This window comes from Streptomyces cinnamoneus (assembly GCF_014650495.1).
In the GTDB taxonomy this organism is placed as follows: Bacteria; Actinomycetota; Actinomycetes; order Streptomycetales; family Streptomycetaceae; genus Streptomyces; species Streptomyces cinnamoneus.
In genome coordinates this window covers 171,884-229,554 of sequence record NZ_BMVB01000009.1, presented here as the reverse complement: position 1 = coordinate 229,554, position 57,671 = coordinate 171,884, and the positions used below count along the sequence as shown (strand labels likewise).

General features: G+C 70.8%; 42 protein-coding genes and 1 pseudogene (2 of these 43 running past the window's edge). 19 read left to right on the top strand and 24 right to left on the bottom strand.

What is annotated here, in order from left to right; all coding sequences use genetic code 11:
• The 3 genes in view from IE182_RS16280 to ngcE are tightly spaced (at most 9 nt apart) and all read right to left on the bottom strand, a layout consistent with a single transcriptional unit that may run on beyond the window.
• A protein-coding gene (locus IE182_RS16280) for a carbohydrate ABC transporter permease (RefSeq protein WP_190110531.1) crosses the window boundary here: on the bottom strand, window positions 1–893 show its 5' portion. 31 nt of this gene lie to the left of the window's left edge; the window shows 893 of its 924 coding nt (coding positions 1–893); its start codon is at window positions 891–893; its stop codon lies beyond the left edge, outside the window.
• On the bottom strand, window positions 893–1,810 hold the full coding sequence (locus IE182_RS16275) for a carbohydrate ABC transporter permease (RefSeq protein ID WP_190110530.1): 918 nt from the start codon (window positions 1,808–1,810) through the stop codon (window positions 893–895). Before IE182_RS16275 ends, IE182_RS16280 begins: the two co-directional genes overlap by 1 nt.
• Window positions 1,811–1,819: 9 nt before the next feature.
• Window positions 1,820–3,268 carry an N-acetylglucosamine/diacetylchitobiose ABC transporter substrate-binding protein gene (gene ngcE / locus IE182_RS16270; protein WP_190110529.1) on the bottom strand — a complete coding sequence of 483 codons (1,449 nt, stop codon included), beginning with the start codon at window positions 3,266–3,268 and terminating at the stop codon, window positions 1,820–1,822.
• Window positions 3,269–3,754: 486 nt separating this feature from the next.
• Here ngcE and IE182_RS16265 point away from each other — a divergent pair, with 486 nt between their 5' ends.
• Window positions 3,755–7,651 carry a GH92 family glycosyl hydrolase gene (locus IE182_RS16265; RefSeq protein ID WP_190110528.1) on the top strand — a complete coding sequence of 1,299 codons (3,897 nt, stop codon included), beginning with the start codon at window positions 3,755–3,757 and terminating at the stop codon, window positions 7,649–7,651.
• Window positions 7,652–7,805: 154 nt separating this feature from the next.
• Here IE182_RS16265 and IE182_RS16260 read toward each other — a convergent pair whose 3' ends face one another.
• Together IE182_RS16260 and IE182_RS16255 are read right to left on the bottom strand one after the other, a co-directional pair.
• On the bottom strand, window positions 7,806–8,117 hold the full coding sequence (locus IE182_RS16260) for an immunity protein TriTu family protein (RefSeq protein WP_190110527.1): 312 nt from the start codon (window positions 8,115–8,117) through the stop codon (window positions 7,806–7,808).
• Entirely contained in the window at window positions 8,111–12,124 is a 4,014-nt protein-coding gene (locus IE182_RS16255) for a TreTu family toxin (RefSeq protein WP_190110526.1), read from the bottom strand. Before IE182_RS16255 ends, IE182_RS16260 begins: the two co-directional genes overlap by 7 nt.
• Before the next feature lie 402 nt (window positions 12,125–12,526).
• Between IE182_RS16255 and IE182_RS32460 the strand changes: the two genes are divergently transcribed.
• On the top strand, window positions 12,527–12,658 hold the full coding sequence (locus IE182_RS32460) for a hypothetical protein (RefSeq protein WP_268249618.1): 132 nt from the start codon (window positions 12,527–12,529) through the stop codon (window positions 12,656–12,658).
• On the opposite strand, the pseudogene IE182_RS16250 reads toward IE182_RS32460, so the two are convergent.
• The 5 genes and pseudogenes from IE182_RS16250 to IE182_RS16230 form a co-directional block, all read right to left on the bottom strand.
• Window positions 12,648–13,227, bottom strand: a pseudogene (locus IE182_RS16250) (transposase). The gene IE182_RS32460 and the pseudogene IE182_RS16250 overlap by 11 nt on opposite strands.
• Window positions 13,228–13,345: 118 nt before the next feature.
• A complete protein-coding gene (locus tag IE182_RS16245) occupies window positions 13,346–13,741 on the bottom strand; it encodes a DUF5958 family protein (RefSeq protein ID WP_229844856.1) in 396 nt (131 codons plus the stop codon).
• A 100-nt stretch (window positions 13,742–13,841) separates the two neighbouring features.
• Complete coding sequence (locus tag IE182_RS16240) at window positions 13,842–14,153, bottom strand: immunity protein TriTu family protein (RefSeq protein ID WP_190110525.1); 312 nt, start codon at window positions 14,151–14,153, stop codon at window positions 13,842–13,844.
• A gap of 25 nt (window positions 14,154–14,178) precedes the next feature.
• Window positions 14,179–15,297 (bottom strand): GTP-binding protein, encoded by a 1,119-nt coding sequence (locus IE182_RS16235; protein WP_190110524.1) that lies wholly within the window; start codon window positions 15,295–15,297, stop codon window positions 14,179–14,181.
• A 231-nt stretch (window positions 15,298–15,528) separates the two neighbouring features.
• Window positions 15,529–19,479 (bottom strand): polymorphic toxin-type HINT domain-containing protein, encoded by a 3,951-nt coding sequence (locus tag IE182_RS16230; RefSeq protein WP_190110523.1) that lies wholly within the window; start codon window positions 19,477–19,479, stop codon window positions 15,529–15,531.
• Between the two features lie 365 nt (window positions 19,480–19,844).
• Between IE182_RS16230 and IE182_RS16225 the strand changes: the two genes are divergently transcribed.
• The 9 genes from IE182_RS16225 to IE182_RS16185 all read left to right on the top strand — a co-directional run bounded on the left by IE182_RS16225 (window position 19,845) and on the right by IE182_RS16185 (window position 29,546).
• Window positions 19,845–20,333 carry a hypothetical protein gene (locus IE182_RS16225; RefSeq protein ID WP_190110522.1) on the top strand — a complete coding sequence of 163 codons (489 nt, stop codon included), beginning with the start codon at window positions 19,845–19,847 and terminating at the stop codon, window positions 20,331–20,333.
• 94 nt (window positions 20,334–20,427) lie between these two features.
• A complete protein-coding gene (locus tag IE182_RS16220) occupies window positions 20,428–21,993 on the top strand; it encodes a S1 family peptidase (protein ID WP_190110521.1) in 1,566 nt (521 codons plus the stop codon).
• A gap of 103 nt (window positions 21,994–22,096) precedes the next feature.
• Window positions 22,097–24,016, top strand: coding sequence for a trypsin-like serine peptidase (locus IE182_RS16215; RefSeq protein ID WP_190110520.1), 1,920 nt, complete (start codon window positions 22,097–22,099; stop codon window positions 24,014–24,016).
• 201 nt (window positions 24,017–24,217) lie between these two features.
• A complete protein-coding gene (locus IE182_RS16210) occupies window positions 24,218–25,180 on the top strand; it encodes an FG-GAP repeat domain-containing protein (protein WP_190110519.1) in 963 nt (320 codons plus the stop codon).
• 177 nt (window positions 25,181–25,357) lie between these two features.
• The gene (locus IE182_RS16205) at window positions 25,358–26,215 is read left to right on the top strand and encodes an FG-GAP repeat domain-containing protein (protein ID WP_190110518.1); all 858 of its coding nucleotides are present in this window, start codon (window positions 25,358–25,360) and stop codon (window positions 26,213–26,215) included.
• A gap of 206 nt (window positions 26,216–26,421) precedes the next feature.
• Complete coding sequence (locus IE182_RS16200; protein WP_190110517.1) at window positions 26,422–27,366, top strand: FG-GAP repeat domain-containing protein; 945 nt, start codon at window positions 26,422–26,424, stop codon at window positions 27,364–27,366.
• A gap of 175 nt (window positions 27,367–27,541) precedes the next feature.
• Entirely contained in the window at window positions 27,542–28,474 is a 933-nt protein-coding gene (locus tag IE182_RS16195; protein ID WP_190110516.1) for an FG-GAP repeat domain-containing protein, read from the top strand.
• Window positions 28,475–28,530: 56 nt separating this feature from the next.
• Window positions 28,531–29,364, top strand: a complete 834-nt coding sequence (locus tag IE182_RS16190) for a helix-turn-helix domain-containing protein (protein ID WP_190110515.1) — start codon at window positions 28,531–28,533, stop codon at window positions 29,362–29,364.
• Window positions 29,361–29,546, top strand: a complete 186-nt coding sequence (locus IE182_RS16185; protein WP_190110514.1) for a DUF397 domain-containing protein — start codon at window positions 29,361–29,363, stop codon at window positions 29,544–29,546. Before IE182_RS16190 ends, IE182_RS16185 begins: the two co-directional genes overlap by 4 nt.
• A gap of 63 nt (window positions 29,547–29,609) precedes the next feature.
• On the opposite strand, the gene acnA is transcribed toward IE182_RS16185, so the two are convergent.
• Window positions 29,610–32,324, bottom strand: coding sequence for an aconitate hydratase AcnA (gene acnA / locus IE182_RS16180; RefSeq protein ID WP_308432115.1), 2,715 nt, complete (start codon window positions 32,322–32,324; stop codon window positions 29,610–29,612).
• A gap of 321 nt (window positions 32,325–32,645) precedes the next feature.
• Between acnA and IE182_RS16175 the strand changes: the two genes are divergently transcribed.
• Entirely contained in the window at window positions 32,646–33,758 is a 1,113-nt protein-coding gene (locus tag IE182_RS16175; RefSeq protein ID WP_190110512.1) for a PP2C family protein-serine/threonine phosphatase, read from the top strand.
• A 3-nt stretch (window positions 33,759–33,761) separates the two neighbouring features.
• On the opposite strand, the gene IE182_RS16170 is transcribed toward IE182_RS16175, so the two are convergent.
• On the bottom strand, window positions 33,762–34,655 hold the full coding sequence (locus IE182_RS16170) for an alpha/beta fold hydrolase (RefSeq protein WP_190110511.1): 894 nt from the start codon (window positions 34,653–34,655) through the stop codon (window positions 33,762–33,764).
• A 193-nt stretch (window positions 34,656–34,848) separates the two neighbouring features.
• On the opposite strand from IE182_RS16170, the gene IE182_RS16165 reads away from it, so the two are divergent.
• Window positions 34,849–35,418 carry a Uma2 family endonuclease gene (locus IE182_RS16165; RefSeq protein ID WP_190110510.1) on the top strand — a complete coding sequence of 190 codons (570 nt, stop codon included), beginning with the start codon at window positions 34,849–34,851 and terminating at the stop codon, window positions 35,416–35,418.
• A gap of 26 nt (window positions 35,419–35,444) precedes the next feature.
• Here IE182_RS16165 and IE182_RS16160 read toward each other — a convergent pair whose 3' ends face one another.
• Together IE182_RS16160 and IE182_RS16155 are read right to left on the bottom strand one after the other, a co-directional pair.
• Window positions 35,445–35,807 carry a GntR family transcriptional regulator gene (locus IE182_RS16160; protein ID WP_190110509.1) on the bottom strand — a complete coding sequence of 121 codons (363 nt, stop codon included), beginning with the start codon at window positions 35,805–35,807 and terminating at the stop codon, window positions 35,445–35,447.
• Between the two features lies 1 nt (window position 35,808).
• On the bottom strand, window positions 35,809–36,786 hold the full coding sequence (locus tag IE182_RS16155; RefSeq protein WP_190110508.1) for a DUF1648 domain-containing protein: 978 nt from the start codon (window positions 36,784–36,786) through the stop codon (window positions 35,809–35,811).
• Window positions 36,787–36,877: 91 nt separating this feature from the next.
• On the opposite strand from IE182_RS16155, the gene IE182_RS16150 reads away from it, so the two are divergent.
• The 3 genes from IE182_RS16150 (at window position 36,878) to IE182_RS16140 (ending at window position 40,502) form a co-directional block, all read left to right on the top strand.
• The gene (locus tag IE182_RS16150) at window positions 36,878–38,407 is read left to right on the top strand and encodes a helix-turn-helix domain-containing protein (protein ID WP_190110507.1); all 1,530 of its coding nucleotides are present in this window, start codon (window positions 36,878–36,880) and stop codon (window positions 38,405–38,407) included.
• Window positions 38,408–38,502: 95 nt separating this feature from the next.
• Window positions 38,503–39,180 carry a histone deacetylase gene (locus tag IE182_RS16145; RefSeq protein WP_373303567.1) on the top strand — a complete coding sequence of 226 codons (678 nt, stop codon included), beginning with the start codon at window positions 38,503–38,505 and terminating at the stop codon, window positions 39,178–39,180.
• A 95-nt stretch (window positions 39,181–39,275) separates the two neighbouring features.
• The gene (locus IE182_RS16140; RefSeq protein WP_190110505.1) at window positions 39,276–40,502 is read left to right on the top strand and encodes an FAD-dependent oxidoreductase; all 1,227 of its coding nucleotides are present in this window, start codon (window positions 39,276–39,278) and stop codon (window positions 40,500–40,502) included.
• A 25-nt stretch (window positions 40,503–40,527) separates the two neighbouring features.
• Here the strand turns inward: IE182_RS16140 and IE182_RS16135 are convergent, their stop codons facing one another.
• The 3 genes from IE182_RS16135 to IE182_RS16125 all read right to left on the bottom strand — a co-directional run bounded on the left by IE182_RS16135 (window position 40,528) and on the right by IE182_RS16125 (window position 42,843).
• On the bottom strand, window positions 40,528–41,151 hold the full coding sequence (locus IE182_RS16135; protein ID WP_190110504.1) for a TetR/AcrR family transcriptional regulator: 624 nt from the start codon (window positions 41,149–41,151) through the stop codon (window positions 40,528–40,530).
• A gap of 67 nt (window positions 41,152–41,218) precedes the next feature.
• On the bottom strand, window positions 41,219–41,617 hold the full coding sequence (locus IE182_RS16130) for a RidA family protein (RefSeq protein ID WP_190110503.1): 399 nt from the start codon (window positions 41,615–41,617) through the stop codon (window positions 41,219–41,221).
• Window positions 41,614–42,843, bottom strand: a complete 1,230-nt coding sequence (locus IE182_RS16125; RefSeq protein ID WP_190110502.1) for an acyl-CoA dehydrogenase family protein — start codon at window positions 42,841–42,843, stop codon at window positions 41,614–41,616. The genes IE182_RS16130 and IE182_RS16125 overlap by 4 nt, the downstream gene beginning before the upstream one ends.
• Window positions 42,844–42,982: 139 nt before the next feature.
• Between IE182_RS16125 and IE182_RS16120 the strand changes: the two genes are divergently transcribed.
• A complete protein-coding gene (locus tag IE182_RS16120; RefSeq protein WP_190110501.1) occupies window positions 42,983–44,623 on the top strand; it encodes an AMP-binding protein in 1,641 nt (546 codons plus the stop codon).
• On the top strand, window positions 44,616–45,452 hold the full coding sequence (locus tag IE182_RS16115) for a PaaX family transcriptional regulator (protein ID WP_190110500.1): 837 nt from the start codon (window positions 44,616–44,618) through the stop codon (window positions 45,450–45,452). The genes IE182_RS16120 and IE182_RS16115 overlap by 8 nt, the downstream gene beginning before the upstream one ends.
• A 74-nt stretch (window positions 45,453–45,526) precedes the next feature.
• On the opposite strand, the gene IE182_RS16110 is transcribed toward IE182_RS16115, so the two are convergent.
• The 6 genes from IE182_RS16110 to IE182_RS16085 form a co-directional block, all read right to left on the bottom strand.
• Complete coding sequence (locus IE182_RS16110) at window positions 45,527–47,779, bottom strand: bifunctional salicylyl-CoA 5-hydroxylase/oxidoreductase (RefSeq protein WP_190110567.1); 2,253 nt, start codon at window positions 47,777–47,779, stop codon at window positions 45,527–45,529.
• Window positions 47,776–48,603, bottom strand: a complete 828-nt coding sequence (locus IE182_RS16105; RefSeq protein WP_190110499.1) for an enoyl-CoA hydratase family protein — start codon at window positions 48,601–48,603, stop codon at window positions 47,776–47,778. Before IE182_RS16105 ends, IE182_RS16110 begins: the two co-directional genes overlap by 4 nt.
• A 216-nt stretch (window positions 48,604–48,819) precedes the next feature.
• Window positions 48,820–49,821 (bottom strand): ornithine carbamoyltransferase, encoded by a 1,002-nt coding sequence (gene argF, locus IE182_RS16100; protein ID WP_190110498.1) that lies wholly within the window; start codon window positions 49,819–49,821, stop codon window positions 48,820–48,822.
• Between the two features lie 105 nt (window positions 49,822–49,926).
• Window positions 49,927–51,159, bottom strand: coding sequence for an arginine deiminase (locus IE182_RS16095; RefSeq protein WP_190110497.1), 1,233 nt, complete (start codon window positions 51,157–51,159; stop codon window positions 49,927–49,929).
• A 728-nt stretch (window positions 51,160–51,887) separates the two neighbouring features.
• Window positions 51,888–54,479 (bottom strand): polynucleotide kinase-phosphatase, encoded by a 2,592-nt coding sequence (locus IE182_RS16090; RefSeq protein WP_190110496.1) that lies wholly within the window; start codon window positions 54,477–54,479, stop codon window positions 51,888–51,890.
• Window positions 54,476–56,056 (bottom strand): 3' terminal RNA ribose 2'-O-methyltransferase Hen1, encoded by a 1,581-nt coding sequence (locus tag IE182_RS16085; protein WP_190110495.1) that lies wholly within the window; start codon window positions 56,054–56,056, stop codon window positions 54,476–54,478. The genes IE182_RS16090 and IE182_RS16085 overlap by 4 nt, the downstream gene beginning before the upstream one ends.
• Window positions 56,057–56,575: 519 nt before the next feature.
• Between IE182_RS16085 and IE182_RS16080 the strand changes: the two genes are divergently transcribed.
• Window positions 56,576–57,121 carry a hypothetical protein gene (locus IE182_RS16080; RefSeq protein WP_190110494.1) on the top strand — a complete coding sequence of 182 codons (546 nt, stop codon included), beginning with the start codon at window positions 56,576–56,578 and terminating at the stop codon, window positions 57,119–57,121.
• 19 nt (window positions 57,122–57,140) lie between these two features.
• Here IE182_RS16080 and mmuM read toward each other — a convergent pair whose 3' ends face one another.
• A protein-coding gene (gene mmuM / locus IE182_RS16075; protein ID WP_190110493.1) for a homocysteine S-methyltransferase crosses the window boundary here: on the bottom strand, window positions 57,141–57,671 show its 3' portion. The gene runs 381 nt beyond the window's last position; only the last 531 of its 912 coding nucleotides appear in the window; its start codon lies beyond the right edge, outside the window — the gene reads right to left on this strand; it ends in the stop codon at window positions 57,141–57,143.

Genomic DNA, 57,671 nt, shown 5'->3' with positions numbered 1-57,671 from the left:
TGGACCTGCCGCTGGAAGACGATGTACGCGGCCAGGACCGGCAGCATGGCCATGACCAGCCCGGCGAAGAGCCCGGACCAGTCGCCCTTGTAGCCCTGGCTGACCGCCAGCGCGACCAGCCCCTGCGGGAGCAGCTTCTTGTCCTCGTCGCCCACGTTGAGGACCGTGGGCAGCAGGTACTGGTTCCACTGGCCGAGGAAGTTGAAGATGCCGACGCTGATCAGGCCGGGCTTGGCCATGGGCAGCATCACCTGGAAGAAGGTGCGGGTGTGCGAGGCCCCGTCGATCAGTGCGGCCTCCGCGACGGAGCTGGGCAGCGTACGGAAGAAGCCGCTGAGGAAGAAGATGGTGAAGGGCAGCGAATAGGCGATGTAGACCAGGATCAGCCCGTGGTAGGTGTCGAGCAGCTGCATGTTCTTCATCACGAAGAACAGCGGTACCAGCGCGAGGATCACCGGAAAGCTCATGCCGCCGACGAAGAGGAAGTAGATGAAGCGGTTGCCGGGAAAGGTGAAGCGGGCCAGCACATAGGCCGCCATCGAGCCCAGCAGCATGGTGCCGAAGAGCGAACCGGCCACCACCACGACCGAGTTGAGGAAGTACTCGCCCATGTGCGCCTGCGACCAGGCGCGGCTCCAGGAGTCGAAGTTCAGGCTGCCGGGCAGCGCCCAGGGCGAGGTGAAGATCTCCCGGTCCGTCTTGAAGGCGCTCATCACCGCCCACAGCAGCGGCAGGGTGACCATGAGGGCCCACAGCACGAGCACGCCGTGCGAGAAGACGTTGAGGACCGTGCCCTCGCTGCCCATCCGCCCGCGCTGCGCGTCGGCGCGGGGCTCGTCGGCGGGCGGCGTCACGGCGCCCGCGCCCTCGGTGGGATCCGTCGTGACGGCCATCAGTACTCCAGTCGCTCGCGCCGGCCGAGCTTCATGACGATGCCCGCGAAGATCAGGGTGACGATGAGCAGGGCGACGCCGAGCGTGGTGGCGTATCCGGCCTGCCCGTCACGGAACGCCTTGGTGTAGAGGTAGAAGGACAGCACCTCGGTGGAGTAGTCCGGTCCGCCCGGCCCCACCGTCATGATCTGCACGACGGCGAACGAGTCGAGCGCCATGATGCCCATGTAGACCCAGCCGGTCTGGACGGTGTCCCACAGCAGCGGCAGGGTGATCCGGAAGAAGGTCTGGACGCGGTTGGCGCCGTCGAGCAGGGCGGCCTCGTAGAAGTCCCGCGGGATGGAGCTCATGCCCGCCGAGAACAGCACCACGTAGAAGCCGACGTTGCTCCAGACCATGACCGCCATGACGCACCACAGCGCGAGGGAGGGGTCGCCCAGCCATGCGGGCCGCACCGAGTCCAGGCCGATCGCGCTCAGGAAGGAGTTCAGGGCACCGCTGTTGGGGTTGTAGGCGAACTGGAACAGCAGGGCGACGATGGCGATCGAGAGCACCTGCGGGAAGAAGTAGACGATTTTGTAGAAGCCCGATCCGCGCACGCCGGCGACCGCCGCGTTCTTCCTGCGGCGGCCGCCGACGTTGAGCATGAACGCGAAGAACAACCCGAGACCGAGCGTGACCAGCGGCAGCACGAGCAGCAGCAGGACGTTGTGTCCCACGGACGTCCAGAACACGTCGTCGTTCCAGAGCCGCCGGTAGTTCTCGGTGCCGGTCACCCGGAAGTCCGGGCTCAGACCGGTCCAGTCCGTGAAGGAGTAGTAGACGGCCTGGACGAACGGCGAGATGACGAAGATCCCGTAGATCGCCAGGGGCAGGATCAGGAAACCCGCGATGAAGCGGTACTTACCGTGCTGCATGGCCACCGCTCACTTGTGCTTGTACTTCTTGACGGAGCTGTCCTTGGCCGTTTCGTCGGCGAATCGCTGGATCTTCGCGATGGTCTCGTCGGGCGTCATCCGGCCCGCCATCATCTCGCCGATCGCCGCGACGCCGATCTTCTCCTTCTGCAGGGCGACGTACCAGTCCTGGATGCGGGGGTTGACGACGTTCTTGCCGGCCTTGGCGAGCGCCTCCTGCGAGGAGGCCAGGCCCGGCGGCAGCGTGAGGCCGTCGGTGCCGCCGTTGAAGGAGGTGAGCGAGGAGACGGACTTGATGAAGTTCTGCGAGGACTTCCTGCCGAGCATGATGCGCAGCAGCTCCATGCCGCCCTGCGGGTTCTTGGCGTTCTTCGGCACGATGAAGGGCTCACCGCCGGACGCCCACAGGGTGCCGAACGGCATCTTGTCGCTCTTGTCGAGGCTCGACGGGGCGCCGACCGCCATCCGGAAGTCCTGGGGCGTGGTCTTCTTCGACTCGTTCTCCACCCAGGAGCCGTTGGGAAGGAACAGCGCCTTCCCCTCGTTCCAGGCGGTCTGCGACTCGATGTGGGTCAGGCCCGGGGTGCCCTGGAGGATGTAGCCCTTCCTGTACAGCTCGTAGTACGCCTCGAAGGCCGCCTTGACGGCCGGCGCCTTCCAGGCGTTGGGCTCCAGGTTGTCGATGTTGTTCAGCACCTCGACACCGCCGATCTTGGCGATGAAGGGGTAGAGGCTGAACGGCAGGTAGTACGGGTGCTTGCCCGCGTAGGTCCAGCCGGCGATGCCCTTCTTCTTCGCCGCTTCGCAGACCTTGAGCATCTCGTCCCAGGTCTCGGGGTACTGGGCGTCGAGCTTCTGGAGATTGGTCTTCGAGTACCAGACGCCGTAGACGGTGTAGGCGTAGTAGAGGATCCAGGTCTCGTTGCCGTCGAACTGCCCCATCTCCACGACGCCCGGGCGAAGGGTGTCGCGCACCTTCTTCGCCGGGTCGTCGTAGGAGGGCGCGTCCAGCAGGGTGTTGAGATCCGTCAGCTGCTTCTTGCCGACGAGGGTGCCCATGTCCATTTGCTTGGCACCGGAGTTGTCGATCAGGTCGGGCGGTGTGCCGCCGTTGAAGCGGGGCTGGAGCTGGGTCTGGATCTCCTGGGTGGCCGCGTGCTTCACCTGGGCGCCCGGGAACGCCTTGCGGTATTCGGCCTCCGCGTCCTTCGCGTACTGCTGGCCGAAGCCGCCGTCGAAGATGACGACGTCGAGCGGGGCGGACTCGTTGACCGCGAGCGGATTCCTGTCGGTCTTCCTGCCCTTGTCGACCTGCTTGTCGCCGTCGCCGCCGTCACCGCTCGCGCAGGCGCTCAGTGCGCTCACCGTCGGCACGGCGATCAGTCCGAGGGCGGCAGCCCGCTTGATGAGGTCGCGTCGGCTGAATGCGCGCCGGCTGAATTCGGGGGTGGATCCCATGCTCAAGTCCTCGCCTTCTCCAGGACTCAGGCGGTGTGGCGGTCTCCCCTTGCGCATTCAGCGGAAGCCGAAGGGCCCGACACCGCGGGTCAGTTGAAGCGTGGTGCTGGGTGTGCGCCGGAGTGACGTCCCCCGCGGCGTCGCGCCTGCCGCTGCCCCCCGGGTCCGGGCGGCGGCAACGGCCGCCCCGGACGCCGACAGGTATAGTCCACTCCGATCAACTGGGCAAGATCGTAAGCGCCTTCTCCCGCCAGTCTTTCCCGAGTTGAGACCTCGCCGACACCACCGGCGGACGGCCGGCGGCACGGCGCCGCACCCCCTCGGCCCACCTCCCCCGCGGGGCGCGACACCAACCCCGAGACCCTTGACACCACTGGTGTCGCACGAGCTACTTATCACTGCGCGACTCGGGTGACAACGTTGTCGGCGGTGTCGGCATCGTGGGCTACGCGGCTTCGTGGAGGCAGCTTCGTGGAGAGACAAGGGATGCGACACAGACTCGGAACCGGACGGTGGCGCCCTCGCGCCCGCCGGTGCACCCGCCCCGCGGCCCTCGCCCTGGCCACCGTACTGGTGACGACTGCTCAGGTCACGCAGGGTGCTGCCGTGTCGTCCGGGCCCCAGCGGGACGGCAGCGCCGCCGTGGCCGAGCGCTTCGCCTCCTCCTTCGAGGCCGGCGAGCCGCAGCCCGATTGGCTCAATGCCGTCGAGACCGGGCCCGACGGCCGGCGACGGTCCGCGGGCGTCGACGGCGACGACACCAGCGGCATCCCCGGCAACGTCACCGACCGGGTGACCGCCATCCGTGCCAGTGGGGAGCACACCGAGGCGGGCGAGGTGAAGGAGAACCTCATCGACGGCGAGAGCGCGACCAAATGGCTCGACTTCGAGCGGTCCGCCTGGCTGGAATTCGAGCTGGCCCAGCCGGTCAAGGCCGTCCGCTACGCACTGACCTCGGCCAACGACGCCCCCGGCCGCGACCCCCGGGACTGGACGCTCAAGGGCTCCGACGACGGGAAGACCTGGACGGTCCTCGACACCCGGCGGGACGAGACCTTCGAAAGGCGCCTGCAGACCCGGGAGTTCGCCTTCGAGGGCACCACCGCCCACCGGCAGTACCGCCTGGAGATAACCCGCAACGGCGGCGAGCCCGTCCTCCAGCTCGCCGAGGTGCAGCTGGCCACCGGCGGCGACGGCACGCCGCCGCCCGAGGACATGCGCAGCCACGTCGACCGGGGCCCGACCGGCTCGCCCACGGCCAAGGCACGGGTGGGCTTCACGGGCACCCGCGCGCTGCGCTACGGGGGCATGCACCAGGCCACGGGGCGCGGCTATTCGTACAACAAGATCTTCCATGTGCGCACCAGGGTCACACCACGGACCCTGCTGTCGTACAAGGTCTTCCCGTCCATGCCGGAGCCGGACACCCGCTACCCCGCCACCCATGTCTCCCTCGACCTCGCCTTCACCGACGGGACCTACCTCAGCGAGCTCGGCGCCGTCGACCAGCACGGGGCGCGTCTGACCCCGCAGGGCCAGGCCGCGTCCAGGACGCTGTACGTCAATCAGTGGAACAACAAGGAGTCGCACATCGGCGCCGTGGCCGCCGGCAAGACCGTCGAGCGCATCCTGATCGCCTACGACGCGCCGGTCGGCCCTGCGAAGTTCCGCGGCTGGGTGGACGACATCTCGCTCGCCCCCGCTCCGCGGGAGAGGCCGCCGGTCCACCCCGCGGACTGGGCCGTCACCACCCGCGGCACCAACTCCAGCTCGAACTTCTCCCGGGGCAACACCTTCCCCGCCACCGCCGTCCCCCATGGATTCAACTTCTGGACCCCCGTCACCAACGCCGGCTCCACGGACTGGCTCTACCAGTACGCGGCCGCCAACAACCCCGACAACCTCCCCACCCTCCAGGCGTTCGGCGCGAGCCACCAGCCGAGCCCCTGGATGGGCGACCGGCAGACCTTCCAGGTGATGCCCTCGGTCGCCACCGGCACGCCCTCCGCCTCGCGCCCGGCCCGCGCCCTCCCCTTCCGGCACTCCCGCGAGACCGCCCGGCCGCACTACTACGGCGTCACCTTCGAGAACGGCCTCCAGGCCGAGATCGTGCCCACCGACCACGCGGCGATGATGCGTTTCACCTTTCCGGGTGAGAACGCCAGCGTCATCCTTGACAACGTCAAGAACCAGGGCGGTCTGACGCTCGACCCGGCCACCCGGTCCTTCACCGCCTTCTCGGACGTCCGGAGCGGCCTGTCCAAGGGCGCCGGCCGCCTCTTCGTCTACGGCGTCTTCGACGCCCCCGTCACCGCGAGCGGCAGGCTCAAGGGCGACGGCGCGGGCGGAGGTCCCGGCGCCGAGGGCGTGACGGGCTACCTGCGCTTCGCCCCGGGTGCGGACCGCACGGTCACCCTCCGCCTCGCGACGTCCCTCATCGGCACCGAGCAGGCGAAGGCCAACCTGGAGCAGGAGATCCCGGCGGGCGCCTCCTTCGGCCGGGTGCACGACCGCGCCCGCGCGGCCTGGGACGCCGTCCTCGGCCGGATCGAGGTCGAGGGCGCGAGCCGCGACCAGCTCACCACCCTCTACTCCAGCCTCTACCGCCTCTACCTGTATCCCAACTCCGGCCACGAGAACACCGGCACGCCCGCCCGTCCGCGCCCCCGCTACGCCAGCCCCTTCTCGCCGCCCGCCGGCCAGTCCACCCCGACCAGGACCGGGGCCCGGATCGTCGACGGCGAGGTGTACGTCAACAACGGCTTCTGGGACACGTACCGCACGGCCTGGCCCGCCTACGCCCTCCTCACCCCCAAGCTGGCCGGCCGACTGGTCGACGGCTTCGTCCAGCAGTACAAGGACGGCGGCTGGATCTCCCGCTGGTCCTCCCCCGGCTACGCCGACCTGATGACCGGCACCAGCTCGGACGTCGCCTTCGCCGACGCCCACGTCAAGGGCGTCGCCTTCGACGCCGAGGCGGCGTACGAGGCCGCGCTCAAGAACGCGACGGTGGCGCCGGACGACCCCGGCACCGGCCGCAAGGGCATGGACACCTCGGTCTTCCTCGGCTACACGAGCACCCGCATCCGCGAGGGCACATCCTGGGCGCTGGAGGGCTACCTCAACGACTTCGGGCTGGCGAGGATGGCCCAGTCCCTCTACGACCGGACGCACAAGCCCCGCTACCGCGAGGAGGCCGCCTACCTCCTCAACCGCGCCCGGAACTACGTCAAGCTCTTCGACTCGCGGACCGGCTTCTTCCAGGGCCGGGACGAGAGCGGGAACTGGCGGCTCTCGCCGGACGCCTACGACCCCCGCGTCTGGGGCCACGACTACACCGAGACCAACGGCTGGAACTTCGCCTTCACCGCTCCCCAGGACACCCGGGGCCTGGCCAACCTCCACGGCGGCCGCACGGGCCTGGCCAAGAAGCTCGACACCTACTTCGCCACCCCGGAGACGGGACGGCCGGAGTTCGCCGGATCCTACGGCGGCGTCATCCACGAGATGACCGAGGCGCGCGACGTGCGCATGGGCATGTACGGCCACAGCAACCAGGTCTCGCACCACATCGCCTACCTCTACGACGCCGCCGGGCAGCCCTGGAAGACGCAGGAGAAGGTCCGCGAGGTCCTCTCCCGCCTCTACCTCGGCAGCGAGATCGGCCAGGGCTACCCGGGTGACGAGGACAACGGCGAGATGTCGGCCTGGTACGTCTTCAGTGCGCTCGGCTTCTACCCGCTGGTGATGGGCCAGGGCGAGTACGCCGTCGGCTCCCCCCTCTTCACCCGGGCCACCGTCCACCTCGAAGGCGGCCACGACCTGGTGATCAAGGCCCCCCGCAACAGCGCCCGCAACGTCTACGTCCAGTCCGTCCGGTTCAACGGCCGCACCTGGACCTCCACCGCCCTCCCGCACTCCCTGCTCTCCAGGGGCGGCACGCTGGAGTTCGCCATGGGCCCGAGCCCGTCGACGTGGGGCACAGCCGAACGGGCCGCCCCCACGTCCATCACCCGCGACGACAAGGTCCCCTCCCCCCTGTCGGACGTGACGACCGCCGGCGACTCGGCCCTGACGGACAACACCTCGGCCACGGACGCCCCGCTGACGACGGCCGGGCTGCCGACGACCCACGACGCCCGGGTGACGACGTACACCCTCACCTCCTCGGACCGCACCACGGCCCCGTCCACCTGGACCCTCCAGGGCTCCCGGGACGGCACCCACTGGACGGACGTGGACCACCGCTCGTCCGAGTCCTTCACCTGGAACCACCAGACCCGCCCCTTCGAGGTCCGCACGCCGGGGACGTACGCGCACTACCGGCTGGTGGCGGAGGGCACGGACAGACGGCTGGCGGAGGTGGAACTGCTGGCACCGTGACCGGACACCCACGAAGAAGCCCCACCGGCCGGTGCCGGTGGGGCTTCTTCTGCTGCGTCCATCCCGGCTCGGTTCCTCACGTCCACGTCCACAACAGCCGTGCGGCCCGCCGGAATGACCGGCGGGCCGCACGGAGGAAAGGAGCGGGCAACGGCTAGGACGCCGCCGCTCCCGTCCACGTGTTCATCACGCTCAGGGCGTCCAGGAGATCCGCCTCGGACCGGAGGTCCCGGTGTTCGGGCGTGATCTCTCCTGCTGTCACATCGACGAAGGTGATCTCGGCGTTCCCATCGGCCCAGACCATGATTTCGGCGATCCGCGTGTCAGCGTCCAACTCCAGCTGGACGGCCCCCGTGCCTTCGGGCCACTCCGTGACCGTCAGCACGACACCGGCGCTGCCGAAGCCCGGGGCCTTCTCGGCGGCCCAGGACCTCACGTGCTGCAGCAGATCCGGCTCGTTCAGCACGACGGACCGGCCTCAAGGGAGATGTTCAGCGCCGCCGGCAGCTCGGGAATGGGGCGGCCGAGCTTCGCCGCGTACCGGGCGTCGTTCGAGTTGGCACTGGCCATCTTGAAGTCGGTCGGCCGGCCTCCCGGGTAGAGCGAGGACTTCGGGACGTCGAACTCCACGTAGACCGAGCCCTTGTAGGTCGGCTTGTAGGTGTTCTTGTCCGGCGGGTGCACCACGTAGGTGCGGCCGCCCGCGCCCTCCTGGACCATGCCGGTGGACACCATCTTGTCGTGCTCGTTCTGGCTCATCCAGCGCCCGACCCTTACCAGCTCGTCCTCGCCGCCCGTGTTGTGAACGAGGACGTTCACCGGGCCGACGCCCACATAGTACGTGTGGAGCGCGCTGACGGAGAGGTTGAAGACCTGCAGGTTCTCGGTCCGGGCCTGGGTCGCCGTGACCGTGACCCAGGTGCCTGCCGAGGTGCGCAGGAGCGCGCCCGGCTTGAGCTCGCCGGCCTTCACCCACGCCTGGGGGTTGGCCGTCCAGAACGGGTGACCCTCGGTCGCCGTGATCGTGTGGGTGGCGCCACCCTTGTCGCCGTCGGTGTCGACGGTGAGCGTGACGAGGTGCTTCTCGCCCTTGCCGGCGATGACCTTGTCGACGGGACGGCCCTCGGTCGTGCCCGTGGCCGGGTCGGAGGCCAGGACCTTGTCACCGGTCCTGACGTTCTGGATGGCCTTGGTGGTCCCGTCGGCCATCACGACCGGCGTGTCCGCGACGAAGCTGTTGCCGGGCAGGGCGTTCTGCGGTGCCGCGAGCCCCCGGGCCGCGAGGCCCCTCGGTGCGGCGAGGCCCTTGGGGAGGACCTTGCACGCCTTGCCGGCACGGCTGCGGCTCAGCCCACCGGCGGCACGCTTGTAGATCGCTTCGAGGAGCTCGGCTCCCTTGGCGCCGTCCTTGCCGAGCTTCGCCGCAGTGGCGCCCGCACCGGCGACCGGCACCATGGCCAGGCAGGACATTCCGGCGTTGAGGTAGTCCTTCTCGGCCCCGTACCAGATGCAGTTGGCACCGTTGGCCAGCTGGCTCACGATGGGGATCTGGGTGCCACCGACGACGTCGAGCAGGAAGTGACCGAAGTCGCCCCACGCCTTCTTCTTCGCCTCCCGGGCGGCCTCCTCCTGCTTCTTGATCTCCTCGCGCTGCTTCCGGGCCTCCTCCGCGCGCCGCTCGATCTCCTTCTGGAGCTTGGCGGCGGCATCCGCGTAGGCGTCCTTCGCGGCCTTGTCGGCGGCGGCGGAGTCCTTGCCGGCCGCCGTGGCCGAGGCACGGGCCTCGGTCGCCGCGGCATAGGCGACGTCGGCCGACGCGCGGGCGCGGGATTCCGAGGCGCTGGCGTAGGCGGCGGACCTGTCCGCATCGGCGGCGGAACGGTCGGCGGCCGCCGCGGCGTTGCGGGCGGTCTTGGCGGACTTCGCGGCGTCGGCCGCCGACGATTCCGCCTGCTTCGCCGAGTTCAGCGCGTCGTCCGCGTAGCCCTTGGCCTTCTTCGCCGATTCCTCGGCTTCCTTGGCGTAGCCCCGGGCCTGCTCGGCCGCCTTGTTGGCGATGGCCGCGACCCGTGCGGCCTCGGCCGCGTCCTTCTGCGCGTTCGCGGAGACGATGGACGCCTCGGAGATGATGCTCTTGACCTGCGCCACGTGGGAGGCGGTCAGCTGGTCCTTGCGGGCCGCGATGTACTGCCCGGTCTGGATGAAGCCGTGCAGCACCTGCGGCGGCCCCTCAAGGGCGACCTGTGCGGCGGCCTTGACCTCGGCCCCACCGGCGGTGAACAGCTGCACGGCGCGTACGCGCTCGTCCGATTCACGGGCGGTGTACTGGCCCTCGTTGAGGAACTCCAGCAGCTTCTCCGGCGAACCGTCCTTCAGCGCGGCCTGAGCCGCCTGCTGGACGCCGCGCGCGGTGTCGTTGGCGACCTGGACCACGCGCACGCGGTAGTCGTTGACCGCAGCCTGGTGCTGACCGGTGCGCAGGAAGTCACCGATCTTCGCGGCATCGCCCTTGAGGGCCTCGGCCGCCGACGTGCGGACCGACTCCGAGTCGGCCTCGTCCGCCAGCCGCTCGACGCGGGCGCGCTCGTCCTGCTGAGCGGCTTCCTTCCAGCCCGTCAGCACGTAGTCGCGGGCGGCTTCGTCCGTGCTCGCCAGCGCGACCGCGGCAGCCGACTGGCTCCAGGGGCCACGCGACTTCATGGCCATGAGCGCCACCCGGCGGGCCTTGACGGCCACGTCCTTGACGTCCGCGCCCTTCGCGGCCTCCGCGGCCAGACGGTTCTGCTCGTCGTCGAGGTCCTTGGCCTCCTTGGCGGTGCGGGCGGCCTTGGCCTTCCGCTCCTCCTCGGCCTGCTTGAGGTCCTTGGCCTGCTCGATCGCCGCGGCGGTACGGGCCTTGAGCTCCTCGGCCTCGATGTTGCGGGCGATCTCCTGGACGCTCTCGGCCTTCTTCACCGCGGCGGTCGCGGCGTTCGCCGCCTCCTTCGCCTTGCCGGCGTGGGTGGACGACTCGCTCGCCGCCTTCGTGGCGTCACCGGCGTACTTCGCGGCCCGCTCGGCCTCGTCGGCCGCCTTGTCGGCGTGGTCGGCCGCCGAGTTGGCGGCGTCGCGCGCCTCGTACGCCGCGTTCGCCGCCTGCTTGGCCAGCGACTGGGCGGCACCGGCGGCGCGGTTGGCCTCGCGTGCGTGGCGGTGTGCCGCTGCAGCGGCCGACCGTGCGCGGGCCGACTGGACGCCCGCGGCGGCGGCGAAGCCACCGGCCTCGTCCGCGGCGGATGCCGCCGCGTCCGCGTTCTCGCCGGCGTTGGCGGCCGCGGCTGCTGCAGCTCCGGCCGCCGTCGCGGCGATGCCCGCCTGCTCGGCGGCCTTGGCCACCTCGCGCGCGGCCTTGCCGGCCGTACGCGCGTCCTCGGCCGCCTGACGTGCGGCGGCCGCCTGCCCGGCGTCCGTTGCCGCGGCGGCGGCGGCACCACGTGCCCGCGACGCCGCCTCGGCGGCCTGCGCGGCGGCAGAAGCCGCCTGCGAGGCGGCGCTGGCCGCGATGCGGGCCGACGCGTTGGCCGACCGGGCCGCGTCGATGGCCTCCTGCGCCGCCTGGGCGGCGCTCTCGGCCGCGTCGGCGGCCCGTCCGGCGGCGTTCGACGCCCGGCCGGCGTCCTTCTTCGCGGCAGCGGTCTCGATCGCGGCCTTCTGCGCCGCTTCCTTGGCCAGCTTCGACGCCATCACGGCGCGTTCGGAAGCGTCCTGGGCGGCTTCGGTCTCCCGCTTGGCCGTCCTGCCCGCTTCCTTGGCGCGTTCCGCCAACTGCGAGACGGTGGCGCGCTCTTGGTCCCGGGCGCGGGCGGTGTACTGCCCCACGCTCAGGAACTCGCGCACGTCCTCGGAGGACGAGTTCAGGGCGAGCTTGGCGGCTTCCTTGGTCGCCGGGCCGCCGGCCGACATGATCTGCATGAGCTGGACCCGGTCGTCGGACTCCCGGGCCGGGTACTGTCCCTCGTCCAGGAACTTCCGGACGTCCTCCGCCGAGCCGCCGAGCGCGGCCTTGCCGGCCTCCTGGAGGCTGCGGCCCCCACTGGTGGCGAGCTGCGTGACCGCGACGCGCTGGTCCTGTTCGAGCGGCTGCTGCCAGCCGGACTTGAAGAACTGCCGCAGGTCGGTCTGCGAGCCGGCCAGCGCCTTCTGCGCGGCCTCCCGGACCTGCCGTCCGCCCAAGGACAGGATCTGGACCGCCGATATGCGGTCGTCGTGCTGTTCGGCGGTGTCCTTCTCACCGGCCAGGAACCGGTTCACGTCCTCGTCGGTGCCCATGAGCGCGGCCTCGGCCGCCGCCTTGACACCGGGACCGCCGGTCTTCCACAACTCGACGACGCGGCCACGGTTGGTGGCCGGGATCGGGTCGAACCACAGTCCGTCGTCGGGGAATTCACCGGTGGCGGATGCACTGCCGCCGAGCACACCGACGACGAGCGACATGGGAAGCAGGCTCGAACACAATACACGCGCGTACAGCGTCGACCGTCCCCTCGCTCTCGCGAATTCGACGCTTCTTTTTCTCACCAAGCAGCCCTTCCAGCTAGCGGCGTGATGCCGTTGATCGGCCCGGTGAGCATAACTGCCAAGATCAGCCTTCTGCGCCGCCCCGACTTTTCGCGAATCGGAATCCCATCCTCCGAAAGTGGAATTTAAACTTCCGCAACCTGACGGCCCCTCATCTGCACATCACACCAGGTCAGGTGGTACATTCCATCCATCCTTTATCGCTTGCTTACCTGCGGCCACCGCTGTCGCCGCATGCACCCGGAAGGAATTTCCCGTGGATCTCGCGCGCGCAGAACACCGCTCGCCGACTGCGCTGCCGCCATCGACCTCCAGGTAATGACGACGCAGTCCACGGATTTCAAGTACTCCACCAGAATGGACGTCTCCAAGGGCCAGCTGAAGGGCATCGATGAAGGCGTCCCGGGCGATCAGCCCAGCGTCTTGGTCGAACTCCGCATCACCGACTGATCAACCTCTCGGCACGCGTGGCACGCCCCGAGTGTGCCTCGCATGTGAGGAATGCTTCGTGGATGTCGGCCCGTCGTTCCCAGCGGATCCGCAGGCGCCGGAAGCCGTGCAGCCAGGCAAACGGCCGCTCGATCACCCACCGGTAGGTGCCCAGGCCGGTCCCGTGCCGGGTGCCGCGGCGGGCGATGGCCGGCATGATGCCGCGGGTGCGGACTTAGTCGCGGTAGATGTCGTGGTCGTAGCCGCGTCGGAGAAGAGTGAGTCGGACTTACGGCGAGGACGGCCGACGCATCCACGGACCGGCGGGATCGCGTCCAGCGGCGGTAGTAACCGGGTGACATCGTTGCGGTCAGCAGGACGGCGAGCGGGGCGCCGTGGCCGTCGGTGGTGAGGTGGTGCATGCCCAAGCCGAAGCCAAGCTCCCTCGGTAGGTACTCCCACGGGATGCCGGTGTGCGGCACGTATAAGGTCCCGCACAGCACTCCCCGGTCCGGCAACGGCCTGCGGCCCGGATAGCGAAAACGCCGCTCGCGCTGCGGCAGCAGGCCATCCCATTGTGGGGACGGCACTACCGGCTGGTGGCGGAGGGAACGGACAGCCGGCTGGCGGAGGTGGAACTGCTGGCGTCGTGACCGGACACCCATGGAAGGAGCCCCACCGAAAGTCTCGCGGTGGGGCTTCTTGTTGCTACGGCAGGTTGTGCCAGAAGTGGCCGCACCGCCCTCGGCACTCCGTTTCCCTGCGCCGGGTGTCGGCGAGCGAGAAGAGGGCGACGAGCAGGCGGAACGCGTTCACGTGCTCGTCGGCGGGAAGACCCGCGATCCTCCCCACCCGCTCCATCAGCGGCGCACGATGAATCATCACGGCCGGATTCGCCGTCGGCTTCAGGCCGGAACGGGCCACGCTGGCACGGGCCTCCTCCGCCGTGGGATGCACCTGCGAGATGCAGCGGACCACCTCCCGGAGCACGGCCTCCCGCTCGCCCTCGGAAAGCCCCGAGAACCAGCTCACCCCGTCCTCCACCGCGCGCAGACCCTGCGCGAGTTCGTTGATGATGCGCTCCGGCTCTCTCACGTCGTCCACCCCGACTCGGTTCCTCGTGTTCATGTTCACCACAGCCGTGCGGCCCGCCGGACGGTCCGACGGCCGCACGGAGGACAGGAGCGGACAGGAGCGGACAGGGCTAGGACGCCGCCGCGCCGGTCCACGTGTTCATCACGCTCAGGGCGTCCAGGAGATCCGCCTCGGACCGGAGGTCCCGGTGTTCGGGCGTGATCTCTCCTGCTGTCACATCGACGAAGGTGATCTCGGCGTTCCCATCGGCCCAGACCATGATTTCGGCGATCCGCGTGTCAGCGTCCAACTCCAGCTGGACGGCCCCCGTGCCTTCGGGCCACTCCGTGACCGTCAGCACGACACCGGCGCTGCCGAAGTCCGGGGCCTTCTCGGCGGCCCAGGACCTCACACCCTGCAGCAGATCCGGCTCGTTCAGCACGACGGAACGCCTTGGCAGGTCTCGCTCATGCCGGAAGCGGACCGACAATCCGAGTGACCAGTCCGGAGCCGACTGCCCGGCCCCCCTCGCGGACGGAGAACCGCAGACCCTCCTCCAGCGCGACCGGCCGGGCGAGACGGACAGTCATGGCATAGGATCCGCCCTCCGCATAATCGACCTCGATGTCCCCTTGACGAAGGCCGGTGATGTCGCCGAGGACCTCCGCCGAGCGGAAGTAGAAGTAACCAACCCTCTTACCGGAATTCGAAAACGTCACAGACTGGCCGCTCTCGTCCGGCCTCATGACGTAAACCTCGGCTTCGAATGCCGTATGGGAGGCCACCGAGCCAGGGCGGGCCAATACTTGCCCACGTTCGACACCCTCGTACTCGACGCCACGCAGAAGCACGCTGGCGGACTCACCCGCCACGCCCCGGCTGCCGACTTCAAATGGCGTCGCCACACCGGCGACCGTTCCCACCTGCTGTGACCCGAAGCCGATGACTGCTACCTCCGCACCCGGTTCGACGACACCGCGCTCAATGCGGCCTGTGACGAGCGTTCCAGGACCCAGAGCTGCGAAGGCTTCCCTCAACCGATTGGCTGGAGAAGCAGCTTTCGTGGGGATGCCGAAGCTGTCCTGGATGCTCATCAGGAACGGTCCATCCGTGACGCGGCCCTGCTCAATGGCATTCCCCATGCATCGGAGCAGGCGCTTGACGGCTTCGCCGCCATCCTGGCTGGTGTCTCCTTCGAGCACCTTCAGGGCCGAACCGAAGACCAGCGGCACCAGATCGGCCGAATACCCGCATTGGCTCAGCAACTCGCGGATCTCGGTTCCCACGAGACCTCGCAGCTCGTCATCCTCGATCAAATCGACCTTGTTGACGAAGATTACCAGGCTCTGCACTCCGGCACGATGCGCCAGGAGCAGCTCCTGCCTGGTACGCGACGCCACACCTTCACAGGCGGAGACCACGAGGACGATGCCGTCGAGCGATTCTGAGCCGCGCACCATGTCCTCGACGTAATCGTCCCGATGCGACCAGTCGAGGAGTGACCAGGAGCGGCCCGCGGATTCCCAGTCGGCGCGCGACGTTCTCGTGTCGCGGGAACCGGTCCCCGATCCCGCGATCGCGGCCATCAAGGTGGACTTACCAACATCGCAGGATCCGATCATTCCAACGACACGGCGGCCTTCACTGAGACCAACTTTCCTTTGCACAGGTCGCTTCCTCCACCAAAGTGGCCGACAAGGCCGGCCCAACCTCTCAAGACGAATGAGCAAGGCGCCCGGGCTACCGAAAGAAGAGTGTCTCAACTCGGTGGCCCGGGCGCCTCATCAACTAACCGGAGCTACATATGGCAACTAGAACTAGTAGCCTCGAAGCAACGAAGCGATCTTCTTCACGTCCTTCGTATGCCCTGTAGCGGTGGGGGTTCCCACCTTGTCGACAACACCCCAAAGGTCCTGTGCACTCGGCCGGTTGATGATGCCGTTCCGTTCAAACAGTCTGGACACTACAGCATGCGCAGTCCGCTTGTTCCCGTTGTCGAACATGTGATCACCAGCGATATCCCGGAGAACGACTGCCGTCTTCTCCCAGAAGCTGTTGTAGCGGGTCGCATTGATGAACATGTTCTCAGGCGAACCACCTCCGCCGGGCCGGAAAGTCTCAGCACCGTACCCGCGGCCGATCTCCTTAATTTCGTCGGCCTCGATGCCGAACTTGAACCCACCGGTCTCCTGGCAGGGGCTGGCGTTGTGCACCAGCACCGGAACGCCGCCAGCAACGACGTAATACGTGTGGATGCCGTCGACGGAGAGGTTGAAGACCTGCTGAACCGCCGTCCACGCACGCGTTGCCGTCACCTTGACCCAGGTACCGGCCGACGTACGGAGCATGGCACCCGGCCCGACCTCGCTGGCCTTCACCCAGGCTCGGCGGTCCGCGAGCCAGAAGGGGTGACCCTCGGTCGCCGTGATCGTGCCGGTCGCGTGGCCCTTGTCACCATCCGTGTCGACGGTGAGCTCGACCAGGCGCTTGTCACCGTTGCCGACGATGGTCTCGTCGACAGCCCGCGCCTGTGTCGTATCCGACTCCGGATCCGTGGCCAGCACCCTTTCGCCGGCCTTGATGTCCTTGATCGGCTTGAAGGAACCGTTGGCCATCACCACCGGCGTTTCCGGGGTGAAGCTGTTCTTGATCTTGCAGACCTTGGCGCCGGCGCCGAAGACGTCCTCCACGAACTCGCCGCCCTTGCCCCACTTGGCAAGCTTGATCGCGGTAGCGCCTTCACCTGCGAAGGGAATGGCAGCGGCGCAGGAAAGACCTGCGTTGACGTAGTCGCCTTCCGCTCCGTACCAGGCGCAGTTTGCACCGTTCGCGAGGGTGCCGACCCCGGGTACAGCACCGACGACGTCCAGGGCGAGGTGGCCTGCGTCCTTGAGCCAGCCCCACTTGTTCTTGCGCTTGGCCTCTTCCTTCTTCTGCTGCTCGATCCTCTTCTTCCGGGCCTCCTCGTCGCGTCGGAGGGCCTCGGCTTCCTCACGGATCTTCTTGACCGCAGTGTCGTAGGCTTCCTTCGCGGCCTTACCGGCCTGCAGTGCGTCCTTGCCTGCCGCTACGGCAGAGGCGCGCGCCGCATCCGACGCGGCGTATGCCTCGCCCGCCGATGCCTGTGCCCAAGCTGCTGAGCCCTCAGCGCGCATCGCCGAATTCTCGGCGTCGCGAGCGTCGCTCTCCGCTGCCGCTGCGGCGTCACGAGCCGTCTTGGCCGATCGAGCCGCATCGGCAGCCGACGCCTCGGCCTGCTTGGCCGAGTTCTGGGCATCCTCCGCATAGCCCTTGGCAGCCTTGGCCGATTCCTCGGCCTGCTTGGCGTAGCCCTTGGCATCCTCGGCTGCCTTGTTGGCGATGGCCGCGACGCGGGCGGCCTCGGCCGCGTCCTTCTGGGCGTTCGCCACGACGACGGATGCCTCGGCGATGATGCGCTTCACATTGGCGACGTGCGTGGCAGTGAGCTGGTCCTTGCGGGCCGCCTTGAACTGTCCCGTCTGGATGAACGCGTGCAGCAGCTCCGGCGGGCTTTCGAGAGCGACCTGCGCCGCCGCCTTCGTGTCCGGGCCACCGCTGGTGAACAGCTGCATGGCGCGGATGCGGTCGTCGGCTTCGCGCGCGGTGTACTGACCCTCGCTCAGGAAAGCACGGAGCTTGTCGACCGAGCCGTCCTTGAGAGCGGCCTTCGCCGCGTCCTGCATGTTGCGCGCACTGTCATTGGCAATCTGGACGACACGCTTGCGGTAGTCGTTGGCGGCAGCCTCGTGCTGCCCGGTGCGCAGGAACCCGCTGATCTGTGCAGCGTCACCCTTGAGGGCCTCTTCGGCTGCCTTGCGGACGGGATCGGAGTCGGCCTCGTCCGCCAAGCGTTCCACACGAGCACGCTCGTCCTGCTCGCCGGCTTCCCGCCAGCCCGCACGGACGTACTCGCGGATCACATCGTCGGGGCCGGAAAGAGCAGCCTCGGCAGCGCTTCGGCTCCACGGGCCCCGCGACTTCATCGTCAGGAACGCGACACGCCGACCGTTCGCGGCCACCTTCTTGGCGTCGGTGTCCGGCTTCGCAGCCTCGGCAGCGAGGCGTGCCGCCTCGTCGTCGAGCTCCTTGGCCTCCTTGGCTGCCCGGGCGACCTTGTCCTTACGGTCCTGGTCGGCCGCCTTGAGGTCCTTGGCCTGCTCGATCGCCTCAGCAGTACGGGTCTTGAGCTCCTCGGCCTCGATATCGCGAGTGACTTCCTGGACCTTCTTCGCCTTGTCCACCGCGGTGGACGCGGCCTGGGCGGCCTCCTTGGCCTTGGCCGCGTGGTCCGACGACTCCTTGGCCTCCTTCGCTGAGTCACCGGCGTGCTTGGCAGCCTCCTCGGCAGCCTCAGCCGCCTTTTCCGCGTGCTCAGCAGCCGAGTTGGCGGCGTCGCGGGCCTCGTAGGCAGCACTCGCTGCCGAGTTCGCCAACGACTGGGCGGCACCGGCCGCGCGCGTTGCTTCACGAGCGTGCCGACGCGCCGCTGCAGCCGCAGCCCGGGCACGGGCGGACTGGGCGCTGGCCTCGCCTGCCAGTCCACCGGCTACGTCCGCTGCGTCGGCCGCCGCTCCGGCGTTCGCGCCAGCGCTCATCGCCGCAGCAGCTGCTTCACCGGCTGCCTTCGCCGCAGTACCGGCTTGCACTGCAGCATCGGCCGCGCGGCGCGCACCCTTTGCTGCCGACCGGGCGTCCTCGGCGGCCCTGCGTGCGGCTGCAGCCTGACCGGCATCCGTCGCAGCATTCGCGGCCGCGCCCCGAGCCCGTGCCGCAGCCTCAGCGGCACCGGCCGCCGCTTCGGCGGCCTGCGAAGCGGCACTTGCCGCGATCCGCGCCGAGTAGTTGGCCGCCTGTGCGGCACTGATGGCTTCCTGTGCGGCCTCGGCGGCGCCAGCGGCCGCCTCCGCTGCACGACCGGCTGCATTCGCCGCCTTGGTGGAGTCCTTCTTGGCCTCGGCGGTCTCGTCCGCCGCTCTCTTCGCGGCCTCCTTGGCCAACTTCGAGGCGGTGACAGCGCGGTCCGAAGCCTCCTGCGCCTCCTCGGTCTGACGCTTCGCCTGCTTGCCGGCCTCGGCGGCCCTGTCAGCCAACTGCTCGATGGTCGACCGTTCCTGATCGCGAGCGCGGGCCACGTACTGCCCGACGTCCAGGAATTCCCGGATGTCGTCGGAAGAACCGTTCATCGCGACCTGGGCGGCTTCCTTGGTCGCCGGACCGCCGGAGCTCAGGATCTGAACGAGCCGGACACGGTCGTCCTGCTCCCGGGCCGAGTACTGCCCCTCGTTGATGAACTCGCGTACGTCGTCGGCCGATCCACCGAGTGCGGCCTTGGCGGCCTCCTGAACCGTGCGCCCAGCAGCACCCGAGATCTGCGTGGCCTGAATGCGCTGGTCCTGCTCAAGCGGCGTCTTCCAGCCTTCGGCCAGGAACGTGCGCAGGTCGTCCGGCGACCCACCCAGTGCCTTCTGCGCCGCCTCACGCACATTACGACCGCCCAGACCGGTCATCTGCACCGCGGAGAGGCGTGCATCGTGGAGCTCGGCGACCTCCTTTTCCTTGTCAAGGAAGCGACGCACGTCCTCGTCGCTGCCCAAGAGGGCAGCTTCTGCTGCGGCCTTGACCGATGTACCACCGGATTTCCACAACTCGACGATGCGACCCCGGTCGGACAACTGGTTTCCACCGTCACCGGATGACTCATCGGCGGCAGCGGGACTCGCACCGAGTAATCCCGCGGCAAGAGCCATGGACACCAAGCTCACAGAGCATACACGTATGCCTGTGTTCAGCCGGCGTCTCCTCGCTCTCGCAGAGTAGAGACTTGTGCTCACCAACTAGGTCCTTTCTTGCCGGGGGGACTTGCTGTTGAGAGCGCCGTAGTTCGGCTCGGCGAGCATAGCCGTCGCGATCAACTTCCCGTGACGTGATGACTTTCCGTGAATCGGAATCCAAGACTCCGAAAGCGGAATTCAAGGCTCCGCCAACTGACGGACCCTCAGCATCACGTCCACCCAGGTCAGGTGGTACATTCCATCCACCCTTTATCGCTTCCTTACCTGCGGCCACCGCTGTCGCCGCATGCACCCGGAAGGAATTCCCTGTGATATCTCGCGTGCGCAAAACGCTGCTCGCCGGCATTGCCGTGGCCGCCACGGCCGTTGTGGGAGTTTCCACGCTCACCACCGCCAACGCTGCCCCGCAGCCCGGTGCGGAATCTGAAATTCCGCCTTACGCGGTGGAAGACTTCGCGTACCCGAACGCGGACGCCATCCTCAAGGAAAAGGGCATCAAGCTGGTTCAGGGCGACGGGCACATCATGCTCGCCGACTGTGCCGCCTCCACCGACATCCAGGTAATGACGACGCAGTCGAAGGATTTCAAGTACTGCTTCAAGGTCACCGGAAAGTCGGGTTACCTCGCCCTGGAGATCCCCTCCGTCTACGGCGTCCAGACCGAGGACCACCCCGTCAAGGCCACCGTCAAGGCCGCCGACGGCCCGGCCCAGAGCGTCGACGTTCCCAAGGGCCAGCTGAAGGGCGTCGGTGAAGGCGTTCCCGGTGGTCAGCCGACCGTCCTGGTCGAGCTGCGCGTGACCGGCTGATCGAGCCGCTTCGTCGCACCACGGCATCACCGCAGCACCGCAGCACCGCATCACCGCATCACACCAACGCACCACACCGTAAGTAAGGAAGAACGTGTTCGGCAGACAATCGCGCGCGGCATGGACAGCGGGCATCCTCGCCACCGTCGTAGGGGCCGGTGTCCTGGGCGGCACCCCGGCCTCCGCCGTCGAGGGTGACCAGGCCAAGGACGGGGCGTACTCGTTCACGGCGAAGCTCGACATCGGTGGGAAGCGTTCCTGCTCGGCAGCGCTGGTCGAGCAGGAATGGCTGATCACCGCCGCGAGCTGCTTCGCGGACAACCCCGCCAAGAGCCTGAAGGTCGCGGCCGGTGCGCCGAAGCTGAAGACCACGGCCACCATCAACGGCACCGTCGCGGGCGTCGTCGAGCTCGTCCCGCGTGACGACCGCGACATCGTGATGGCCAAGCTCGACAAGCCCGTCACCGGCGTCACGCCGGTCGCCATCGGCTCCACCGCGCCCGCCCAGGGCGAGGAGCTGCGCGTCGCCGGCTGGGGCCGGACCAAGACCGAGTGGTTCCCCGACCGCCTGCACACCGCGCAGTTCACCGTGGGCGGCGTCAAGGCCACCTCTCTCGACCTCGCCGGCAAGACCGCCGACGCGGCCGTCTGCAAGGGCGACACCGGCGGCCCGGCCTTCCGTGAGACGAACGGCCGCATCGAGCTGGCCGCCGTCAACAGCCAGTCGTGGCAGACCGGCTGCCTCGGCGCCAACCCGGCCGAGACCCGCAAGGGCGCCGTCGACACCCGCGTCGACGACATCGCCGGCTGGATGCAGGCCATCTTCTCCCGCGGCCTGATGAAGGGCGTGGACTGGAAGAACGCCGAGTACCTGGCCTCGGGTTACTTCACCGGCGGCTCCGCCAACGGCACCCGCCGCATGGACCTGATGGTCCGCTGGGCCGACGGCTCGGTTACCCTCTACCAGGGCGCCGACCACAACGACCCCAAGTACCCCTTCTCCGCCGTGCACAAGCTCGCGGACGCCGGCAGCACCTTCAAGTACGTCCGCGCGATCACGGCCGGCCGCTTCTCGGCCGACGGCACCGACGGTGTGATCGTCCGCTGGGTCGACGGTGAGGTCACCCAGTACACCCACGTCGACGCCAAGGGCTTCCACGACGAGAAGATGCTCGCCAAGCCCAAGAACGGGACCTGGGAGAACGCCAAGCTGATCACGGCCGGCCGCTACACCGGCAACGACCTGCGCGACGACCTGCTCGTCGTCTGGGTCAACGGCTCCGTCTCGATCTACTCCGACCTCGGCGCCAACGGGCTCGGCAAGGAGAAGCAGATCCAGAAGGCGAACACCACCTGGCCGCACGCCGAGCAGATCGGGACCGGCAACTTCACCGGGAAGGGCACCAACGACCTGATGGTCCGCTGGTCCGACGGTGAGGCCACCATCTACCCGGGCGTCGACACCGCCGGCTTCCACGGCGAGATCATGGTGCGCAAGCCCAAGGAGGCGTGGACGAACGCCCAGGTGATCACCGTGGGCGCGTTCGCCGCCAACGTCGTCCCGAACGACGTCCTCGTCCGCTGGAGCAACGGCAACGTCAGCATGTACACCGGCGTGGACAACGCCGGCACGCACGCCGAAGTGCAGCTCGTCGGCTGACCCGGAGCATCGTCCGGCCCTGCAGGCCCCGTACGTCCGGGGCCTGCAGGGCCGTCGGCTTCTTCACGACCGCTCCTCATTCCTCCGAACGGAGTTGCTTTCCTTGCGCACCTCACGCATGCGCTGTCTCGTCACCGCGGTGACCTTCGGGTCCGTCCTCGCGCTGGGCTCCGGCGCCGCAGCGGCAGCCGCCGGCCCGTCGACGTCCCCGACGCCCGCCAAGCCCGGCACCCCCACCAAGCCCGGCCAGCCCGGCGCGCCGACCGCACCCGGCACGCCCGCCCCCTCCGGCACCCCCACCTCCTCCGGCAACTCCGGCAGCTGGTCCGTCGACGACGCCCTGCGCTTCTGGACGCCCGAGCGCGTCGCCTCCGCCACCGACCCCTCCGGCCGCGCGATGCCGCCGGGCGGAAAGCCCGCGGCCCCGAAGCCCACCCCCAGGGGGCTCGCCCAGAACAAGGGGGACGTCTCCACGAGCTTCCCCGGCATCAAGTCCGTCGGCATGCTCTTCGCCGTCGACAAGGACATGCGCAGTCACTTCTGCTCGGCGAGTTCCGTCGAGAGCAGCAACCGCAACCTCATGCTCACGGCCGGGCACTGCACGAACTCCAAGGCCGTGTTCGTCCCGGCCTACGACCCGGCGAAGTCCCTCAAGGAGCAGCCCTACGGGATCTGGCCGGTCGACGAGTGGTTCGTGGACAAGCGGTACGAGAAGAACTCCATGAAGGCGGAGTCGGACCTGGACTTCGCCTTCGCGCGGGTCAAGTCGGGCGACGGCCGGAACCTGCAGGACGTCGCGGGCGCCAACTCCCTCGCGCGCACTCCGGGGTTCACCAATGACGTCACGGTGATCGGCTACCCCTCCGTGGGCCACAACCCGCAGGACCTGCCCGTCCAGTGCGCCACCCGCACCGGGCCCCTGCCGGGCTTCAACCAGATGCGCATCGACTGCGCGGGCATGTGGGGCGGCGTCTCGGGCGGCCCCTGGTTCTCCAAGCTCGACGGCAACGGCACGGGCCAGATCATCGGCAACGTCGGCGGCTTCAACGGCGGCGGCCCGGACGTGCCCGGCAGCGACCCGATGTACAACCGGATCTCCTACAGCCCGATGTACGGTGACCGCTTCTTCCAGCTCTACGACGACGCCCAGAACGGCCGCCACACCGACGCCGGCCCCTACCAGCAGCCCCAGCCTCCGTACTCGCTCGGCGGTGCCGAGCGGTGGCAGCAGGCGAGGCTGACGGCTTCCGGGGACTTCACGGGCGACGGGCGCAGCGACCTGTTCGTGGTCTGGAACGACGGCTCCGCCACCCTCCACACGGCCGGTGCGCGGAAGGACGGCGAGTCCGGCGACGCGACGTTCACCACCGAGTACAAGATCGCGGGAGCGGGCAGCGTCTGGAAGTACGCCCGGGCGATCAGCGGTGGGCGCTTCACCGCCGACGGCAGCGACGGCCTGCTCGCCCGCTGGTCCGACGGCGAGTTCACCCAGTACACCCACGTCGACCACACCGGCGCCCACGACGAGAAGATGCTCGCCAAGCCCAAGAACGGCATCTGGGAGAACGCCAAGCTGATCACCTCCGGTCGCTACACGGCCAACGCCCTGCGCGACGACCTCCTCGTCGTCTGGACCAACGGTTCGGTGTCCCTCTTCTCCGACCTCGGCAGCAACGGGATCGGCAAGGAGACCCAGCTGCGCAAGGCCGGCGCGACCTGGACCCACGCCGAGCAGATCGGGGCCGGCGAGTTCACCGGCAAGCAGACCGGTGACCTGATGGTCCGCTGGAGCGACGGCGAGGCCACCATCTACCCGGGCGTCGACACGGCCGGCTTCCACGACGAGATCAACGTCCGCCCGGCCAAGTCGGTGTGGAAGAACGCCCAGTTGGTCACGGTCGGCGCCTACGCGGGCAACACCGTCCCCAACGACGTCCTCATCCGCTGGTCCGACGGCAACGTCAGCTACTACCGCGACGTGGACGCCGCGGGAACCCACGACCAGATCCAGCTGGTGGGCTGACGCTCCATCGCGGCCGCGCCGCGCGCCGTCGGCAGATGCCCGGCGGCAGGCGGGCACGCCCCACTTGCAGGGGCGTGCCCGCACGGTCCGCGGACTTCATCAAATCGGTTGTTGCGTGAAGATTTCATGGAATGATCATGGAGATATCGCAATGCCCCCGCGTGGGGTGTTGCGCCGTGTCTCATCCCCTTGGAGAAGCACATGGGCAACCTCTCCAGCCGTCAGCGCGGTCGGATCCTGTCGGGCGTCGTCACCGCGGCAATAGCCGCCGCACTGGCCGGCACCGCCACCGGGACCGCGGCCGCCGACAGTCCGGCAGGCAGCCCTGCCGCAAAGGCACGTCAGAAGAGCGCCGCGCAGCCGCAGGGAGCTCCGAAGGCCGCTCCGAAGGCCGCTCCGCGGTCCGCGCTGCGGGCCGCCGCGGAGCCCTCCGCCGCCGCCCCCCGCTTCCCCCTCATCGCAGCCGACCGTGACGGCCTCGTCTACAAGTACGAGTCGAACGGCCACGGCGGCTTCGGCGACGACCGGCTGATCGGCTACGGCTGGAACAACTTCACCGAGGCGACGGCCGTGGACCACGACCGCGACGGCAAGGACGACGGCTGGTACGTCCGCCACCGCGACGGTCAGCTGGAGTACACCGGCGACGCCGGCGACAAGATGATCGGCGGCGGCTGGAACAACTTCGACCGCATCCTCTCCCCCGGCGACCTCGGCGCCGGCCTCCAGTCCGACGTCCTCGCCCGCGACAAGTCCGGCGTCCTGTGGAACTACGTGGCCCGCCCCGACGGCACTCTGGAGGACCCCTATCGCGTCGGCCCCGGCTGGGACATCTACACCGACCTCGCCGGCCGCGGCGACCTCAACGGCGACGGCCACGCCGACATCGTCGCCAAGGACAAGGACGGCGTCCTCTGGTTCTACAAGGGCACCGGCACCTCCACGTCCCCGTTCGAGAGCCGCGTCAAGGTCGGCAGCGGCTGGAACGCCTACGACAAGCTCGTGAGCGTCGGTGACATGGACAACGACGGCCGCAGCGACATGCTCGCCCGCGACGCGTCCGGCGTCCTGTGGTTCTACAAGGGCAACGGCAACGCCACCGACCCCTTCGACAACCGCACCAAGATCGGCGGCGGCTGGGACAAGTTCGTCCTGATGTTCTGAGCTCGCTCCACGGCTTTCCGAAGGCCGTGCCACGGCGTTCACCCGGGCCCCTCTCGGTTGACCGATAAACCGCATGTGGCATGATCCGGACGATCTCGCGGCACTCCCTGCAAGGGAGTGCCGCGCTTTCTTATCTGTACGTCTTTCTGTACGTCTTATCTGCACGAGGAGCACCACGTGGCCCTTTCCTCCGGCCGCAAGCACGGGCGCGCCCTATCGCGCCTCGCGGTGGCGGCCATCGCCGCCGCACTGGTCGGCACCACCGCCGGAACCGCGTCCGCCGCCCCCACCGCCGCAGCGCCCCACTTCCCGCTGATGGCCACCAAGGCGTCGGGCGAGCTGTACGAGTACCAGCCCGACGGCCGCGGCGCCTTCGGCGACCGCAAGCTGGTCGACAACGAGTGGACCGACATCACCGCGGCCACCCAGACCGACCAGGACCAGAACGGCGAAGCGGAGCACGTCTACGTCCGCGCGTCGGACGGTTCGCTGATCTACGGCCCCACCGTCGACGAGCAGCAGGAGGCCGTCGTCATCGGCGGCGGCTGGAACATCTACGACCGCATCTTCTCCCCCGGCAACCTCGCCGGCAGCAGCGAGCCCGACCTGCTCGCCCGGGACAAGTCCGGCGTCCTGTACATCTACACCGCCCGCGCCGACGGCACGCTGTACGACCGTTACCGTGTCGGCCCGGGCTGGGACATCTACACCGACATCGCCGGCCGCGGCGACCTCAACGGCGACGGCAAGACCGACATGGTCGCCAAGGACAAGTCGGGCGTGCTCTGGTTCTACAAGGGCACCGGCAACCTGCACGACCCGTTCGCCAGCCGCGTCAAGGTCGGTGGCGGCTGGGACATCTACAACACGCTGGTGTCCTCCGGCGACATGGACAACGACGGCCGCAGCGACATGCTCGCCCGCGACAAGTCCGGCGTCCTGTGGTTCTACAAGGGCAACGGCAACCAGAACGACCCGTTCAACAACCGCGTCCGCATCGGCGGCGGCTGGGACCAGTACAACAACCTGTTCTGATCCCGGCAGGGCCGACGCTTGAGCCGGTCCCACGAGGGGGTGCAGTCATGAGACTGCGCCCCCTCGTGTCATGTTCGTCGGCGCCCGGGGCGCATCCCGACGGGGTGCGGCCCGGGCGATGTGAAGATCCTGTGCAATGATCCAGAGGATCTCGCGGCGCCCTCGACCAGGGGCGCCGCGTTTCCTCATCGGCATAGGAGAACTACGTGGGGAATCTTCCGGGCCGCAAGCGCGGACGCGCTCTGTCCCGCCTCGCCACCGCGGCGATAGCCGCCGCGCTGCTCGGCACCACGGCCGGCACGGCCGTCGCCGACGGCACGACGCCGCCCGCCACCCCGACGACGCAGAAGGCCGCCGGAGCCGGTGTGCTGACGCAGGCTGCACCGCGGACGGCCGCGGCGCAGCCGACCGTCGCCGCCCCCGTCTTCCCGCTGACGACGGTCGACCGGTCCGGCACGGTCTACATGTACAAGTCGAACGGCAAGGGCGCCTTCGGCGACCGCAGCAACCCCCTCATCACCGGCTGGCAGGTCATGGCCGGGGCGACCCGTGTCGACCACAACCAGGACGGTTACGTCGACGGCCTGTACAGCCAGTCCAAGTCCGGGACGCTGTACTTCAACAAGGGCGTCGACGAGCAGACGGTGACCATCGGCGGCGGCTGGGACATCTACGACCGCGTCTTCTCGCCCGGCAACCTCGGCGGCGCCGGCGAGTCCGACCTCCTCGCCCGCGACAAGTCCGGCGTCCTGTGGATCTACCTGGCCCACCCGGACGGCACCCTGAGCGACCGTTACCGCGTCGGCCCCGGCTGGGACATCTACACCGACATCGCCGGCCGCGGCGACCTCAACGGCGACGGCAAGGCCGACATGGTGGCCAAGGACAAGAGCGGCGTGCTCTGGTTCTACAAGGGCACGGGCGACTACAAGGACCCCTTCGAGAGCCGCGTCAAGGTCGGTCCCGGCTGGGACATCTACGACACGCTCCTGTCCATCGGTGACATGGACAGCGACGGCCGCAGCGACATGCTGGCCCGCGACAAGTCCGGCGTCCTGTGGTTCTACAAGGGCAACGGCAACCAGAACGACCCGTTCGAGAACCGCGTCCGCATCGGCGGCGGCTGGGACCAGTACGTCTCGATGTTCTGAGCACCGCTCAGCACATGACCGGGCCACGAGGCCCGGGGCACCGAGGGCCGCATCTCCCCATGGGGGTGCGGCCCTTCCGCCGTGAGGAGCCCGTGCGATGATCCAGGCGATCTTGCGCCGTCCCGACCACGGACGACGCGTCTTTCCTCTTTTTGATCGCCATAGGAGAGCTAACGTGGCTCCATTCCCCGGCCGTACGCGCGGACGCGCCCTCTCGCGTCTCGTGACCGCGGCGACAGCCGCCGCGCTGGTCGGCACCACCGCCACCACGGCCGCCGCCGACGGCCCGGCCCCGGCCACCGCGGACGTGTCCGTCGTGCCCCCGGCCGCACCCCCGGCCGCCGCCGCGTCGTCACGGGCCGCCTCGCCCGTCTTCCCGCTGATGGCGGTGGGCGGCACGTCCCTCTACCAGTACTGGCCCGACGGGCACGGCGGGTTCGCCGACCGCAAGGTGGCCAGCGACAAGTGGCGGGGCATCACCGCGACGGTCCAGGTCGACCACGACCGGAACGGCCTGCCCGACGGCCACTACTACCGGACGGCCGACGGCACCCTGCGCTACACCCACGCCGGCACGACCCCGGACGCCCCGGTGGTCCGCGACCGCATCGGCGGCGGCTGGAACATCTACGACCTCATCGCCTCCCCGGGCAACCTCGGCGGCGCCGGCCAGGCCGACCTCCTCGCCCGCGACACCTCCGGTGTGCTGTGGATCTACCTGGCCCGCGAGGACGGCACCCTCAGCGACCGCTACCGCGTCGGCCGCGGCTGGGACGTCTACACCGACATCGCCGGCCGCGGCGACCTCAACGGCGACGGCAAGCCCGACATCGTCGCCAAGGACAAGTCCGGCGTGCTCTGGTTCTACAAGGGCACCGGCGACCACAAGGACCCCTTCGAGAGCCGCGTCAAGGTCGGCCCCGGCTGGGACGCGTACAACGTGCTGACCTCCAGCGGTGACGTGAACATCGACGGCCGCAGCGACCTCCTCGCCCGCGACAAGTCCGGCGTCCTGTGGCTCTACAAGGGCAACGGCAACGCCACCGACCCGTTCGAGAACCGCGTCCGCATCGGCGGCGGCTGGGGCCAGTACACCTCGATGTTCTGACCCGGCCACCCATCAATCACCCTTACCGAGCGCACCTTTCGAGCTACGCTCGGTAGGTGACCCAGTCCAGGAACACGGACCCGTACAGCGACCCACGGGCGTTCTACGGGTCCGAGCTCTGCCGCCTGCGCAGCGAAGCCGGCCTCACGCAGGCGCAGCTCGGCGAACGCGTCTTCTGCTCCGGCTCGTACATCGGGCAGTTCGAGACGATGCTCAGATTGCCACAGCTGGAACTGTCGCAACTGATGGACGATGTGCTGGGAAGCGGCCAACACCTCCAACGTCTCTGCCGTTTGGCGCGCAAGGCGAAGGGCTTCGCGGATTATGCCGTGGATGCGCTGGACCTGGAGCCCCGAGCAAAGGCGATCAGCGAGTACTCGCCCGTGTTGGTGCCCGGCCTCTTGCAGACGGAGGGCTACGCTCACGCCATCACCAGCACTGCGCAGCCGTTCGCCGCATCAGGGACTGTTGAGCATTACGTCCAAGCCCGGATGGAACGTCAGCGGCTTCTGGACGACCCGTCTCACCCGATGCTGACCTCGGTCCTCCAGGAGTCCGTCCTGCGGTCGCACATCGGCGGCAGCACCGTCATGCGGCAACAGATCCAGCACCTGATCGAAATGGCGCAGCGCACACGAGTCGTTATTCAGGTGCTGCCGTTCACCGCCATGAGCGAAGCGTTCATGGACAGCATGGTTTCGCTCATGAACTTCTGCGACAGCCCACCCGTGGTCTATACGGAGGGCGGCCAAACCGGCCGACTCATCGAGGAACCGGGCCTGGTGGAGCACAACGGGCGACTGTATGACCTCGTCAGGACCGCAGCGCTTTCACGCGCAGCGTCCCTCGAGTTCTTCGAGTCGATGGCGAAGGAATACGCGACGCTATGACGGCTGCGTGGCGGCGGACTTCGTACAGCGATGGTACGGGCGGCATGTGCGTCGAAGTCGCCGACAATCTCCCCCACACCGTCCCCGTCCGCGACAGCAAGCGCCCCGAGGGCCCCGCCCTCGTATTCGATCGCGCATCGTGGGCGACCTTCGTCCGTACCCTCAAGCGCCGTAGGCCCTGAACGCGGCAGGGCCGCACCCCGTACGAGACGGGGTGCGGCCCTTCACCGCTCAAGCGGATCCGCTCAGCCGCGGATCAGGTTGCGCAGCACGTACTGCATGATGCCGCCGTTGCGGTAGTAGTCCGCCTCACCGGGGGTGTCGATGCGGACGACCGCGTCGAACTCCACGCCCGTGTCGGTGGTGACCTTGACCGTGCTCGGGGTGGTGCCCTCGTTCAGCTCCGTGATGCCCGCGATGGAGAAGGTCTCCTCGCCGGTCAGGCCGAGCGAGTCGGCCGACTGGCCGGCCGGGAACTGGAGCGGCAGGACGCCCATGCCGATGAGGTTCGAGCGGTGGATGCGCTCGTACGACTCGGTGATGACGGCCTTGACGCCGAGGAGGGCCGTGCCCTTGGCCGCCCAGTCGCGGGACGAGCCGGAGCCGTACTCCTTGCCGCCCAGGATGACCAGCGGGATGCCGGCGCTCTGGTAGTTCTGCGAGGCGTCGTAGATGAACGACACCGGGGCGTCGGCCTGGGTGAAGTCGCGGGTGAAGCCGCCCTCGGTGCCCGGCGCGATCTGGTTGCGCAGGCGGATGTTGGCGAACGTACCGCGGATCATGACCTCGTGGTTGCCGCGGCGCGAGCCGTAGCTGTTGAAGTCACGACGCTCGACACCGTGCTCGGTGAGGTACTTGCCGGCCGGGGTGTCGGCCTTGATGGCACCGGCCGGGGAGATGTGGTCGGTGGTGACCGAGTCGCCCAGCTTGGCGAGGACGCGGGCGCCCTCGATGTCCGTGACGGGGGTGGTCTCCATCGTCATGCCCTCGAAGTACGGGGGCTTGCGGACGTAGGTGGACTCGGTGTCCCACTCGAAGGTGTTGCCGGTCGGGATCGACAGCGCCTGCCACTGGGCGTCGCCCGCGAAGACGTCCTGGTAGGACTTGTTGAACATGTCCTCGCCGATGGCGTTGGCCACGACGTCGTTGACCTCGGCCTCGGAGGGCCAGATGTCCTTGAGGAAGACCGGGTTGCCGTCGGTGTCGATGCCGAGGGCGTCCTTGGTGATGTCCACCTTCATGGAGCCCGCGATGGCGTACGCGACGACCAGCGGCGGGGACGCCAGGTAGTTCATCTTGACGTCGGGGTTGATCCGGCCCTCGAAGTTGCGGTTGCCGGAGAGCACCGAGGTGACGGCCAGGTCGTGGTCGTTGACGGCCTTGGAGACCTCCTCCGGCAGCGGGCCGGAGTTGCCGATGCAGGTGGTGCAGCCGTAGCCGACGAGGTTGAAGCCGACCTTGTCGAGGTAGGGGGTCAGGCCCGCCTTGTCGAAGTAGTCGGTGACGACCTTCGAGCCCGGGGCGAGGGTGGTCTTGACCCACGGCTTGCGGGTCAGGCCCTTCTCGACCGCCTTCTTGGCCACGAGCGCCGCGGCGACCATGACGTAGGGGTTCGAGGTGTTGGTGCAGGAGGTGATCGCGGCGACGGTGACGGCGCCGTGGTCGATCTCGTAGGTCGAGCCGTCGGGGGCGGTGACGGTGACCGGGTTGGTCGGCACGCCGTTGGACGCGGCCGGGGCGTCGGAGGCCGGGAAGGACTCCTCGCCCGCCTCGTCGGCGGTGGAGACGTAGTTGAGGACGTCACGCTCGAACTGCGAGGCGGCCTCGGCCAGGACGATGCGGTCCTGCGGGCGCTTGGGGCCGGCGATGGAGGGGACGACCGTGGAGAGGTCGAGCTCCAGCTTCTCGGAGAAGTCGGGCTCGGCGGCCGGGTCGAGCCAGAGGCCCTGCTCCTTGGCGTACGCCTCGACGAGCGCGACCTGCTGCTCGGAGCGGCCGGTGAGCTTGAGGTACTTCAGCGTCTCGCCGTCGATCGGGAAGATCGCGGCGGTGGAGCCGAACTCCGGCGACATGTTGCCGATGGTGGCGCGGTTGGCCAGCGAGGTGGCGGCGACGCCCTCGCCGTAGAACTCGACGAACTTGCCGACGACGCCGTGCTTGCGCAGCATCTCGGTGATCGTGAGGACGAGGTCGGTGGCGGTGGTGCCGGCGGGGAGCTCACCGGTCAGCTTGAAGCCGACGACGCGCGGGATGAGCATGGAGACCGGCTGGCCGAGCATGGCGGCCTCGGCCTCGATGCCGCCGACGCCCCAGCCCAGCACACCGAGGCCGTTGACCATGGTGGTGTGCGAGTCGGTGCCGACGAGGGTGTCGGGGTACGCCTGGCCGCCTCGGACCATGACGGTGCGGGCCAGGTGCTCGATGTTCACCTGGTGGACGATGCCGGTGCCCGGGGGGACGACCTTGAACTCGTCGAAGGCGGTCTGGCCCCAGCGCAGGAACTGGTAGCGCTCCTTGTTGCGGCCGTACTCCAGCTCGACGTTCTGGCCGAAGGCGTCCTTCGTGCCGAACTTGTCGGCGATGACGGAGTGGTCGATGACCAGCTCGGCCGGGGCCAGCGGGTTGATCTTCGCCGGGTCGCCGCCGAGCTCCTTGACGGCCTCACGCATGGTGGCGAGGTCGACGACGCAGGGGACGCCGGTGAAGTCCTGCATGATCACGCGGGCCGGCGTGAACTGGATCTCCTGGCTGGGCTGGGCCTGCGAGTCCCAGTTGCCCAGCGCGCGGATGTGGTCGGCGGTGATGTTCGCGCCGTCCTCCGTGCGGAGCAGGTTCTCCAGCAGCACCTTCAGGCTGTAGGGGAGGCGGGCGGAGCCCTCGACCTTGTCCAGCTTGAAGATCTCGTACGACTCGTCGCCCACCTGCAGCGTGCTGCGGGCGTCGAAGCTGTTCGCCGACACGACAGTCTCCTTCATGCATGAATTCGCGTACTGCGGCAATCCTGCCGCCCCGACACCGCGCGGATCCGCTAAGGTGTGCCTAAGTTAGGTACGCCTTACTGGCGCGACGGCGGTACGTCTCTCGGCAGATATCTCGATGTCGAGATAACTCTAGTACATCGCTGCGAAACGGTCATGCCCAGATGGGCCGTCCGGTGTCGAAACCTGAGGACATACGGCACGTACCCCTACGGCCGTCCCCTGACTGGCAGCCGCAATCCGGCCCGAGGATGCTGGAGCGTGTCGGACGGCAGGCACGGCACGCGGAGAGCGGAGCGGTACGTGAGGGCACCGAGCGCGGGACGCGGCGGCGTCGGGCGCGGGTGCCTGGGCCACCTGCAGTGGCTGCCCGTCCTCCTGCTCGTCGTAGGTGTCGTCCTCGACTACAACACCCCTCCCCACTTCAGCGCCGAGGCCCTCTACACGGCCGCCCCCATGACGGCCGCCGCGCTGCTGTCGCTGCGCGCGACGGTCCTGGCGGGCCTCGGCGCCTGCGCCGCCGACGCCGCGCTGCTCGTCCACTTCGGCTTCCTCGGGGATTCGGGCGGCCGGAGCGAGCTGGCGGCGGTCGCGACCGTCTCGGCCCTCGCCGTGGTCGTCAGCCGCCTCATGTACTACAGCGACGTGCGGCTGCAGTCCGCACGCCGGGTCGCCCTGGCCGTGCAGCGCGCCGTGCTGCCGGAGCCGCCCGCCTCGATCGGGAACCTGCGGATCGCGGTGCGCTACCAGTCGGCCGTGCAGGACGCCCAGATCGGCGGGGACCTCTACGCGGTGCAGGACACCCCGCACGGCGTGCGCTGCGTCGTCGGCGACGTCCGCGGCAAGGGCATGGAGGCGGTCAAGGCGGTGGACGTGGCGGTGGGGGCGTTCCGGGAGGCCGCCGAGCAGGAGCCCCGGCTCACCGGGACGGCGGGCAGGCTGGACGGGGCGCTGCGGCGGGAGGCGGAGCGGCGGGCGGGCATCGAGCGGACCGAGGGGTTCGTCACCGCCGTCCTGGCCGAGATCCCGCCCTCCGGCGACGCTCTGCGGCTGGTCAACCGCGGCCATCCGGCGCCGCTGCTGCTGCACGGCGGTGCGGTGCGCGCCGTGGAACCGTCCGAGCCCGCCCTGCCGCTGGCGCTGGCGGAGCTGGGCGCCGACGAGGACCGGGCCGACACGGTGCCGTTCCCGCCGGGGACGACCCTGCTGCTGTACACCGACGGCCTCACCGAGGCGCGCAACCGCGCCGGCGTCTTCTACGACCCCGCCGCCCGGCTGTCCGGGCGCGACTTCTCCGGACCGGAGGCGCTGCTCGACGCCCTGCTCGCCGATGTGGGCCGGCACACCGGCGGCTGCATCACCGATGACATGGCGCTGCTGGCGCTCACCCGCGACGAGGGCGCGGAGGACCGGTGACGGTCAGGACCGTGCGGCCCGCCCGTCCTCCACCTCGCGCACGAACTCGGGCACACGCCTGTTGAACAGCTCGACCGGGATGCCGTGGCCGGCGCCGGGGACGATCTGGACGCGCACGTCCGGAATGAGACGGGCCCGCTCCGCCGCGCGGTGGGCGTCATGGACGCGGCTCTCCCCGCCGAGGAGGACGAGGGCGGGAGCCTCCATGGTCGCCAGTTCCTCGTCGGCCATCTCCCGCGGCGGGAGCAGCCGCACCCGGAAGCCGCGCAGCGCCTCCGCGGTGAACCGCACCTGCGCGTCGTTCTCCTCGGCGGGCAGACCGGTACCGCCGATCAGCCGGTTGATCCAGCGGTACCGGAAGCCGTCGGTGCCGATGAGGGAGGCGATGGCGCCGAGCACGAAGCCGGGCCGGATCGGCGCGAGCGCGCGCGGCGGGTCGTAGGCGGTCACCGAGGCGACGCGGCCGGGTGCGCGCGCGGCGTGGTTGAGCGCCACCCAGCCGCCGTACGAGTGCCCCACGAGGTGCGCCCGCTCCAGGCCGAGCCCGGCGAGGACCTCCTCCAGCCAGGCCGCGGTCTCGTCCTGCGTCCGTAGGGGCGCGGTCTGCGTGCTGTACCCCGGCTCCCCCACCCGGTCCACGGCGAACACCCGGCGCCCCTCGGCGAGCGCGGCGACGTGCGGCGCCCACTCGGCGGGGGCGGCGCTCTGGCCGTGGAGCAGGACGACGGGGACACCGTCGCCGTCGGCCCCGTAGGCGTACACCCGGGTGGTCCCGAAGGCGGTCTCGACGTCCCGCTCCTCACGCGGCGCGGGCCAGTACGTCATGGCCCGGTCGTAGGCGGCGAGCACGCGCGTGCGCGCGTCATCGCTGGTGAACGAACTGATCGGAGCACCCATCGGATCCCTCCCCGCCAGCGGCCCCGCGACCGCCTCCGCAACCGATCTTCGCAGGGGGGGCGGTTGGGGGCGCGAGCGGGGTTGGTTCACCAGTTCGGGTGAGCATTGGGCCGAACGGGCGGGGCAGCGGCGGCGATTGCAGTAGATCAGGGACAGTCGTCATGCTGCAGTCACGATGTCCGCAGGAGGACCGATGAGCACACAACCGATGGACCGAGCGCCGCACACGTACTCAGCCGACGACCCCGAAACCGCACTCAAGTACGCGATCCAGCGCGTCAAGGACAACCGTGCGGAGATCGTGGAGGGGGTCATCTCGTTGATGTCACCGAGCTGGGGGCACGAGTCCACAGCCGACCGGATCCGTCGGCAGATCGGGCCCAAGGTGGATGAGCTGGGGTGCATTGCCGGCTCCGGCGACCTGGACCTGCCGGGGACGTCGAACTGGTACATCCCGGGCCTGGCCGTCGTCCCGCAGGACTTGGCGAAGGACACCGGAGCCCTTGTACCCGAGCAGACCCTGCTCGTCGTCGAAGTGACGTCGGAATCCAACGGCGACACCGACCGGATCGTGAAGCGCCGCCGCTACGCCGAGTTCGGCGCCCCGATGTACCTGCTCGTGGACCGCCAGGAGCAGTCGTGCACCCTGTTCAGCGAACCCGGCCGGCTCGGGTACACCAAGGTCAGCGGCCCCCACCCCTTCGGCACGCCCCTCCACCTCCCCGACCCGTTCGACCTCGACCTCGACACGACGGAGTTCTGACCGGTCCGGCCGCCCGGCCCGCCGGCTCACCCCGTCGCCAGGCCAGTCCGCACCAGTTCCACGACCTCCTCGTCCGACAGGCCCAGCGCCCGAGCGTCCGCAACGAGCTCGCGGACCCCCTCGACCAGCCGGGCGCGGCCCGGTGGTGCGGCGCCCGCGGCCACCACGGCCCCGCGGCCGCGGCGGAGTTCGATGAGACCCTCCTCGCGCAGCCGTTGGTAGCCGCGCAGGACGGTGTGGACGTTGACGCCGAGGGAATCGGCGAGGGTGCGGGCGGCGGGGAGGCGTTCGCCGGGGCGTACGGAGCCGTCGGCGATGGCGCCGCGGACGGCGGCGGCGATCTGGTCGCCGAGGGGCAGGGGCGAGCCGGGGTCGAGGCGAATGAGCACGTCAGGCCCCGCCGGTGCGGGCCCGGGCCGCGAGCGCGTCGAGCAGGGCCGCCGCCGTGGCCGCGTCGTCGACGGTGACGACGAATTCGCTGCCGGTGGTCAGCCGGGCCACGACGGCCTCGCCGGAGCGCAGGACGAGGCCGCTGCGGCCGGGCACGACGCGGTAGCCCCAGCCCCCGAGGTCGGCGAGGGGGTCGACGGGGCGGCTGGTCGCCGTTTCGATGCGGTCGAGCGGGATGCGCAGCCGCGGGCGGGGCAGCCAGGGCAGGGACGTGGTCAGGCCGTGGCGGTCGACGGTGACGCGGGCGGCGGAGAAGGCGCAGACCACCAGCCCGCCGACGACCAGACCGACACCGGCGCCCCAGCCGGCGAGGAGGCCGACGGCCGTGCCCGGCAGGACGAGCGCCAGGCCGGCCAGGCGCAGGGGGCGGGAGGCGATGGACCGGGTCCACGTCACGGCCTCGCCGTCACGCAGTTCGAGGCGGGGCGCGACGACGGCTGCCGGTTCGCGCGCGGGCGTCGCGTCCGGACCCGCGAGCAGCCATCCCAGACCGCCCGCCGCGGCGGCGACGGCCAGGGCCACGCCCAGCTCCCACAGCTCCAGCCGGGCTCCGGCCCCGTCGGTGCCGGCCCGTGCGTTGTCGAGGACGAGGGCGCAGAGGAGGTAGCCGAGCAGCCCCGCGAGGGCGTAGCCGAGAGCGACCAGGGCTCTCGTGCGCCCTCCCCTCATGCCGTAGGCGAGCGCCGTGAACAGCACGGTGGGCACGAGCAGCAGTGCGAGAGCGGTGTACGGGAACGAGCCCAGCGCCGTGTAGCCGTCGGCGCGACCGGCGCCGGAGAAGTGCGTGGCCATGGGGTCGGGGAGGCGGTCATGACGCGACAGAAAGACCGTCAGGAAGGCGGCACAGGCGAGCAGATGAGGCAAGACGACGAGCAGCAATCGCCGCCGTTCCTTCGCAATCGACAGCAGTACGTTCATCACACCTCCAAGTTGTTCGCATAGTAGTAGAACAAAGGGGAAACCATGGCGCGAGGGGAAGTAATCTCATATCTGAGATACCGTCTGTCTCATGACAGACGCCTACCTCGGCCGCATCGGCAAGCTCATCCGTGACGCCCGGCAGCACCGTGGCTGGACCCAGTCCCAGCTCGCGGACGCCCTCGGCACGAGTCAGAGCGCGGTCAACCGCATCGAGCGGGGAAATCAGAACATCAGTCTTGATATGATCGCCCGCATCGGCGAGGCGCTCGACAGTGAAATCGTCTCCCTCGGCTACGCCGGCCCGATGCACCTGCGCGTCGTCGGCGGCCGCCGCCTCTCGGGCTCCATCGACGTCAAGACCAGCAAGAACGCCTGCGTGGCCCTGCTGTGCGCCACCCTGCTCAACGCCGGCCGCACGACCCTGCGACGGGTCGCGCGGATCGAGGAGGTCTACCGGATCCTCGAAGTGCTCGCCAGCATCGGCGTCCGGCACCGCTGGATCAACGACGGCAACGACCTGGAGATCATGCCGCCCGCCGAGCTCGACCTGGCCGCGATGGACACCGAGGCCGCCCGCCGCACCCGCAGCGTCATCATGTTCCTGGGCCCGCTGCTGCACCGCATGGACCACTTCAAGATCCCGTACGCCGGAGGCTGCGACCTCGGTACCCGGACGGTCCAGCCGCACATGACGGCCCTGCGCCACTTCGGCCTGGAGATCACGGCCACCGACGGCACCTACCACGCCCGCGTCGACCGTTCGGTCGCACCCACCCGGGCGATCGTGCTGACCGAGCGCGGGGACACCGTCACGGAGAACGCCCTGCTGGCCGCCGCCCGCCACGACGGCGTGACCGTCATCCGCAACGCCAGCTCCAACTACATGGTCCAGGACCTCTGCTTCTTCCTGGAGGAGCTCGGCGTACGCGTCGAGGGCGTCGGCACCACCACCCTCACCGTGCACGGCGTGGCCACCATCGACCGGGACGTCGACTACGCGCCGTCCGAGGACCCGGTGGAGGCCATGAGCCTGCTGGCCGCCGCCGTGGTGACGGAGTCGGAGCTGACGATCCGCCGGGTGCCGGTGGAGTTCATGGAGATCGAGCTCGCCGTCCTGGAGGAGATGGGCCTCGACCACGAGCGCAGCGCCGAGTACCGCGCCGACAACGGCCGCACGCGCCTGCTCGACCTGACCGTGCGCCCCTCCAAGCTGCGCGCGCCGATCGACAAGATCCACCCGATGCCGTTCCCCGGCCTGAACATCGACAACGTGCCCTTCTTCGCGGCCATCGCCGCCTTCGCCCAGGGCCAGACCCTCATCCACGACTGGGTCTACGACAACCGCGCCATCTACCTCACCGACCTCAACCGCCTCGGCGCGGACGTCAAGCTGCTCGACCCGCACCGCGTCCTGGTGGAGGGCCCCACCCGCTGGCGCTCCGCCGAGATGATGTGCCCGCCCGCCCTGCGCCCGGCCGTGGTCGTGCTCCTGGCGATGATGGCCGCCGAGGGCACCTCCGTCCTGCGCAACGTCTACGTCATCAACCGCGGCTACGAGGACCTGGCCGAGCGCCTCAACTCGGTCGGCGCGCAGATCGAGACGTTCCGCGACATCTGACGGCCCGGGTGGGCCCGGGGCGGTGCGTCGTCGCCCCGGGCCGTGCGCGGGCCGTCGCACGACATCACGCGACACCGCACGACGTCCTCCACGGAGTGAGCTTGTCCAGCGCCCGTCGTCCCGTCAGGTCGGTCGCTCCCGGCCGTCCCCTTCGCCCCGGCCGTGTCTGGTACGCCTCCTACGGGTCCAACATGGACCCGGCGCGGCTGCGTTACTACCTGTCCGGAGGGCGGCCGCCCGGGGCGGGGAGGACGTTTCCGGGCAGCCGGGACCGGACGCCGCCCCGGAAGTCGGTGCCGGTCGAGCTGGCCGGGGCGCTGTACTTCGCCACCGAGTCGCCGGTCTGGACCGGCGGCAGGGCCTTCTACGACCCGCAGGCACCCGGGACGGTGCGGGCGTGCGCCCATCTCGTCACCGCGCAGCAGTTCGGGGACATCGCCGCCCAGGAGATGTACGAGCCGCCGGGGGCCGGCCTCGATCTCGCGGTGGTCCTCAGCGAGGGGCGGCACGTGCTGGGGCCCGGGCGCTACGAGACGCTGGTGTGCCCCGGGTATCTGGAGGACGTGCCCGTCCTCACCTTCACCGCCCCCTGGCCGCTGTCGGCGGTGCGCCATACCCGCCCGTCCACCGCCTACCTCCGGCACCTCGCGGCCGGGCTGCGCACGGCGGGTGCGTGGGACGACCGCACGATCGCCTCCTATCTCTCCCGGGCGCCCGGCGCGGCGGGCAACTGGACCGTGGAGCAGATCACGGCCCTGTTTCCCGAGGGGTGACCCGCGAGGGACCCCTCGGGTGGCCCGGTGAGTAGACTGACCGATCGGTTAGGTAACTGACCGGACGGTCAGGCACCGGAGGGGAGCGGAACGTCATGGAACGCACGACGTGTTGCGTGGTGGGCGGGGGCCCGGCGGGGATGATGCTGGGGCTGCTGCTCGCCAGGGCGGGCATCGAGGTCACCGTCCTGGAGAAGCACAAGGACTTCCTGCGGGACTTCCGCGGGGACACGGTGCACCCCTCGACGCTGCGCCTGCTCGACGAACTCGGCCTCGGCGAACGGTTCGCACGGCTGCCGGCCCGCAAACTGCACGAGGTGCGGATGCACGTCGGCGACGACACCGTCATCACCCTGTCCGACCTGCGGCGCATACCGGGCCGGCACCCCTACATCGCCATGGTCCCGCAGTGGGACTTCCTCGATCTGCTGGCGAACGCCGCCGCCGAGGAGCCCTCCTTCACCCTGCGGATGCGTACCGCAGTCACCGGACTGCGCACCGACGGGGGCAGGGTGACCGGTGTGCGGTACGTCGACGAGGACGGCACGCCGGGCGAGCTCGCGGCCGACCTCACCGTCGCCTGCGACGGGCGCGACTCGCTGGTCCGCGTGGCGGCCGGGCTGATACCCGACTACATCGACGTCCCCATGGACGTGTGGATCGTCCGGGTGCCGGCCCAGCGCGACGACTCCAAGGACGGCCGGGTCTTCATGCGCACGCGGGGCCGGCAGTTCGCCGTCACGATGGACCGGGGCGAGTACTACCAGACCTCCTACCTCATCGAGAAGGGCGCGGACGCAACGCTGCGCGCCCGAGGCGTCCAGTGGTTCCGCGACAGCCTCGGCGAGCTCTTCGGCTGGGGCGAGGAGGTGACCGGGACGATCCGTTCCTGGGACGACGTGAAGCTGCTGGAGGTGACCATGGGGCGGCTGCGGCGCTGGCACCGGCCGGGTCTGCTGTGCATCGGGGACGCGGCGCACATCATGTCGCCGACGGGCGGCGTCGGGGTCAACCTCGCGGTGCAGGACGCCGTCGCCGCGGCCCGGATCCTCGCGGAGCCCCTGCGGCGCGGCACGGTCCGCGACGCGGACCTCGCACGGGTCCAGAGGCGGCGCATGCTCCCCGTGGCCGTCACCCAGAAGTCACAACAGGGGGAGCACGAAGCGCTGTTGCGGCCGGTGCTCGCCGGCACCCTCGACCCCGGCCGGCTTCCGCTGCCCATCCGGCTGCTGCGGCGCGTCCCCCTGCTTCCCGTCCTCGCCGGATACCTCGGCGGGGTCGGGATACGCCCCGAGCGGGCGCCCGCCTTCGCGCGGAGGTGAGCGGGGCGCCGGGGCCGGACGGGGGTCAGCCCCGGCGCTCGATCGCGTGCACGGTGAAGGTCACCAGCTCGTCGGCCGCGGCGTCGAGATCGAAGTCCGGGTGGACGAGCCAGTAGGAGATCACGTTGTCGATGGCCCCGCCGATGGCCAGGGCGGTGGTCCGGGTGTCGAACTGCCGCAGCAGGCCCGCTTCCTGGCCCGCGGCCAGCAGGCGGGCCAGGGCCTGCCAGCGGTCGTGGGTGTCGTGGGAGCCCGGCGTCCTCAGCCGTGTGCCGCCCCCGTCGTCGAGCAGCATCTCGGTGATCACCCGGACGTGACGGCGGTTGGCCTGCTGGTAGCCGATCATCGCGCGCACGTAGGCGACGACGGCCGCGACCGGGTCCTGCGCCCGCTCCACCCGCTCGGTGACGTGCGCGAAGAACTGCTCCAGCACGTGGTCCAGCGTCGCCCGGTCCAGGTTGTCCTTCGACGTGAAGTGGTAGAGGACCGCGGCCTTGGAGATGCCGGCCTCTTCCGCGATCGCCGCCAGCGAGGTCGCCGGGTAGCCCCTGTCGGCGATCAGGTCGATGGTGCACTCGACGATCTGCTGCTGCCGGGCGCGTTCGGTGAAGGTCGGACCGGCCGGGCCGGCATTCCGGCGTGAAGCCATCGAAACGCCACCCTCACCTTCGTCCACGGACCCATACCGGCAGCAAAACGTACACCGGGCCGTCCGGTCAGGGCAGCACGGCCACCCCGTCCAGCTCCACCAGCGCCTGCTCGTCCCACAGGCGGGTGGTGCCGACGACCGCCATCGCCGGGTACTCCCGGCCCGCCAGCCGCCGCCAGACCTCGCCCAGTTCGCGCGCGCACGAGCGGTACGCGGCGACGTCCGTGGCGTAGACGGTCACCCGTGCCAGGTGGCGGGGTTCGCCTCCGGCGGCGCGCAGGGCGGCCAGCAGGTTGGCCAGGGCGCGCTCGAACTGTTCCGGAACGCCGCCCGCCACGATGCGGCCGCCGGCGTCGAGCGCGGTCTGGCCTGCGAGGAAGACCAGCCGGTCACCGGTGGCCGTGACGGCGTGGCTGAAGCCGGAGGGCGGGCAGAGCCCGGCGGGGTTGACGCGCCGCAATGTCATGAGCCGCCCTCCTGGTCCTCCGCGCGGACCTTCCCGTGGCCCTTCACGTGGCCCTCCGCGTAGTCCTCCGCGCGGCCCTCCGCGTAGTCCTCCGCGTTCCGGTACAGCTCCCGGGCGATGATCGTGCGCTGGACCTCGGTGGCGCCCTCGTAGATGCGCGGCGCGCGGACCTCCCGGTAGAGGTGTTCGAGGAGGTGGCCGCGGTGGAGCGCGCGGGCGCCGTGGATCTGCACGGCGGCGTCGACGACGTACTGCGCGGTCTCGGTGGCGAAGAGCTTGGCCATCGCCGAGCGCCGGGCGACGCCCGGCTCCCCCGCGTCGTACGCCGCGGCCGCCGCGTGGACCAGCAGGGCGGCCGCCTCGGTGCGGGTGGCCATGTCGGCGAGCGTGTGCGAGACGGCCTGCAGGTCCTTCAACGGACCGCCGAACGCGTGGCGTTCGCCCGCGTGCGCCAGCGCCGCACGGAGGGCGGCCCGCGCCATGCCGACGGCGAAGGCCCCGACGCTCGGACGGAACAGGTCGAGCGTGCCCATGGCGACGCGGAAGCCGCCGCCGACCTCGCCGACGACGTCCTGGCGGCCGACGGGGACGGCGTCGAAGACGAGGGTGCCGACGGGGTGCGGTGCCAGCATCTCCAGCGGCCGGCCCGTGAGGCCGGGGCGGTCGCCCGGCACCAGGAAGGCGGTGACGCCCGAAGCGCCGGCCGCCGGGCCCGTACGGGCGAAGACGGTGTACAGGTCGGCGTCGGGGGCGTTGGAGATCCAGCACTTCTCGCCGGTGAGCCGCCAGCCGCCCCCGGCCGGCTCCGGCTCGGCCCGCAGCTCCAGCGCCGCAGCGTCGGAGCCCGCGCCCGGCTCGCTCAGCGCGAAGGCGGCGACCGCCCGGCCCGCGACGACCGCCGGCAGCCGCCGCGCGCGCTGCCGGGGGCTGCCGTACCGCAGGACCGGGTACGCGCCGAGGCCCTGCAGGGCGAGGGCCGTCTCGGCCTCCGTGCTCTCCTGCGCGAGCGACTCGCGCATCAGGCACAGCTCGGTGGCGCGGACGGGACCGTGCGCCGGCAGCACGCGGGCGAGCAGGCCCAGCTCGCCGAGCGCCTCGACGAGCGGCCGGTTGACGCGCCCGGGGGCGCCCGCGGCGGCCAGCGGGCGCAGCCGCTCCGCGGCGAGCGCACGCAGCTGCGCACACCACTTGCGCTGCTCCCCGTCCCCTGTGAACGGTGTCGTCACCTGGCCCGCCTCCCGTGCGTGAGTTATCGCGCTCTGTTGACTGCCGTCACCAACTCGTTACGCTGACAGTGCATCCGTGTCGCTGGCAAGACCCCCGTTCACCTCCCATTCCTCCCCGGCGCGAGGGGGCGCATCCGCGATGGAGCTCAACCGGTCCGCCCACGTCGACACCTTCGCGCGCGACCACCTGCCGGCCGCCGGCCAGTGGCCGGATCTCCGCTTCGACCTCCCGGGCTCCCCGGGCCTGCACTACCCCGGCCGGCTCAACTGCGGTGCGGAGCTGCTGGACGCGACGGTGGAACGGCTGGGGCCGGACCGTCCGGCGGTCCGGGACGGCTCGGCGCGCGTGTGGTCGTACGGCGAACTCAAGGCGCACGTCGACCGGATCGCCCACACCCTCACCACGGACCTGGGCGTCGTCCCGGGCAACCGGGTGCTGCTGCGCGGGCCCACCACGCCCTGGCTGGCGGCCTGTTGGCTCGCGGTGATGAAGGCCGGCGCGGTGGCCGTGACCGTGCTCGCCGCGCAGCGCCCGCAGGAGCTGGCCACCGTCTGCCGGATCGCGCAGGTGCGGCACGCACTGTGCGACACCCGATCGGCCGACGACCTGATCAAGGCGGCGGTGCCACACTTACTGATGACGCTCTACGGCGGCAGCGCGCCCGACGACCTGCTGCGGCGTGCGGCCAAAAAACCCACATCCTATGCCGCGTTGGACACCTCCGCCGACGACGTCGCGCTCATCGCCTTCACCTCCGGCACCACCGGCCGCCCCAAGGGATGCCTCCACTTCCACCGCGACGTGCTCGCCGTGGCCGACACCTTCTCGGCCCACGTCCTGCGCCCGCACCCCGACGACCTCTTCGCCGGCACCCCGCCGCTCGGCTTCACCTTCGGCCTGGGCGGCCTGCTCGTCTTCCCCCTGCGCGCGGGCGCCTCGACCCTGCTGGCCGACCGCTGCGGCCCCGAACAGCTGCTGGAGCGCATCCAACGCCACCGCGTCACCGTGCTGTTCACCGCCCCGACCGCCTACCGGGCCATGCTGGGTGCGCTCGGCGCGTACGACGTCTCGTCGCTGCGCAGATGCGTCTCGGCAGGCGAGCACCTGCCCGCCGGCCTGTGGCACGACTGGCGCCGCGCCACCGGACTGCGGGTCATCAACGGCATAGGCGCCACCGAAATGCTGCACATCTTCATCTCCGCGGCCGACGGCCGCATCCGCCCCGGCACGACCGGACTGCCCGTCCCCGGCTACGAGGCCCGCGTCCTGGGCACCGACGGACGGCCCGCACCCGACGGCGAGCCGGGGCTGCTGGCCGTGCGCGGGCCCACCGGCTGCCGCTACCTCTCCGACGACCGCCAGCGCGCGTACGTCCGCGACGGCTGGAACCTCACCGGCGACACCTATATCCGTGACCCCGACGGCCACTTCCGCTACGTCGCCCGCGCCGACGACATGATCATCTCGGCCGGCTGCAACATCGCCGGTCCCGAGGTCGAGGAGGCCCTGCTGCGCCACCCCGACGTCCTCGAAGCGGCCGTCGTCGGCCGTCCGGACGAGCGCCGCGGGCAGGTCGTCGTCGCCCATGTGGTGCTGCGGGAGGGTGTGCCGCGCACCGACGAAACGGCGTTGGTTCTCCGGGAGTTCACCAAAAAGGAGATCGTGCCGTACAAGTGCCCTCGCGAGATCGTGTTCCACGAGGCCCTTCCCCGCACGCCCACCGGCAAACTGCAGCGATTCCGGCTGCGCGCGGGCGCTTTACAGTTTCCCCGTGACTGACCAGCAACCGCTCCACACCCCCCGGTCCCTCATCGTCACCTTCTACGGCGCGTACGGACGCGGTTGCGTCGACGCCCCCGCCGGCCCGGTACCGATCGCGGCGCTGATCAGACTGCTGGGCGCGGTGGGCGTGGACTCGCCGTCCGTGCGGTCCGCCGTCTCCCGGCTCAAGCGGCGCGGCCTGCTGGTCGCGGGCCGCACGCCCGACGGCGCCGCGGGCTACGGGCTCTCGGACGCCGCCCGGCAGCTGCTGGAGGACGGCGACCGGCGCATCTACGGCCGTCCCTCGGCCCGCCCCGGCCACGGCTGGCTGCTGGCCGTCTTCTCGGTCCCGGAACAGGAGCGGCACAAGCGGCACCTGCTGCGCTCCCGGCTGGCGCGGCTGGGCTTCGGCACGGCGGCGCCGGGCGTGTGGGTGGCCCCCGCCCATGTGCACGAGGAGACGCGGCACACCCTGCAGCGCCTCGGTCTGGCCGACTACGTCGACCTCTTCCGGGGCAGCCACCTGGGCTTCGAGCCGACGGCGGAGGCGGTGGCCCGCTGGTGGGACCTGGACGCGCTGGCCCGGCAGCACCGCGCGTTCCTGGAGGCCCACGAACCGGTGCTGCGGCGGTGGGCCCGCCGCAAGCCGGTGCCGCCGGAGGCGGCCTACCGCGACTACCTCCTCGCACTGGACTCCTGGCGCCGCCTGCCGTACGCGGATCCGGGCCTGCCCGCGGCCCTGCTGCCGGCGGACTGGCCCGGGGGGCGGGCGGCCCGCGTCTTCGGCGCCCTGCACACGCGGCTGCGCGACGCCGGAGGGCAGTTCGTGGCGGCGGGGCTGGCCTAGGCGGTACGGATCCTGGCCGTACAGATCCTGGCCGTACAGGTCCTGGCCGGGCGGGGCCGCGCCGTACGGCGGTCTCAGCTCCCGCGGCCCGTCGGGGGTTTGCGGCTGCCCGCGCGGTACGGCACGGGCCAGGGGGCGCCCGGTCCCGCGTAGTCCTGCTCGGCGGCCGCGTGGAGGGTCCACGCCGGGTCGTACAGATGGGGCCGGCCCAGCGCGCAGAGGTCGGCGCGGCCCGCCAGGATCAGGGAGTTCACGTCGTCCCACGACGAAATGGCCCCCACGGCGATCACCGGCACCCCGGCCTCCTGCCGGATGCGGTCGGCGAACGGCGTCTGGTACGAGCGCCCGTACGCCGGCCGTTCCTCCGGCACGACCTGCCCGGTCGAGACGTCGACGGCATCGGCCCCGTGCTCGGCGAAGGCCCGCGCGATGGCGACGGCGTCGTCGCCCGTCGTGCCGCCCGGCGCCCAGTCGGTGGCGGAGATCCGTACCGTCATCGGCCGCTCCGCGGGCCACACGGCCCGCACGGCGTCGAAGACCTCCAGCGGATAGGCCAGCCGGCCGCGCAGGCCGCCGCCGTAGGCGTCGTCGCGGTGGTTGGTGAGCGGGGAGAGGAAGCTGGAGAGCAGGTACCCGTGGGCGCAGTGCAGTTCGAGGAGGTCGAAGCCGGCGCGGGCGGCGGACGCGGCGGAGCGGACGAACTGCTCGCGGATCGCCCGCAGCTCGTCGGCGAGCAGGGCGTGCGGGATCTGGTTGACGCCGGGGCGGTAGGGCAGCGCGGAGGGCGCGACGAGCGGCCAGTTGCCGTCGGGGAGGGGCTGGTCGATGCCTTCCCACATCAGGCGGGTGGAGCCCTTGCGGCCGGAGTGGCCGAGCTGCACACCGATGGCGGTGCCGGGCGCCCGGTCGTGGACGAAGCCGGTGATCCGGCGCCAGGCCCGTTCGTGAGCGGGTGCGTACAGGCCCGCGCAGCCGGGGGTGATCCGCCCCTGTTCGCTGACGCAGACCATCTCCGTCATCACCAGGCCCGCTCCGCCCAGGGCGCGCGCGCCGAGGTGGACGAGGTGGAAGTCGCCGGGCGTGCCGTCGGTGGCGGAGTACATGTCCATCGGGGAGACGACGACGCGGTTGCGCAGGGTCAGGCCGCGCAGCCGGAAGGGGGTGAACATCGGTGGGGTGCCGGGCGGGATGCCGGCCTCGCGCTCGACGGCCGCCACGAAGCCGGCATCGCGCAGGCGGAGGTTGTCGTGGGTGACGCGGCGGCTGCGGGTGAGAAGGTCGAAGGCGAAGCGGTGCGGAGGTCCCCCGGTGTGGAGGGCGAGCTCCTCGAACCACTCCAGGCTGGCGCGGGCGGCGCGCTGGGTGGACTCGACGACCGGTCGCCGTTCGGCCTCGTACGCGGCCAGGGCCTCCGGCACCGTGGCGGCGTCCCGGACGTGGCCGGCCAGCGCCAGGGCGTCCTCGACGGCGAGCTTGGTGCCGGAGCCGATGGAGAAGTGCGCGGTGTGGGCGGCGTCGCCGAGCAGGACCGTGGGGCCGTGGGACCAACAGGCGTTGACGACGGTGCGGAAGGCGGTCCAGGCGGAGCGGTTGGACCGCAGGGGCCGGCCGCCGAGGAGGCCCGCGAAGTACGCGCCGCACCGCTCGGCGGACTCCTGCTCGTCGCAGCGGTCGAGGCCGGCCCGCCGCCAGACCTCCTCGCGCATCTCGACGATGACGGTGCTGGCGCCGGGGGCGAAGGGGTAGGCGTGCAGCTGCATGACGCCGTGCTCGGTCTCGGCGGTCTCGAAGCGGAAGGCGTCGAGGGCGAAATCGGCGGCGAGCCAGATGTAGCGGCAGCGGTGTGTGGTGAGGGTGGGGCCGAAGAGGTCGCGGTGGGTGTCGCGGGTGCGGCTGTGGACGCCGTCGGCGGCGATGACGAGGTCGTGGGAGCGGGCCAGGTCGGGGACGGCCGGCGCTTCGGTGCCGAACTTCAGGGCGACGCCGAGCGAGCGGCAGCGTGCCTGCAGGATCGCCAGGAGCCGGTGGCGGCCGAGGGCGGCGAAGCCGTGGCCGCCGGAGCGCAGCACCCTGCCGCGGTGGACCACGTCGATGTCGTCCCAGTGCACGAACTCGCGGCGGAGCGCCGCGTACACCTCGGGGTCGGCGTGCTCGATGCCGCCGAGGGTCTCGGCGGAGAGGACGACGCCGAAGCCGAAGGTGTCGTCGGGGGCGTTGCGTTCCCACAGGGTGACGTCGCGGCTCGGGGCGTGGCGCTTGAGGAGGGCGGCGGCGTAGAGCCCGCCGGGGCCGCCGCCGATGACCGCGACCCGTGCGGCCGCCGTCATCGTCCCTGCCACGCGGGGGGCCGCTTCTCGGTGAAGGCGGCGTGGAACTCGGCGTAGTCGGCGCTGTTCATGAGCAGGGCCTGGGTGGCGGCGTCCAGTTCGACGGCGGCGGCGAGCGGCATGTCGAGCTCGGCGGTGAGCAGGGCCTTGGTCTGGGCGTGGGCGAGGGCGGGGCCCTCGGCGAGGCGGCGGGCGAGGTCCTGGGCGGCGGCCGGCGCCTCGCCCTCGGGGGCCGACCGGCTGATGAGGCCGATGCGGGCGGCCTCGTCGGCGTGGACGGGTTCGCCGAGCATCAGCAGGCGGGTGGCGTGGCCGAGACCGACGACGCGGGGCAGGAGGTAGGCGGCGCCCATGTCGCCGCCGGAGAGCCCGACCCTGGTGAAGAGGAAGGCGAAGCGGGCGGTCGGGTCGGCGACGCGGAAGTCGGCGGCGAGGGCGAGGACGGCGCCGGCGCCCGCCGCGACCCCGTGCACGGCGGCGACCACGGGGAAGGGGCACTCGCGCAGGGCCCGGACGACCTGGCCGGTCATGCGGTTGAAGTCGAGGAGGCGGCGGGTGTCCATGGCCAGGGTGGCGCCGATGATGTCGTCGACGTCGCCGCCGGAGCAGAAGCCCCGCCCCTCGCCGCCGAGCACCAGGGCACGTACGGAGCCGTCGCGGGCGAGCTCGGGGAGGAGGTCGCGCAGGTCGGCGTAGGCGCCGAAGGTGAGGGCGTTGAGCCTGTCGGGGCGGGCGAGGGTGACGGTGGCGACGCCGGCGTCGAGGGTCAGGCGCAGGTGCCGCCATTCCTCGGTGCGGGACGCGGAGCCGGTGAACGGACTCATGGAGCACGGCCTCCTTCAGCCGGGAGGGGCTGGTGCCTGCCCGGTGAAGCTATCACCGCTATGTGACCGTCGTCACGAGTGCGCGATAGGACCGCGGGCCCTGCCGGACACGGGTGCGGCGGGCGTGGTGCGTGGTGCGGTGCGACGGCGTTCCGCGCCGTGGGAGGGGGCCGCGCCGTGGGCGGGGTGGGGGCCGGGATGCGGCCCCCACCCGGGTCAGCGGGCCAGCGTGGCCACCAGCACCGCCTTGATGGTGTGCATCCGGTTCTCGGCCTCGTCGAAGACGACGGAGTGCACCGACTCGAAGACCTCGTCGGTGACCTCCAGCGCCGTCATGCCGTGGCGCTCGTAGATCTCGCGGCCGACGGTGGTGCCCAGGTCGTGGAAGGCCGGCAGGCAGTGCAGGAACTTCACGGCCGGGTTCCCGGTCGCGCGCAGGACCTCCATGGTGACGGTGTACGGGGCGAGCAGGGCGATGCGGGCGTCCCAGACCTCCTTGGGCTCGCCCATCGACACCCATACGTCGGTGGCGATGAAGTCGGCGCCGCGCACGCCCTCGGCGATGTCCGCGGTGAGGGTGATGCGCGCCCCGCTGGACTCGGCCAGCCGCCGGGCCCGGGCGATGACCTCGGGGGCCGGCCAGAGCTCCTCGGGGGCGACGATGCGCACGTCCATGCCCAGCAGGGCACCGGTGACGAGGTAGGAGTTGCCCATGTTGTACCGGGCGTCGCCGAGGTAGGCGTAGGCGACGTGCTCCAGCGGCTTGGCCGTGTGCTCGGTCATGGTGAGCACGTCGGCCAGCATCTGGGTGGGGTGCCACTCGTCGGTGAGGCCGTTGTAGACCGGCACGTCGGCGTACGCGGCCAGCTCCTCGACGATGTACTGGCCGTGACCGCGGTACTGAATGGCGTCGAACATCCGGCCGAGCACCCGCGCGGTGTCCCGGACGGACTCCTTGTGGCCGATCTGCGAACCGTTCGGGTCGAGGTAGGTCGTACGGGCCCCCTGGTCCGCGGCGGCGACCTCGAAGGCGCAGCGGGTGCGGGTGGAGGTCTTCTCGAAGAGGAGCGCGATATTGCGACCCTGCAGGCAGGGCTGCTCGGTGCCCGCCCGCTTGGCGGCCTTGAGCTCGGCAGCCAGCTCGATCAGGCTGTGGAACTCCTCGGCGGTGAGGTCCGTCTCCTTGAGGAAGTGACGGCCCTTGAGGTCTGTCGCCATGGGATGGGCTCCTAGGTCATCAACAGTGCGCTGTGCACGCGCATGCACGCCAAAAACGAAAGTCTATACGACCACTCGCATCATTATGCAGATGGGTCCGGTGGCTCAGGCACCCGGGACCGGGTCCCGCTCGACCGGACAGCTCATGCAGCGCGGACCGCCGCGGCCCCGGCCCAGTTCGCTGCCGGGGATGGTGATGACCTCGATCCCGTGTTTGCGCAGGAAGGTGTTGGTCGTCGCGTTCCGTTCGTAGGCAACCACCACCCCGGGCTCTATGGCCAGCACGTTGCAGCCGTCGTCCCATTGTTCGCGCTCGGCGGCGTGGACGTCCTGCCGGGCGGTGAGGACCCGGATGGAGTCCAGGCCGAGGGCGGCCGCTATCGCCCGGTGCATGTGCTCCGGCGGGTGGTCGGTGACCTTCAGCTCGCGCTCGCCGACGCCCGGCTCGATGGTGTACGAACGGAGCATGCCGAGCCCCGCGTACTGGGTGAAGGTGTCGCCGTCGACCATGGTCATGACGGTGTCCAAGTGCATGAACGCGCGCGTCTTGGGCATGTCCAGCGCCACGATCGTGCGGGCCGAGCCCGCCGCGAACAGGCCGCGGGCCAGCATCTCCACCGCCTGCGGGGTGGTCCGCTCGCTCATGCCGATCAGCACCGCGCCCTCGCCGATGACGAGCACGTCGCCGCCCTCGATCGTGGAGGGGTAGGCCGACTGGCCGTCGCACCAGATGTGGAAGCCGCCCTGGGCGAAGAGGGGGTGGTGGCGGTAGACGGCCTCGTAGTGCATGGTCTCGTGCCACCGCGCGGGCCACCGCATGGCGTTGACGGACACGCCGTCGTAGATCCAGGCCGAGGTGTCGCGGGTGAAGAGGTGGTTGGGCAGCGGGTTGAGCAGGAAGTCGTCCATGTCCATGACGTGGAAGCGGACGGAGACCGGCTCGGAGTGCCGCGCCAGGAACTCCCGCTTGGTCATCCCCCCGACGAGCCACGAGGCCAGCTCGCCCACCGGCATTCCGTCGAACGCGGCCCGCAGGTGATCGGTGGCGAGGGGGCCGTACTCCTTCTCGTCGAAGACCCGGTCGAGGACGAGCGCCCGCGCGGCCGGCACCCGCAGGCTCTCCTCCAGCAGGTCCTGGAAGAGGTGCACCTCCACGCCGCGCTCGCGCAGCACGTCGGCGAAGCCGTCGTGCTCGGCGCGGGCGCGGCGCACCCAGAGCACGTCGTCGAAGAGGAGAGCGTCTTTGTTGGACGGCGTGAGCCGCTTCAGCTCCAGGTCGGGGCGGTGCAGGATGACACGACGCAGCCGCCCGGCCTCGGAATCGACATGGAATCCCATCCCCCCATCCTGACCTGAACCCGCCGTGATCACTCGGCACCGGCCGCACGGAACGGGTGCCTGGGGCGGCGGCGGGGGGCGGTGCGGGGCGGTGTGGGGCGGTGGGGGGCGTACCGCCGGGGCGGCGCTGGGCCTGGGCGGGGCCAGGCCGGGGCGGAGCCCAGGGTCGGCGCTGGGCCTTGGCGGCGCTGGGCCGGAGCCGGACCGGGCCGGAGCCGGGCCTGGGGCCGGGCCGAGGGCCGGAGCCAGGCTTGGCCGACGCTGGGCCGGGGCGGCGCTGGGGCGGGCCGGAGCCGGGCCTGGGCAGAGCCGGGCCGGAGCGGAGCCGAGGGCCGGAGCCGGGCTTGGCCGACGCTGGGGCGGGGCGGCGCTGGGGCGGAGCCGGGCCTGGGCGGAGCCGGGCCCGGCCGGAGCTGGGCCTGGGCGGAGCCGGGCCTGGGCGGAGCCGGGCCTGGCCGGAGCCGGGCCTGGCCGGAGCCGGGCCTGGCCGGAGCCGGGCCTGGGCGGAGCCGGGGCGGCTCTGGGACGGGGCCGGGGCGGCTCTGGGACGGGGCCGCGTCGAGGGCCGGGGCCGCGCCGCACCCGCGCGCCAGGGCCGGGCGCTAGGGACGGGCCGGGGGCCGCTCCGCGCTCGGCCCGGGCCGAGGTCCGCCCTGAGGGCGGACCTCGGCCGGGGTGGTTGCCCCGGCCGAGGAGCGAGCCGTGGCCGGCAGCCGGAGGAGGGCCGCCTACAGGCGGGGGTCCACTGGTTCGGATTCCAGGGCCAGGACCGCGAAGACCGCCTCATGGATCCGCCACAGGGGCTCGCCCGCCGCCAGGCGGTCCAGGGCCTCCAGGCCGAGCGCGTACTCGCGCAGGGCCAGGGAGCGCTTGTGGCCGAGGTGGCGTATGCGCAGCCGGGACAGGTTCTCCGGGCGGGTGTAGTCCGGCCCGTAGATGATGCGCAGGTACTCCCGGCCCCGGCACTTGATGCCGGGCTGGACGAGCCTGCCGTCCGCGCCCCGGACATGGGCCCCGAGCGGCTTGACGACCATGCCCTCGCCACCGGCCGCGGTCAGCTCCAGCCACCACCGCGTGCCCTCGGCCACGGACGCCTCGTCCCCGGTGTCGACCAGCAGTCGGCGGGTGGGAGCGAGCACCCCGGCGCCGTCCGACTCGACGATCCGGTCGATCAGCGCCAGCTGCTCGTCGTGCGGCAGCGCGGCGAGGCTGCGCCCCTGGGCGGCCAGGATCTGGAACGGCGCCAGGCGGATGCCCTCCAGCGCGTCTTCCCCGCTGCCACCCACCGGCCAGCAGTAGCGCCCGTACGCCTGTGTGAAGGCCGCGGCGTCCTCGGCACGCTCACGCTGGCGGTCGAGCAGGGCCGAGACGTCCACGCCACGGGCCGCGGCCGCCTCCAGCGCGGCGAGCGCGCCGGGGAAGGCCGTACGGGCGGCGGCCCCCACGGCCGCGTACTGGTGACGGAGCAGACCGGTCGCCTTCAGCGACCACGGCATCAGCTCCGCGTCCAGCAGCAGCCAGTCCGTGTCCAGCTCCTCCCACAGGCCGGCACCGCCGACGGCCTCGCCCAGCCGGCCCAGCAAGCGCCCCGCCAGACCGGCGTCGTCGAAGAACGGCCGCCCCGTACGGGTGAACACCGCCCCGGGAAGCCCCTCGGCCGCACCGAAGCGTTCGCGCGCCGTCTCCTCGTCGCGGCAGACCAGCACCACCGCGCGGGAGCCCATGTGCTTCTCCTCGCAGATCACCTGCCGCACCCCCTCCGCGCGGTACGCGGCGAACGCCTCGGCCGGGTGCTCCAGGTAACCCTCCTCCTTCGACGTGGCGCAGGGGGCCATGGTCGGCGGCAGGTAGACGAGCTGCCGGGGGTCGACGGCGAAGCGGCTCATGACCTCCAGGGCCGCCGCGGCGTTCTCCTCCTTCACCGCCACCCGGCCCAGGTGCCGGGTCTCCACGACGCGGCGCCCGGTGACGTCGGCGAGGTCGAGCGGGCGGCCGTCCGCCCCGCCGGGCGCCTCGGTCGCCAGCGGCTTCACCGGCTCGTACCAGACCTGCTCGGCCGGTACGTCCACGAGCTCGCGCTCGGGCCAGCGCAGCGCCGTCAGCTTGCCGCCGAAGACGGCGCCGGTGTCCAGGCAGATGGTGTTGTTGAGCCAGGTGGCCGATGGCGTGGGGGTGTGGCCGTACACGACGGCTGCGCGGCCCCGGTAGTCCTCCGCCCAGGGGTAGCGCACGGGCAGCCCGAACTCGTCCGTCTCGCCGGTGGTGTCGCCGTACAGGGCGTGCGAGCGGACGCGCCCGGAGGTGCGGCCGTGGTACTTCTCGGGCAGCCCGGCGTGGCACACGACGAGCTGCCCGCCGTCGAGGACGTAGTGGCTGACGAGCGAGTCGATGAAGGCCCGCACCTGCTCGCGGAACTCCGGCTCGCGCTCGGCCTCGCGCTCCAGCTGCCCGGCCGTCTCGGCCAGACCGTGCGAGAGCTTGACCTGCCGACCGTCCAGGAACCGGCCCAGCTTGTTCTCGTGATTGCCCGGGACGCACAGGGCGTGCCCGGCGGCGACCATGCCCATGACCAGGCGCAGCACGCCGGGGCTGTCGGGGCCGCGGTCGACGAGGTCGCCGACGAAGACGGCGGTGCGCCCCTCGGGGTGCACGGCGTCCACCGGGCGACCGGACCCGTCACGGACGAGGCCGTAGCCCAGGGCGGTGAGCAGGCTCTCCAGCTCGGAGCGGCAGCCGTGGACGTCACCGACGATGTCGAAGGGCCCCGTCAGGTGCCGCAGGTCGTTGAACCGGCGCTCCCGGACCACCTCGGCCGCCGCGACCTTCTCCACGCCGCGCAGCACGTGCACCTTGCGGAATCCCTCGCGTTCCAAGTGCTTGAGGGAACGGCGCAGCTCGCGCTGGTGGCGCTGGATGACGCGACGGGCGACGCCGGCCCTGTCGGGGCGGGCGGCGTTGCGTTCGGCGCAGACGTCCTCGGGGATGTCGAGGACGATCGCTACGGGCAGCACGTCGTGCTCGCGCGCCAGCCGTACGAGCTGCTTGCGGGTCTCGGGCTGCACGTTGGTCGCGTCGACCACCGTCAGCCGGCCGGCCGCGAGCCGCTTGCCGACGATGTAGTGCAGGACGTCGAAGGCGTCCTTGCTGGCGCTCTGGTCGTTCTCGTCGTCGCTGACGAGCCCGCGGCAGAAGTCGGACGAGATGGTCTCGGTCGGCTTGAAGTGGCGTGCGGCGAAGGTGGACTTGCCGGAGCCGGTGGCACCGACGAGGACCACGAGGGACAGGTCGGGGACGGTGACGGTCGTGCTCGTCGTGGTCATACGGCTTCCGCCTCCTTCGGGGTCTCGTGGGTACGGGTCGTGTTGCGCTGATCGTGCTTGTAGTGCCGGTCGTGCTTGTGGTGCCGGTCGTGCTCGTTGCGCTTGGCGTGCCCGCTTCCCTCGGCGGGCGCCTCGTGCTGGTCGTGCCGGTGGAACACAGCCATCTGGGTCGGCGGCCCCACCTCGGGGTCGTCGGGGCCCACCGGTATGAACTCCACTGCGTAGCCGTGCCGCTCGGCGACCTTCGCGGCCCAGTCGCGGAACTCCTCGCGGGTCCACTCGAAGCGGTGGTCCGCATGGCGCACGTGGCCGGCCGGGAGGGTCTCCCAGCGGACGTTGTACTCCACGTTCGGGGTGGTCACCACGACCGTGGCCGGGCGGGCGGCGCCGAAGACCGCGTACTCCAGGGCGGGCAGCCGGGGCAGGTCGAGGTGCTCGACGACCTCGCTGAGCACGGCCGCGTCGTACCCGGCCAGCCGCCGGTCGGTGTAGGCGAGCGAGCCCTGCATCAGGGCGACGCGGGCCGCCTGCCGCTCCGGCATCCGGTCCAGGCGCAGCCGCCGCGAGGCTTCCTTCAGCGCGCGGACGGAGACGTCCACGCCGACGATCTCGGTGAAGCGCACGTCCTTGAGCAGCTCCCCCACCAGCTGGCCCTGCCCGCATCCGAGGTCGAGCACCCGCGCCGCTCCGGCCGTGCGCAGGGCGTCGACGATCGCCGCGCGTCGCTGCACGGCCAGGGGGACGGGCCGCTCCTCGGTGTCCTCCTTCTCGTCGACCGCGTTGTCGAGCTCCTCCGCCTCGGAGTCGTCGGCCTCGGCGAGCCGGGCCAGGGCGAGGCGTTCGAGTGCGTCCCGGGTCAGGGACCAGCGACCGGCGAGGTAGCGGCTGGTGATCAGGCGCTGTTCGGGGTGGCCCTCCAGCCATCCCTCGCCGTGGCGCAGCAGCTTGTCGACCTCGTCGGGCGTCACCCAGTAGTGCTTGCCGTCGTCGAGGACGGGCAGCAGCACGTACAGGTGACGCAGGGCGTCGGACAGCCGTAGCTCGCCCTCCAGCACCAGCGAGACGTACCGCGATGCGCCCCACTCGGGGAACCGCTCGTCCAGCTCCACCGGCCGGGCCGTCACCGTCCAGCCCAACGGTGCGAAGAGCCGCTCCACCAGCGCGGCGCCCCCGCGGGCCGGGAGGACGGGCACCTCGATGCGCAAGGGCAGCTCCTGCCCCGGCAGTTCGGGGCGGGCCGCGCACTGTCCCTTGACGGCGCTGGAGAAGACGCTGCCGATGGCCACGGCCAGCAGCGAGGAGGCCGCGTAGGGGCGATCGTTGACGTACTGGGCCAACGCCGCATCCGGCGCGCCGCCCCTCCCCTTGTCCTTGCCACGCCGGACCAGCGCCACCATGTCGACCTCAAGGAGCAGCGCCGCCGTGCAGCGCTCCGCGCTCGCCTCGGGGTAGAGGACATGCGCGGTGCCATGGGAAGTGGAGAACTGCTGCGCCTTGTCGGGATGTTTGTGCAGCAGAAAGCCGAGGTCGGTAGCGGGACGTCCGGGGGTGCCGGAGGCACTGATTGTCAGGAACACACGAGCGATTGTCCCCTGGCCTCTCCGAAGAGACGACCTATTTTCTCCCGCATGTACGCGCCCCGGAAAGGGGCGGGCCGTTTCCTCGGGCCGTAATTGCGTGATCAGCCGATCCCGGGCCTGCCCGCGGGCTACAGTGCTGCGCCCGCCCGTCCCGCCGTCGCCGGAGCCCTCATGCCCGTAACCTCGCAGGACCCACCGCACCCCTACGCGACAACGGTGTCGCGGCCGCGGCGTTGGTGGCAGCATCCGGCGCTGTGCATCACGCTGCTCGTATTCTTCCCGCCGGCAGGCATTCTGCTGGCGTGGCTGGGCCGTTGGTCCACGCGTAAAAAGATCGTCGCCAGTGTGGTGTCCGGCCTCTGGTTTCTGTTGCTCCTCATGTCCGATCCTCCGGACGAGAAAAAGGCGCATCGCACGGAATCGAAGCCGGCAGCGGTGGAAAAGGCCACACCGTCCGCCACCCCCACCACCGCATCGCCCTCTCCGTCGCCGAGCCCCGGTCCGCAGATGCCGGGCGTGGTGAACTCCACCTACGGCGAGGCGTCGAAGGCCATCGCAAGACTGCTCCCCGGCGGCGTCACCGCCTACAGCGCCTACCGGGATGTGGAACTCCCGGGGGACCACGACACCTGGACCGTCTGCTTCCAGGGCCCGGCCGCCGGTGCCCGGCTCCTGCCCGCGCAGGACAGGCCGGAACTGCACCTGGTCGCCCCGGGTACGGCCTGCCCCGGCAGCCGGAACGCCACGCTGCACCCCACGCCCACCGCAGCCCCCACCCCGGCCCGCCAGGCGGACCCGAGTGACAACCGTCCGAGGGACAACCACCCGAGGGACAACCACCCGACGGACGACCACCCGACGGACGACCGCCCGACGGACGACCGCCCGACGGACAACGACACCTCCGGATCCCACTCCGGATCCCAGGGCGGCGGCGGAGGCACCACCGTGCGCGGTGGCTCCTTCTGTTCTCCCCAGGGGGCCACCGGGGTCACCGTGAAGGGCACCCCCATGGTCTGCGGCCCCGGCTCCGACGGCCGCAACCGCTGGCACGCCGGCTAGTGGCCCCACGCGGGGGTGCTCAGCCCTCGGCCTCCACCAGTGCCGCCAGCTCCGCGATCCGCTCCGGGCCCACGCGGCAGCAGCCGCCGATGAGGCGGGCGCCCGCGGACCGCCAGGCGCCGAGCCGGGTGGCGTCGAACGTGGAGCGTCCCCGCCAGTCGCGTGCTTGCGCATCCCATCCCTCCCCGCTGTTCGGGTAGACCACCACCGGCTTGCCCGTCACCCGGGCCGCCACCTCCACGGCCCGGTCCGCGTCGGCGGGCTCGCAGCAATTGACCCCGACCGCGACGACCTGGTCGTTGTCCGCGGCCACCGCGAACGCCTCGGGCAGCGGCTGGCCGGCGCGCGTGCCGGTGCCGCTCACGCTGTACGAGAGCCAGACCGGCACCCCGCAGCCGCGCACCGCCCGGAGCAGGGCCCGGGCCTCGTCCGTGTCGGGAACGGTCTCCAGGGCCAGCGCATCCGGGCCGGCCGCCGCCAGGGCCTCGATCCGCGGGCGGTGAAATCGCTCCAGCTCCGCCACGGTCAGGCCGTAGCGGCCCCGGTATTC

What these genes read in the sequence shown, in the direction of transcription:
- IE182_RS16275 (WP_190110530.1), bottom strand. Translation starts at nt 1,810, where the DNA reads ATGCAGCACGGTAAGTACCGCTTCATCGCGGGTTTCCTGATCCTGCCC.
- ngcE (WP_190110529.1), bottom strand. Translation starts at nt 3,268, where the DNA reads ATGGGATCCACCCCCGAATTCAGCCGGCGCGCATTCAGCCGACGCGAC.
- IE182_RS16265 (WP_190110528.1), top strand. Translation starts at nt 3,755, where the DNA reads ATGCGACACAGACTCGGAACCGGACGGTGGCGCCCTCGCGCCCGCCGG.
- IE182_RS16255 (WP_190110526.1), bottom strand. Translation starts at nt 12,124, where the DNA reads ATGTCGCTCGTCGTCGGTGTGCTCGGCGGCAGTGCATCCGCCACCGGT.
- IE182_RS32460 (WP_268249618.1), top strand. Translation starts at nt 12,527, where the DNA reads ATGACGACGCAGTCCACGGATTTCAAGTACTCCACCAGAATGGACGTC.
- IE182_RS16235 (WP_190110524.1), bottom strand. Translation starts at nt 15,297, where the DNA reads ATGGCCGCGATCGCGGGATCGGGGACCGGTTCCCGCGACACGAGAACG.
- IE182_RS16230 (WP_190110523.1), bottom strand. Translation starts at nt 19,479, where the DNA reads ATGGCTCTTGCCGCGGGATTACTCGGTGCGAGTCCCGCTGCCGCCGAT.
- IE182_RS16210 (WP_190110519.1), top strand. Translation starts at nt 24,218, where the DNA reads ATGGGCAACCTCTCCAGCCGTCAGCGCGGTCGGATCCTGTCGGGCGTC.
- IE182_RS16185 (WP_190110514.1), top strand. Translation starts at nt 29,361, where the DNA reads ATGACGGCTGCGTGGCGGCGGACTTCGTACAGCGATGGTACGGGCGGC.
- IE182_RS16170 (WP_190110511.1), bottom strand. Translation starts at nt 34,655, where the DNA reads ATGGGTGCTCCGATCAGTTCGTTCACCAGCGATGACGCGCGCACGCGC.
- IE182_RS16165 (WP_190110510.1), top strand. Translation starts at nt 34,849, where the DNA reads ATGAGCACACAACCGATGGACCGAGCGCCGCACACGTACTCAGCCGAC.
- IE182_RS16155 (WP_190110508.1), bottom strand. Translation starts at nt 36,786, where the DNA reads ATGAACGTACTGCTGTCGATTGCGAAGGAACGGCGGCGATTGCTGCTC.
- IE182_RS16150 (WP_190110507.1), top strand. Translation starts at nt 36,878, where the DNA reads ATGACAGACGCCTACCTCGGCCGCATCGGCAAGCTCATCCGTGACGCC.
- IE182_RS16140 (WP_190110505.1), top strand. Translation starts at nt 39,276, where the DNA reads ATGGAACGCACGACGTGTTGCGTGGTGGGCGGGGGCCCGGCGGGGATG.
- IE182_RS16135 (WP_190110504.1), bottom strand. Translation starts at nt 41,151, where the DNA reads ATGGCTTCACGCCGGAATGCCGGCCCGGCCGGTCCGACCTTCACCGAA.
- IE182_RS16130 (WP_190110503.1), bottom strand. Translation starts at nt 41,617, where the DNA reads ATGACATTGCGGCGCGTCAACCCCGCCGGGCTCTGCCCGCCCTCCGGC.
- IE182_RS16120 (WP_190110501.1), top strand. Translation starts at nt 42,983, where the DNA reads ATGGAGCTCAACCGGTCCGCCCACGTCGACACCTTCGCGCGCGACCAC.
- IE182_RS16110 (WP_190110567.1), bottom strand. Translation starts at nt 47,779, where the DNA reads ATGACGGCGGCCGCACGGGTCGCGGTCATCGGCGGCGGCCCCGGCGGG.
- IE182_RS16105 (WP_190110499.1), bottom strand. Translation starts at nt 48,603, where the DNA reads ATGAGTCCGTTCACCGGCTCCGCGTCCCGCACCGAGGAATGGCGGCAC.
- argF (WP_190110498.1), bottom strand. Translation starts at nt 49,821, where the DNA reads ATGGCGACAGACCTCAAGGGCCGTCACTTCCTCAAGGAGACGGACCTC.
- IE182_RS16095 (WP_190110497.1), bottom strand. Translation starts at nt 51,159, where the DNA reads ATGGGATTCCATGTCGATTCCGAGGCCGGGCGGCTGCGTCGTGTCATC.
- IE182_RS16090 (WP_190110496.1), bottom strand. Translation starts at nt 54,479, where the DNA reads ATGACCACGACGAGCACGACCGTCACCGTCCCCGACCTGTCCCTCGTG.